Source organism: Mycoplasmopsis agalactiae 14628 (assembly GCF_000266865.1).
GTDB lineage: Bacteria > Bacillota_I > Bacilli_A > Mycoplasmatales > Metamycoplasmataceae > Mycoplasmopsis > Mycoplasmopsis agalactiae_A.
This window is the reverse complement of sequence record NZ_AJPR01000003.1, coordinates 1-57,671: the sequence shown is the minus strand read 5'-3', so window position 1 is coordinate 57,671 and position 57,671 is coordinate 1. Positions and strand designations below refer to the sequence as shown.

Genomic DNA, 57,671 nt, shown 5'->3' with positions numbered 1-57,671 from the left:
TAATGGCGGCACATACGCTATGCCGCATACAATAGTAAATTCTGAAGAAGAAGCAAGAAAAAAACAAGAAGAAGAGGCTGCTAAAGCAAAAGAAGAAGCAGAAAGAAAAAAACAAGAAGAAAAAAGACAGCAAGAAGAAGCTGCTAGAAAACAAAAAGAAGCACAAGAAGCAAAAGACAAAAAAGATGTTGAAACTGTTAGGAACATTGTTAAAGAACATCAAGATGCCTTTGGTTCATTTCACACTCAGGGTGAATTTCTTGAACAAATAAATGTATTTGCAAGAGAAAAGAAAATAGATGGATTAACTCTTCAAGACTCATCAGATAGTACTAAAACACTAGATGTTGATACTAAAGGTGGAAAGAACAATATTAAATTAAGATTAAGATCGCAAAATTTTGAAGTTAGATTAGGCAAAGTGTTAGAAGATGGTGTTCTTACTAAATATTACTATGAAGGAGATTCCACAAAGATATTTGAAAATTTAAAATCTGATAATGTGGATCGTGACTGAAGTTCTGTTAATAGACAAGGAAAAAACATTGTCATAACTCAATTAGGCTATTATAAAGATGACAAAAATAATATAAAGGCAACAGGATTACCACATCGCACAACAAAAGTTCCTGAACACTTGCCATTAAAAATTACTTCACTATACTTAACATTCCATAATCTTAAATCAGAAAAAATTGATAATCTCGAAAAATGAAACATCAAGAATCTAAAAACAACAAGTGAAGCATTCTATGATGTTGAAAAATTTAATCAAGATTTAAGTAGTTGAACAGTTACTAATCCAAATATTGTTAAAAGCATTTTTAAAAAAGCGAAAATTTCAAGAGAATTTATAAAAAACCTTGCAAAGTCTTGAAAAACAACTGAAGATCATCTATCAAAATAATCCCTTATTATTTTTCATATAAATAATTAAAAATGCAGCCATTGTGCTGCATTTTTTTACTTTCTTTTTAAAATTTAACTATTTAACTTAACGGTTTGCACTTATCTTTAACTAATTTTTTGGTATTTCATAAATGACATTTTTATTTTATTTTACCCTTCTCAATCATGAACCAAACTTTCAAAAAAGCATTTTGTTTGCCTATTCATACACAATAACTTCACCAGCTTCCTCAATTACTTTTCATATTCTGAATAAATATTCATTTATGGCAAGACGCCATAGTATTAATTTATTAAATTAATACTAAAAGTTAAAAAAACTATATACTTGTCCATTATGAAAAAGATTAATAAATTTTTAACAATTTTTGGAGCAATAGCACCTATTAGTGCTTTACCTTTTATTGCTGCAAAATGTGATACTTCAGATTCATCATCAACTATTAATAAAGAAGATGACAAAAACAACAAAAATGACAATAAAAATAATCCAGAAGTAAATATTAGTACTAATACAGACACTGGTAATAAAGATGGCGGACAAGGCAACAATTCAACCCCATCAGAAAATAGTCAAGCAACTCCAGGAAGCAGTGAAGAATCAAACAACAATGAAACTGCTCCAAATAGTGAAAATGGAAACTCTAATGAAAGCGGGGGGGGCAATAGTCCTATAGAAGAAATGGCTCTAATGACTGATGAAACTGCCCCTTCTGGAATGCCAACAGAACATGAGACACCTAATGCTCCTGAAACAAGCGAGAGTTCTAGAACACATGAAAGCAATCAACCATCAGGCCATGAAGGCAATAGCACTCCAGGAAGCGGAACAGAAGGAACTACACCCGGAAACGGGGAGGGTGCTAATAGAGACGATCAACCTATGTCAGATGATCCAAGTTCTTCTAGTAGCTCTAATAGTGATGCAACCACTGTAAAATCTAAGGCAGAAAAAGAGCTAGAACTCCTATACCAATTTTTTGAAGGATATGGGCAAATAGATGAGTATTTAAAAGACAAAAGTAAGTTAGAAAAATTGAAGAGTGAATTTGATTCTAAATCCAATGAAACTATTGATAAATTTGATCATGATACTGAGGAATTTTTAAAGAAATTTGGTTTTCAAGAACAAGATATAACCGATCTTGCTGATATATTCGACCATGTTACAAGCTTAACTTTTTCTAATCCTGATGAAACAGCTAGCAAAAACTTCACCGACTTATTTAAAAAAGTAAAAGGTAAATTAACAGAAGCATATAACAAGTACACAAAAAAAGAAAAATAGTTTTATATTTTAATATATGTATTTCTTAGTTTTGATACTTTTAAGCTGAAATTAAATATATAGCGATAATTTGGATTTTATTATTTTTGCATCACTTTTTACAATATTGTCTAATTATATAGACAAAATAATTAGATATCTAAAAAAGTGAAAAAAATGATAAGTAAAATTAACCAAAAGCCCTGTTTTATAAGCAAATAAAAGCAGAAACCCACTATTCTGCTTTTATTTTTTATCTCTTCCCTTCTATATAAAAAAACAGGCTATTTTTTTCCACATTTTAAAGTTCAGCAATATAACTTAATATCATTTATTAATAATTAGTGATTATTAATAAAGGTTGTGTTAAAGATGAGCAAGATGAAAGCTTTTGTGGTTAAAGGTCCTAAAGAATATAGTGTTGAATTAATTGATATTCCAGAACCAGTTGATAATGAAGTTTTAGTTAAATTAGAAACTAGTGGTGTGTGTCATACTGATTTGCATATTGCAAATTTTGATTGACCTAGACAACCAAATTATCCAATGGTGCCAGGGCATGAAGGAATAGGAATTGTTACTAAAGTTGGCCCAAAATGCAGCAAAATAAAAGTTGGCGACAGAGTGGGTGTTGGTTATATGTTTAGTGCCTGTGGGCAATGTGAATATTGTATAAGTGGCAAAGAAATTTTATGTACTTCTAGAGTTGTAACTTCTTTAGTTAAACCAGGAACTTTTGCTGAATATACAATTGGACATGAAGATTATGTTTTGCCTATACCAAGTAATTTAGATATTGTTGCTGGAGCTCCTATATTATGTGGAGGAGTAACTAGTTATAAAGCACTTAAGCAAGCTGAGTTAAAAGTTGGTGATTATGTTGCTATTATTGGAATTGGCGGACTAGGTCATTTTGCAATAGCATATGCTAAAGCTATGGGTCTAAATATTATTGCTATAGATATTGACAATAAGAAATTAGAATCAGCTAAAAATGAAGGTGCACATTACATTTTTAATGCTAATGATTTATCATTAGTTCAAGAAATTAAAGAAATTACTAATGGTGGTGTGCATGCAGTAATAAATACTTCAGTTTCTGCTACTTCAGCAAGTTTAGCAATGTATATTTTGCGTAGAGCAGGCAAGCAAGTATTAGTTGGCGTTCCACCAAAAGATGAAAATGGCAAAATTGAGTTTCCTTTATCAATTTTAGCCACAATTTCAGGCGAAAATCATGTCCTTGGTTCAGTTGTTGGCACAAGACAAGACACTAAAGAAGCATTAATTTTAGGTACAAAGGGTATATTATCTAAAGTTGGACAAGTAATTAGTCTAGACGAAGTAAAAAATGTATTTGAAAAGCTATCTAAGGGCGAGTTAATCGGCAGAGCTGTAATAGACTTTAGAGAATAAATTAATTTTTTTAATCAAAAAACATCCTGATTAATTAAAAACCAGGATGTTTTTATATGTGCTTTTATTTTCCTTTAAGTCTTATAAAACAGAGTTTTTAGGCATCTGTTGCTTTTTGATTTTGCTTTTATTGGTGGGTTAATTTATGACAAGCTTAATTTTTATACAATATGTTAAATAATACTAATTCAGTAAGTATGGAAATAATTACATATTTTTCCGACTCTCTCTCTCTCTCTCTCTGGTTATTATTTCTTGCTTATATAATTCGTTTTCTATAACGAACATTAATCAAAGAAAGCATATTAATAATATTATGAAAAAATCAAAATTTTTAATTTTAGGCTCAGTAGCGTCACTTAGTGCAATTCCATTTGTAGCTGCTAAATGTGACACCACCGATTCATCGCCAACTATTAACAAAGAAGATGAGAAAAATAATAATGATGATACTAAAAATAATCCAGACATAAATATTAACACTAATATAGATTCTGGTAGCCTAGACAGTGGGCAAGGTGGCGGCTCAATCTCATCAGAAAATAGTCAAGCAACTCCAGGAAGCAGAGAGGAATCAAATCATGCTGAAACTACTCCAAATGATGCAAATACAGACTCTACCAATAGTGAAGAAATTATGAATGAAGAGGTAATGACTCCAATGAATGATGGGACTGAACCTTCTGAATCACCAGCGGAACCTGACACTCCTATTGCTCCTGAATCATTTGAAAGGACTGAAACAACTGAAAATAGCAATTCATCAAATCAAGGAGAAAATGCAACTTCAGGAAGCAGAACTGAGGAAACTATGTCCGAGAGTGGCAAAGGCACTGACAGAACTGAACAACCTATGGCAGATGCTCCAGATTCTTCAAACAATTCTAACGGCAGCACAGCAACAAGCCAGACAGAACCTGAAAAAAGACTTGAACTGTTATACAATTTTTTCAATAGTTTTGAAAAAATAGATGAAAAAATTAAAGATAAGCCTGCAATTACAGAATTAAATAACAAATTTCACTCAGTTTATACTGAAACAATAAAAAAGTTTGATAGCAAGGCTGATAAAGAATTGCTTAAAAAATTAGGCTATGATGATAATGATTTAAATAATTTATTTGATATTTTTGATGATATTTCTAATTTAACTTCTGCGCGTGAACTAGAAAAAGACAAGAAAAAATTCATTGAATTATTTGAAAAAGTTAAAACAAAATTAACTGGAGCTTATAAAAAATATAAACCAGCAAAATAACAATATTATTTTAGTGTTAAAACACTTTCTATATTTGAATTAAATAAATACCACTTTAATATATCAACAGGGATTTATATAGCTTGATTGAAAATTCAAGAGTTCTACAATTAATTTTATTTCAATTAGTGTTGCACTTTAACTTTAAATTAAGCAATTTAAAAAGAGCAAATTGTTGCTCTTTTTAATTTGTCTTTTTGATTATTTATATAAGCCTCTAAACATCATTTTTTCGAAATGAATTTCTTAAATTTATAAATTCTTTTCGCTTGTTGTTTAAAAAGTTAAATGGAATTTTAGTACACTTTTTAAATTCGTTATATTCATCTACTTTTAAAGTATTATCTAGCAAAACTAATACCCCATTTTGATCATATGTAAATCTGTTATCATCAAATCAATCATGTACTTGTTTTGGTAAATTTATTAGGTTGTTTTCATCATCAACTAAGCTGAGAACACTTTGACATTCATTAGAGTTAATTATTTGCTTTGCAGAAGTATTATGCTTTTGAAAGCTTTTAGAAATAAGCTCAGAAAGTCTATTTTTTATGGCTCTAACATCATAAATATGAGCATTTTCATAAGTATAGTAGTCTTCTTCAAAAACATTTATATTCATTCTTGAAGCACTAGCTCTCTTGCGAGCAATATCTTGATTAGCTAGCAACATTGCTCTACCTGTTGTAGATGTTTCTTTTATTAAATGATTTATAGATTTTTTTCATGCATTAAATTTTTCTTTTCTAATTGATACTTCTTTTTCTAAATTAGAAGTTAAATCTAAAAGTAATTCATAATGCCTATATTTTTCATTTGATTTAACTAAACTTATAAGAGCGTTAATATTGGCTGGTTCTTTGGATCATGCCAAGTCATAATATTCAATATTTGATTCATTTACATCAGTTATAAATGAATTTTTAAAATTGATATTATCTAAAAACATAATTAAGTTTTCCTTGTAAACTTCATTATCATTATTTAAGTTTGTGCAAACTATTTCAGCAGCTTTTGGATTAGCAAATGATCCACCAGCATTGTTTCCTTTAATAATAGAGATTATGTTCTTTAAAGTTGATTTATAGGCTTGTGAGTTAAATCATGAGTTAGCAATTTCTAACTCCTGGGGATCCAATTCATACAATAAGTTAGCACTTATACTAGGTCTAGGATGCTGGCTTATATTTAGTTCGTTAAATAAAGAGTTACGCGATTTAAAGTTACTATTTTTATCTTCAAATCATGATCTAGTTGTATACTGATCTATTACAAGATAATCAAAGTTTATTTTTCAGTAAGCTAAATACATTATTTCATCAAAAGTATCAATATATAAGTCTATATAGCCTCTTGCTTTAGCACTATTTGATTTTTTATTATTTAGTGATTTAGTGGCAAAATTTAGTCTGTATTTTCTTATACTTTTACTAAATTGCATTTTACAACCTGCCTAAAAATGCTTTCTAAAACTTCGACTGAAATTGAATTGCCACATAAAAAAATTAATTTTTGATCACTGATTAAATTTCCTTCTTTTGCCTTAAAATAGTCATTTTCAGTAAAGCCCATATATAAAAATGCTTGCTTAGAAGACATTAATTTAAGCTCATTAGTTTGCTTAAAGTAAAACTTTAGTCTAGCATTTGCACCTGAAGCAGTTAATGTTGGTCCTAGTTTAGTCGGCAAATAAACATATGCTTCAGAATTAAAGCTAGTGTAACCAAGTAGCTTAGTTTTGACAATCTGATTTTTTGTTTCACTAAAGTTATCATGAAAATATTGCAATAGTTCATTGCAATTTTTCATTTGTGAATTATCAAAAACAATATGTTCTAATTTTTTGGATGATTTTACTGCCTGCGGAAAATTAAAATCATTGTTTGCTAAATATGAAATGCAAAATACTCTTTCACGATTTTGCACAGAACCATAGTCAACTGAGTTAACTACTTTTCAGGCTGATTTATAGCCTAATTCGCTTAAAGAAGCTATTCAATCTTGAAACTGATTTATGAATTTTTTAGATGCTAAAGCTTTTACATTTTCTAAAAGCAATACTTTAGGGAGTCTATCTTTGTTGCTTTTTAAAATTCTTTCGACTTCATAAAGCAACCCTGATCTAGTTTGCTTTGTTATGCCTTTTTGATTGCCTTGCTGGGAAATATCTTGGCAAGGAAATGAATAAGTTAGAATATCAATGTCTTTGGGCAAAATCTGAATATCTTTGATATTAGTAAACGAGTGGAACTCGTGCCCCCCCCCTATTTTCTATTTTAGATTTATCTCATTTCTGGCTAAAATAGTCGTAATTTACAAAGCCGAAAAGATAAGGGAAAATTGAGCGCAATTTTAATTCATTCATTCTTGAAAAATAGGCTACTCCAACTTCTTTTTTTGAATCAGCTGAAAAAGTAAATTTATTCAATAAATTCACCATTTCATTTTTGCTTAGCTCGCTTTCATGTAAAACACTACCATAGTGTATTTTCATATAAGCAATAATTGCATCAATGTATCATTCACAAGCTCCTAAGCTTACAAAATTAACCTTAAGCTTACTTGCAATATTTTTGCAAGCCTTATATTGACTCCCAATACCAGCAAATAGTTCATAAATCTTAATATTTTTCATAGTTTAATTATTTTATCGCGCTTATGATTTTAAATAATTAACATAGCTTTGTATATGATGATTTATGACAATAAAAAAAGCTAAAAAATATATGGAAAATTGTTTCACATTTTGCTTAAATTACTTAAAAAAGTTGTTATTAAATTAGGGAGCACATTTATAATGTGAATAAATTATTTGCAAAAAGAAAATGTGATAGAAGCAGGTTAGTATGAAGAAAAATAAATTACTTAGTGTTTTGGCTTTAAGTTCAATTTTTGCAACTTCTGTAATTTCAGCTAGTTGTGAATTTGGTAACGGCAACGGAAATGGTAATGGCTTTTCAATAAACACAGTTAACTCACGCTATGAAGAAAAATTAGAAGAGCTTGAAAAAATCTTGCCTTTAGTTACTGAAAATCATAATTTTATTGAAAATGCTAGTGCTGCTATTTCAACAGTTGCTACTGAAAATGCTAAGTTGGATTTAGAAAATAAAGCAGATAATTCTGCATCAAGTGCAACAGCAAATAAAAATGAAGCTAAAAATGTCGCCAATTTACCTAAAGAGCCTGTGAAACAGCCAGAAACAGAAATTACTACACCTGCTGAAATTAGCAGCGAAGCCATAATTAATAGCGCTACAAATACGATCAATACATCTACAGCCGCCCCTACAAGTGCATCAACAATAATTGAAAATAATACAATCAGCACAAGTTCTATAAATTATTCAAGCAATGCAAGTGAATTGCCAACTGCATCTTCAGCTGTAACAGAATCTGTAATTAATTATCCTGTTCAATATGATGAACCTTTTCATGAAAGAACTCTTACAAAAGAACAGGTTCATAAAATGTTGCTAGATAAAAATGAAATGATAGCTTGAAATTATTATTCACATCCTAAGTATGCTCTTAATATGCAAAGTGTATCGGTTACTGGTGATGGAAGTGAGAAAAAACAGCTTTCATTAATTGATAATGAAACTAAGCAAGTAGTTTCAGGTGTTAAGTGATATCAAAAAACTTCTTATCCTAATGATTTAGTTTTTGATGCTAATCAAAATGACGATAGAACATACTTAGTGCTTGACGAAAATGGCTATATTTCAGGCAAAAAACACACAAGCAGTCAATGAAGTGCTGAAGTATGAGCTGAATATAAAGGTAATTTATATAGAGCGATTGTTACTGTCAATAATGAAGATCAAGACAGAAAAGAAAAAGAATTAAAGGAAGCTAAAGAAACAGCTAAACAAATAGTTGCAAATTGAAAAAATTTAACAACACTAGAGAAAATAATTAAAGCTCATGAGTGATTAACTAGCAATGTTCAATATACAGACACTGGCGATATTTGAAAAGATCAATCAGCTCACTCAGCATTAGTTTTAAAAAATGCTGTATGTACTGGTTATGCAAATGGCTTTAATATGCTAATGCAAGAATTGGGAATTCCAAGTATTATGATGACTGGAAATATAGCTAGCTGAAGATCTACAAAGCATGCTTGAAATTTAGTTGAAATTGATGGTAAATGATACCATGTTGACACAACTTCTGATAGGGTTGACTTAACTAAAGGAAAAGCAAGAGACAGAAGTGATGCAAGAAAAATCACTTACAACTACTTCTTAATGCATGATCAGGATTTTACCTATGCAAATGGTTTTTATAACTACTACAAAGACAGAATGGGAAATCGTTTTAGAAATTATAAGCGAACAAACTTTGTTTCAAATACTGAAGAAGCATTAGCGTTATTTGATCAAAAATTTGAAAAAGCTAGTGATTTTAGTGATACTAACTGATTAGAAATTCATGCACAGCCAAATAATATTGAAGACTTTGAGAAAAAATTAGCCGAGCGCAGTGTAAGAATTGATAAGCGTCATGAATCTAATGTTCCTTGAGTAAGCTACAAGAAGATTAGATATATACTTAAAGACTTTAGCAATAGTTTTCAACTAAAAGAAATTAATGCATCAGTAAGCACAAACACTAATTCAAATAAAACATTTGGTAAATATTCATTAAAAGTTTCTCTAAACCCTAATGAAGTAACTTTAGAAAAAGGTAACTTTGTAACAACAAATGCTAAAGTTAATAGCATCGAAAAAGTTAATGATGGCTACATCGTTTACCTTGATCATTTTGAAAAATATGAAAAAACTAAAGTCAAATTAGATATCAAAAAATATGGCTACAAATTTAACATAAGTGGCTCAAATGAATTTGAATTTGATGTTCAAAAACATCAATCTCCAGAAGCTAAAATAATTTCATTAAGCGATAATTCAATTAAGTTAACTAATGTTTCGTTAGGCATGGAATACCGTAATAATTTTGGCGAGTGAAAAGACATTACTGGCGATGACTTCGTAGTAAATAATGTTGTGCTTGGTTCAATCTCAGTTCGTCATAAACATAGCACTGATATGTATGAATCTGATATTCAAGTTATTCCACTTCTAAAAGGTAATGACAGCGATCTAAGAAACAAGGTTAGAGTTCATAACAAGGTAATTGTTGGTGTTGATAACACAATGGAATTTCGTTTAGAAAATCAAGGAAACTGAACAAAAATAACAACCAGGAAACTTTCTAATTTAGCTAGCGGAACTTACCAAATAAGAACAATTGCAAATGAAAACACATTAGCTTCTGAAGCAATTACAGTTACAATTAGCTAAATCAAAAAACAAAAAACTCCAACGACGGAGTTTTCTTTTTTGTCTGTTTTATAGAGCTGTACAACAAAACCACAATCAGCTATCTCATGTCAAAATTATTCTGCTTTTTTGCACATTCCACACTTACTTCCTTTTGCAGCACAAAAGTTGGGGCAATGTTCAAATTTACATTCATCCTTTTCTTTTTTGCAATTTAAACCAGAATTAGTGCAAAAGTTGTCGCAAGTGGTAACTTTCGAAACTTGCCAGTTCTTTATACTTTGAGAAAACTTTTTTGCATTGTAAAACATATAACGCATATCAGTTACATTTGAAGTTTCTCACTTTGATATGTTTTGATTAAATTTTTCGGCACCATAAAACATAAATCCCATGTCTGTAACTTTATCTGTTTTTCATGACGAAATATCTTGGTTAAATTCTTTAGCTCCATAAAACATTGCACGCATTGTTGTTACTTTGTCCGTTTTTCAGTTGTCCAATGAACTATTAAATTTTTCAGCATTATAAAATGCTGCTGACATATCTGTGACATTTGAAGTATTTCATTTTGATATGTCTTGATTAAATTTTTTTGCTCCATAAAATACATTTGTTAAATCTGTTATATTTGATGTATCTCAGCTTTCAATTCCAGAAACTTTTTCACTTTCCAATCCACTAAATGCAGAATCTAAACTTGTAATGATTGTCGGTAAGTTAGTGGGCACTTTTTTAACATTCTTAGGAAAAGCATTTATCTTTATTGTGCCCTTATGATCATGATATCCTATTTGTGTAATAATTTCTGCATTAATATTTCCTAGGTCAGGATTAGTACTGGAAACTTCAACACCATTCTTGTTAATATATTTTGTTGGGACAGTTCCTGATGTAATTTTTCCTAATTCTAATTTAATTTCCAGCTTATCAGCAACTTTAATTTTAAATTCTTTTTGTGATGTGGTTGTGATAGAGGTAGAGGATGAACCTGTTGTACCAGTTCTTGAACCACCATTATTTGTGCTGGCTCTAAATGGAGAATCGGGCATTATGCTCCTATCACTTTCTTCAATAGAAATTTTGCTATCCTGCCTATTAACCTTTTTTACTAAGCTGTCAAAAATTTCACCAAATGTCATAAGACTATGTATTTTGTTTTTGAATGACTTCTCCCATGTTGTTTTTACTAATTCAACTGTTTCATTGTGATATTTTTCTTGTTCACTGCTTGTTCTAGATCTGTATTCTAATTTTATTTCTCCAGAAAAATCATCTTTATTTTTTGAAGTAATAGTTGAGCCATCTTTTGAAATATTTTCAAAACTTAAGGACTGCAAGGCTTCATCACTTAAGCTAGGATTCTCTTTTTTAACTAAATCTAATAGTTCTTTTTCGGTAGGAAGATTATTTTGTGTAATTATTAAGCCTAAACTAGCTTTATTAATAAGAGAACTAAGATCTACTGGTTCAGATTTCATTGATGGTGGATGACTTCCGGTCATATCATCTATCATTAAATCATTCATATCTTTAGGATTCTTGATAGCATCAAAATTATTATTAATCATAAGTGGTTTTTTATTTTTTTGATGTAAAGAAACTGGAACTGCAATAGCAGTTATTAGCACAGCAGCACCAATCACTGATGAAAGGGCAATAGTAAGTTTTTTCTTCATTTTTACATGTCCTTTTAATTTATTAAAATATTCTTGCAGTATTATAAATAAGGAGTTTTAGTCAAAAAGCATAATGATAAAAATATCACAATAAAATTGTGGTATTTTTGCAATGTTTATATCCCAAAACTAAATTTTTATAGAAACTATTTCATATTTATTCCATATGGAATAGTAACATGGGATATAGTGTATCATTTTTAAAATAAATTGTTGCATTTTGCCCTAAAACAAGGGCAAATTTTTGCAAACTATGCTTAGTAGTGCTTTCAATAATACTAATTTTTAGAGGTAATATGAGTTCTGACAGCTTTATTTTATCATACAGTAATTTAACTTCTGAACAACAAAGAATGATTGACTTAGTCAAAGAAAATAAAAATGTTTTGGTAGATGCATGTATAGGTAGTGGTAAGACAACTGCAATACAAGTATTATGCAACGAGTTGCCAAGAACAAAGAAAATTTTGTATCTAACATACAATAAGTTGCTTAAGCTTGATGCTAGAAACAAAATCATGAATGAAAACGTAGAAAGAACAAATTATCATGGATTTGCATTTAAAATCCTTATGCAAAACAAGATAAACACATCAAGCAGCGAGGCTATTAAAAACTATCTAGAAACTGATATTGTACCTGGATTTTACGATGTTTTAGTTCTTGATGAATATCAAGACATTAACACTGAGATTAGCAATTTGTTGATAAGAATAAAGAATTATAATCCAAATATCCAAATCATAGCTGTTGGCGATATGGATCAAAAAATATATGATGCAACAACTTTAAAAGCAGATGAATTCATAAGTAGCTTCATGATTAATTATGAAAAAATTAGTTTCACTCAATCATTTAGAATGCCTAAAGAACATGGCAAAATGCTTGGCAGAGTTTGAAACAAAGACATTGTAGGCGTGAATGAAAATTGTGAGGTTGAATACAAAAATAAAGATGAAATCGTTCAATTTTTGTCAACTCAAAACCCTAAAGATATTTTGTGTTTAGGAAGCAGAGGAGGAATAATTACTGAAGTGCTTAACACATTAGAAAATGATTATCCAGAAAAATTCAATAAAAAAACTGTATATGCAAGCATACGAGATGAAGAAAGAATAGTAGAGCCCAAAAAAGATTCTGCAATTTTTACAACATTTGATAGTTCTAAAGGTTTAGAGAGGCCAATTTGTGTTATTTTTGACTGATCATATGAATACTATAAATGAAGGTTGGCTCAACATAATGTTAATTTTACAATTATTAAAAATATTTTTGCTGTTGCAGCAAGCCGCGGCAAAAGAAAAATTATTTTTTATAATGAATATGATGACTTGCTAGATGAGCAGATGCTTAAAAATGGTGCACTAATTGAGGAACGACCTGTATATTTTTATTCAGTTTCAGATATGTTTGATCATAAGTTTAGCGAGCATTTAGCTGATGCATATAACTGTTTAGATGTTGAATTAATTGATGTAAAAGATAATTCTATAATTAATATAAAGCCAAATGATCATTTGATAGATCTAAGTCCATGTATTGGTATTTATCAGGAAGCATCATACTTTAGTTCATATAATATAAAAGAAGAAATTGAATTTCTATTAAGACATAAAGACAAAAGGTGATATACAATCTATAAAGATTTTATTGAACGAAGAGACACAGTTAATGATTTGATTTTGTTATTAACTGCAATGGAAACAAATCAAAAGCGATACATAGAGCAAGCAACAGTTGATTTTGTTAATGAAAATGAAAAAGAACTTATTCATAATAGAATTAGCACATTGTTAAATAAAAATGAAAGAGTTCAGGTGGGATGCAATTTTTCGTTTACAAACGATCTAAATTATTATAGTATGAATATATATGGTATTGCAGATGTTGTAAAAGATCTCACTGTTTATGAACTAAAGTTTGTTAATGAATTATCACAAAATCATTTTTTGCAAACTGCAATGTATATGTTTGCACTTAATTTAGATAAAGGCATTCTCTGAAATGTTAAAAATAATAAGGTATATAACATAAAAATAAAAGACAAAAATGATTTTGCAAATAAAGTAGCAATAGCTATATCAAAAGGTAATTTTAAAATTGATAATAAATGCATAAACTATGATGCATCATGAGTTATAACAGAAGATGAAAAAGACGAATATTATGAAGTTATATCTGAAAGCAACAATATTGCAGTAATTGATGTTGAAACAAATTTTTCAAATGAAGTAGTGTCGATAGGTGTTGCTATAGCAGATAAAAACAGCTTCAGTTTAATTGACCAAAACTACTGATTAATAGGTGAACGTGAACAATATGAATCAATGTATAAACATGTTTACCATATTCCAGAATTAAAGAAATATGGAATAAAAGATTATGTGGTTAATACATATGATGAAGCAATTGAGAAACTTATTCAGTTTTTAAATTACTACAATATAGATGACTGATTTTCATATACAAAATTTGACTACAGTAAGTTGCCTGAATTACATGATTTATATAATTGATTTGACATTAGTATACCTGCTAAAAATATTAACACTAATGATTTTATACCTAAAGATTCCCCAACATTTAAAAACGGGGCATTAAGAGCAAATTGAGGTGTTGAGCCAATATATAGACTACTATCAGGAAATAGTAAATATAGTGAAATTCATAATGCATTGTTTGATGCAATAGACGAGCTTAAAATTATGCAAATGCTTGAATTAACATACGAAGGATTTGTAACTAATAACAGAATTAAAAGAGTAATTAAAAATGATGAATTAACAGCCAGAGAAACATATGTTGTTGCTGAATCTAATAATTATTCAATAACCATAAATACACCTAAAACAAATCGTCATTTAAATAATCATATTAATGAAAATTATACTGGCCACAGCTTACAAGAAATTGCTAAAAAACCTCGTGAGGTTAACACTAATTTATATACTAATAAAGATTTAAATAATAAAAACTTAATGATAGCCGATAATATAAACAGATCAAAAAACAAAAATAAACTCACTTTACAATCGCAATTAAATACCAAGAAAGTTATCAAAAAATCATTAAAAAAACAAAAGAAGAAAAAAATCAAAGCACAGTTAACAGGATATTTTGTCACTCTTGCAGTATGTCTTCTAATAGGCTTAATAATAACATTGATATATACATAAAACAATAAAAATAAAGTTTCTAAGCTATTTTTCAATAAGAACAATTATTTCAACTACATTAATTAAAATTAAAAAAATTAAGCAGAATTTTTACTTTTGCTTAATTTTTTTAGTTTTGCTTGTAATTCTTCAATTACTTTTTTATATGCAAAATATTCGTCATTTTCTTTAGTTAGTTTTTCGCCGGCATCTTTTCTTTTGTTTATATATTCTTCTAATTTTGAATCATTATTATCTTCTTTATTTTTCTCTAGGTCGCTAATTTCTTTATCGATTTTTTCTTTTGCAATTACTGCATCACGAAAACTACCAAAAAGTCTTTTTTCTAATTCTGCAAGCATTTTTTCTAAATCATCAACTGATTTTTCTTTTATTTTATTTTCTTCAGGAGATTTTTCATTAACAGAATGTATCTCTTTTTCTTTTTCTTCTATTATTTCTTTAATTTTTTCTATTTCTGCTTTTGTATCTGTTTGATAGGACTTAAGGTCAGAAGCAATAAAGTCAAAATCTAGATTTTCTCAAAACTTAGTGTTGTTGTATCATGCGTCATTTTTTGATTCTGCTTTCTTATCTAATTTTGATTTTTCTGCTTTCTTTTTGTCTTCATTCTGTTTGTTTTCTTCATCAAAACCAATGAAATCAAAGTTTAGATCTTCTCAAAATTTAGTGTTTAAAAATCAATCATTATTCTTATATGGCTGATTTATAGCATTATTGGTAGAAGTCCTATTTGAAGTGCTAATAGCATTATTTTTAATTAATTCATTAATGTCACTTTTATCTGACGATTCAGAATTAAGAATTTTTTCTACCTTTTCAGTATCAGTTTTTAGCTCAATATTTTTAGGCTCACCAAAAGGATTTATTGGATCATTAAGCTTCTCAAGTCTTGATTTATTAATTATTTGTGGGGATGCAAAAACAGCAGATGTTATTATAGCTGCAACTACCGACACAGCTGCAATAGGGGTTAAAATTTTAAATTTCTTATTCATGTTGTTGATATACCTCATAAGGTTCAACATATTAATATACATATTTTTTATAAAAATCCCAAAAAATAAACCTGAATTTCCTTATAAGTCTGAAAAATAGCTACATTTAGCAAAAATAGCTAGCTCAATGAAACAAAAATTCAGGCATAAACCTGAACTTCAAATCATAAAAGCATTATTACTTCTCAACATGCTTATAAATATCATTTAAAGCATTAAGAGCAACTTCAAACATTTGTGAAAACTCTAGCAGTCTTTCATCACTAGTCATTGATTTTCCAGTTACTATATTTTCTGAAACACTTAGTAATGCAGCGGCTTTTTTGTTGCATCTTTTAGCAGTTGTAAATAAACCAAAGCACTCATTATCAACTGTTTGGCATTTAGTTTTCTTGATTGTCTCTTCTAATGGTCTTAAGCTATAAAACACATCAGTAGTATGACAAGTAACATCAAGCACATTTATTTTCTTCTTTTTAGCTGACTTTTTTAATAACTTAACTATGTCTTTATCAGGATAAGCATTATGAGTTTTTTCACCTGTCATAAGTGAGACAAATCCTAAGCCATCAGCATATGCTCTTTTGACCAAAACTGGCTGTTTAATGTCTAAATAGTCAACATATGAGCCAGTTGAGCCTAGTCTTATAATAACATCTACATCATATTCAGTAAATAATTCATAGGCATAAATCCCCATACTAGCTACACCCATGCCGCTAGCGCCTATAGTAACTAGTTTTCCTTTATATTCGCCAGTGTAAAAATAAATATTTCTCACAGAAGAAACTAATTTAGGATTAGTTAAAAATTTTTTAGCCATATATTCAGCTCTTAATGGATCGCCTGGCATTAAAACTATTTTAGCAATCTCGCCTTTATTGCAACTTAAATGTGGTGTTGGCATAATAAACTCCTATGATTTTTTTAAAAAGCATTCATTTTTTATTATAGCATATGCATATTTTGCAAGCAATTTGCAAAAGTAAATACATTCTAGAGTAAAGGTAGTAAAAATATTTAAAAATGAGCTTGGAATTGGAGAATTAGAAGTTAAATAAATGGTAAAATTTAAAAATAATTATGTCTAATAAGAAAAAAGTAATTTTAGGAATGTCAGGCGGTGTTGATTCATCAGTTTGTGCATATTTGTTGCTTAAGCAAGGCTTTGAAGTAGAAGGCCTTTTTATGCGTAATTGAGACTCAATGCTTAATAATGATTTTTTAGGAAATGAAAACATTTCACAAGATATTTGTCCGCAAGAGCAAGATTATCAAGACGCTTTAAAAGTAGCTAATAAATTAGGAATCAAGCTGCATAGAGTTGACTTTGTAAATGAATACTGAAATGATGTTTTTAAAACTTTTATTTCTGAATATGAGCATGGCAGAACTCCGAATCCTGATATATTGTGCAATAAGTACATAAAATTTAAAGCCTTTAGCGACTATGCTTTTAATAATTTAGGTGCTGATTATATAGCTATGGGTCATTATGCCAAAGTTACTGATGGCAGGCTTTATCGGGCCAAAGATTTAAACAAAGATCAAACATACTTCTTAGCACAATTAAGTCATCAACAATTAGAAAAAGTGCTTATGCCTTTAGCTGATTTTACTTCTAAAGAAGAAGTTAGAAAAATAGCAGAAGAACAAGGCTTAATAACTGCTAGTAAAAAAGATTCAACTGGCATATGTTTTATAGGTGAGCGTAAATTTACAAAGTTTTTACAAAACTATATTCCAATGCAACCTGGAGATATTGTTGACATAAAAACTAATAAAAAAATAGGCAAACATGAAGGATGCTTTTATTACACAATTGGCCAACGTAAAGGCTTAAATTTAGGCGGACAAGCTGAGCCTTATTATGTTTGTGGGCATAATGTTAAAGAAAATATATTATATGTTTCACCAAGTAGCGACCTAAGTTATTTAACTTCTGATGCATTATTAGCAACTGGATTAACACTTAACCATGGTGATTTTGATTTAAGTAATTTAAGTGCTAAGTTTAGATATAGACAGCAAGATATACCTGTAACTATTGAATTATTGCCCAATAATACTATAAAAGTGTATTATCCGTCAGAAGCGCAAGCTGTAACCCCAGGACAACAAGTTGTGCTTTATGATGGCGATAAATGCCTTGGTGGGGCTGTTATTGAAAAAATTTATTACAAAAATATAGAAAAAACATACTTATAAGGTGGTGTATTTATGAAAAAATTAACTTCTACTGAGATAAGACAGAAATGATTAGATTTTTTTAAGTCAAAAGATCACTTAGTAATTGAAAGCAAGTCATTAATCCCCGTTAATGACCCATCATTATTGTGAATTAATTCAGGTGTTGCAACCTTAAAGAACTATTTTTCAGGCAAAAAAGTACCACCAGCATTTAGACTCACTAATAGCCAAAAAGCTATAAGAACTAATGACATTGAAAATGTTGGAGTAACAAGCAGACACCATACATTTTTTGAAATGCTTGGTAATTTTTCTATTGGTAATTATTTTAAAAAAGAAGCCATTGCTTTTGCTAAGGAATTTTTAGTAAATGTTTTAGAAATGGACTTAGAAAAATTATACTTTACATACTATGAAGAAGACTTGGAAGCTAAAAAATACTGACTTGAAAATGGTGTTGATGAATCACATTTAATTAGTGGCACAAAAGATACAAACTTCTGAGATCTAGGTTCTGGCCCATGTGGCCCATGTACAGAAATTTTTTATGACCGTGGTGAAAAATATGATTCTCGTGGGCTTGATTTATTAAAAAATGACATTGAAAACGACAGATATATTGAAATCTGAAACATCGTATTTTCTCAATTTAACAATGATGGCGAAGGAAACTACATTGAATTAAAGCAAAAAAATATCGATACTGGTGCTGGTTTAGAAAGACTTGCTAGCATAATGCAAGATGTTCCAACTAATTATGATTCAGATTTATTCATAAACATAATAAGAGAAATTGAAAAATATTCACCACATAAGTATGTAATCGAAAACTACTTTGTTAAAGATCAAAAACAAAATGAAATTAATACTAATTTTAAAATTATTGCTGATCATATCAGAACTGTAGTAAATGCTATTGCTGACGGCGCCAAAATTTCTAATGTTGGTCGTGGGTATATTATTAGAAGATTGCTAAGAAGATCATATTACAAAGGCATGCAATTAGGCATCAAGGACTTATTTTTACATAAATTAGTTCATGTTGTTAAAGCTTCATTACCTTATGAATATGATGAAAAAGATGTTATCGAGCAAATTAAAGAAGAAGAGTTATTGTTTAGTAAGACAATCGAAAAAGGCAAAATTTTACTTGAATCATATTTAGATAATGAAAGCAAGATTTTTGATGGCGCAGTTGCTTTTAATCTATTAGAAACATATGGTTTTCCTATTGAATTAACAGCTGAAATTTTGCATCAAAAGGGCATAAAGGTTGATATGGATGCTTTTGAATTAGCTAAAGAAAAGCATGCTTTAGCTTCTAAGGGCGGCAAGGCTAGTGGAATGGATAAAGTTATAAATTCATTAGCATTAATTGATAAAAAAATGGACAATTTTGTTGGCTATTCTGAATTAAATGCTACTTCAAAAATACTTAAACTTTTAGACGAAGAAAATGAAGTGGAAGCCTTTGAAACAGGCGGATATGTACTTTTAGAAACTACTCCATTTTACGCAACAAGTGGTGGCCAAAGACATGATAAAGGTTATATAGTCCAAGGCGAAAATAAGATAAAAATTCTTGATGTCTTTAAAGACAAATTCGGCAATCATATTCATTTTGTAGAAGGCAAAATGAATAATCATGAACCAGTTTCATGTTATGTAGATCCTACTATAAGAGTTGGCCTAGAAAGAAATCACTCTGGCACACACTTATTATTTTGTGCACTAAGAAATGTTTTAGGATCTCACATTGAACAATTAGGTTCAGATAACAACGAAGAAAGATTAACATTTGACTTTCCTGCTGATGAAAAACCTAGTGATGAACAAATTAAAGCAGTTGAAGACTTAGTAAGAAGCTATATTAGCAAATCTATTGATAGAGAGTACATTACAACTACAGTTGATAAAGCTAAAGAAATGGGTGCTATTATGACCTTAGAAGAGGGTGAGTATATGGATCCTAGGGCTATTAGAGTTGTGCGTTTTGGGGATATAACTAGTGACTTGTGTGGCGGTACTCACTTAAGTAATACTGCTAAATTAGAGAATTTCAAGATAACTAATGTGGAGAAAAAGCAAGCTGGAGTATTTAGAATTAGAGCTATAAGTTCAAGCAAATTAGTTAATGAATATTTAACTGAAGTTAATAAAAAACTTAATGATGAGCTAGCAGTAATTATTAAGAAAATTAAAGAGCTTAAGAATGATTACAGCGTTCCTGTAGTAAATGAAAATGAGCCTGATATAGAAACACTAAATGCTAAGATCACAAAAGCTATTGAAGAGTGCAGAGAAGGTTATAAACAGTTATTAAAAGAGCACTCAAATGTTGAATTTAACTATGAAACAGTCAAATTCGTCAAAATCAATGATTTTGATGTTTATATTAATTTAGATGCTGATGCTTCTGATGTCAAAGTCATAGCTGCTTCTGTAAGAGATAAGTTTCAAAGTGGCAAAACAATTGCAATAGTAGGCTCAAAAAATGAAAACGAATTATTATTAGCTATAGCAACAAGAGCAATTGATGCTAATAAAATGTTTAAAAATCTAGCTTCAGCACTTAATGGTCGTGGCGGCGGCGCTCCTATATTAGCTATGGGAAAAATGAATTATTCAGATAGTATAGAAAGTTTAATTAAGGACTATTTAATTAATGCGTAAACTGGCATTTGATTTAGGAACTAAAACATGCGGTTTTGCAATCAGCGATATTTTAGAAATAAGCGCAAATGCACTGGAAACTATATATTTTAGTGAAAATGATTTTAATGCTGTAATTAACAAAGTTAATGAATACATCAAACAGTATCAAAATTCTATTGATGCTTTTGTTTTAGGTTATCCTTTAAGAAGCAATGGCACTAAAAGCGAAAGAACACTAATGGTAGACGACTTCGCTAAGTTGTTAGCATCTAATTTTGCAAATATTGACATTTTTCTAGTTGATGAATATGGCTCAACTATAAAAGCGCAAAGAATATTAAAAGATGCTAAGCTTTCTAATAAAAAAACTAAAAGTAAAAAAGATACTGTGAGCGCTGTCATCATATTAAATGACTTTTTACAATATGGAGGGCAAAAGTATGAGCTTTAAGGAAAAATTAGTTCAAAATGGCTTGCCTACTCCATTAGGATGAGGTCTAATTGCTTCTGCCATAATAGCTTCAATAATTGGAATAATTACTTCAATTGTAGTTTTTGTAAAGGTATTTAAAATTAAAAAGCAATTTAACAAGGCACAAGAAGAAAGAGCCACAAAAGCTATAATGGACATAAAGGGCAGTGAATTAGGCACAAAGGATGAATTTATTAATAAAGCCTTTAGCACAAACATAGATGAATCGGATATGCTTCATATTGTTAAGTCTGTTTATTTAAACTATGCAAAAAATGTTTTATTGGATGGCTTAAATTTAGAAAATTTATATCTAACACTTAAAACAATGACCTTAGCAAATGTAGAAATTACCCACAGAGCAATTAATTCTCAAAATTGAAATGAGGCTGTGCTTAATTTCAGTGATAAAATAACCGAAAAGCCTTGTTTTGTAGCTTCAGAAGACAAACAATATAATTTAATTGTTAGTGCCAATGATAACACCAGCAATACTGAAATTTTTAAAAAGCTTTATCCAAAATTAACTTTTGGTGGGCTTTTAATGGTTATCCAAAACCCTATTATTAAAAGTGATTTAAAAGACTTAAAGAGAGACTTAAAAATTAGAAACATCCGTTTTGAAGCCTCTAAAAACAAAGCACTGTTTTTATATGTTGTTAAATCAGAAACAGAGGTATAGTAATTTATTAAAAAAATAGCATTCTTGACATGGGAAGCTATTTTTTATTTGCCTTTAAACAAGTTCTATTCAAAGTCATATTAATATTGTTTTTCACGGCTTTAAAAACATAATTTTTGTCCAATAGCGCTTAAAAACAGCTCTTTTGGCATTTTAAATATGAAAAAATATGACATAATTGTCTAATTTGTCCGAATTAATTAAATTTTGTCTAATATAATTATGAAAAGAGAATAACAATTTTATTGTTATGAAATAAATACAATACTTATGTTTCAAATGATAATTTTAGGGGTTCAATCATGAAAAAAACATTAGTAAGAACAAAGAATAAATTTAAATTATTGTTAGGCACAATTTCATCAACATTTTCACTAACTCTTGCTATATCTTGTACAATGGGATCAAAAAAGCAAGATGATAAAGCTATTATGAACAGAATAGATAGGTCAAAAATAATAGTAATGCCACCTGAAAATCCTAGCGTAATAAATCCTAAAAATATAGATGAAATAACTATTGAAAATAATTCAGAAAGTTTTATAAAACAGGCTGATAAGCATTTTTTGTCATTTGCTCAATTAAAAAATATGACACCTCGTGAAATTCATCAAAAAACTAAAACGTACAATGAAGCAAATAGTGCATTTTTAAAATACTTAAAAGTAAATGCAACAGATTATGTATATGAAAACCAATATGATTTTAGTGCTAGAGAAAACGATAGCAATTATTTTGAACATGTAAAACCATTAGGTGAATATGGTAATGTTGGAGTTTCTAAAGATGAAAGAACAAAGTTTTTTAACCCTAGAGTACCACTATGACACAATTTAAGTCAAAAATATTTAGAAAAATTTAATACTGAAGATGTAAAAGACTTGCATCCTCAATCAATCGATATTGATGATGTTATAAAAATTAATCCATTTGGATTTTTGCCATCAAATTTAAGCCAGATTTTTTACTATGCTAGCTTTGAATCATTAGAAAATTTATTCAATATTAAAAATATTAAAGATATTAAGGCAGTCTTTGATGATATTAATGGCTCATTTGATCTTTTAATCTTTACTGGAGATCATAAATATTATTTACGCATAAAAAATGATGGTAAAGCAAATAAATCATTAAAAAAGAATTCTGATTTTTTCCAATATATTAGTGATCGTAGCATTGAGTTAAATATTAACCAAAAAGTCTGAGTTGATGAATTTGTGGAAGGCACGCAAAGCTGAAACAAAAGGCTTAATTTTGCACGTCACTCAGGTACTGCTTGAGTTATTGATCGTATAAAAAATACTGATCCTGATTCATATGAATTTTTACTAGCAACAAATATTCATGTTTTTAGTTTACGTAAAACCTTTGACAAAAGTTTGCACACTGATGAGAAAAATAATAATTCATTCGAAAGCAAGTGAAATGAGTTTCCTCCCGGCTTTTATGATGGGGTTAATGCAACTGATACTAGTGATAATAGAAGCACTGAGCAATATTTTAAAACTAATAGAATAGTAGAAAATAAAATAGATGATACATTTGGTATTTTTGAATTAAGTAAGCATAAATATAAAAATGACAATAGCAAATATGTTAATGCGTTTGAGGCTTATTCACAGTACTTAAATGCTCCTTACTATGTGCCAAGATATGAAACAGAAACATATATTAAAGGAGAAAAAATCGACCTTAATACCGCTCCTGGAAATAATACAAAATTCACTATTAAAAACTCTGGTGCTGATTTTGTAACACTTAGATTCAAAATTAAAAAGGACAAGCTTAAAGATGCACTGCCTAAGCTTAGTGAAATAATTGATACTGAAGCTGAAAAAGACTGGTACATAAACTTTAAAAAAGATAAATTTAGTCCGCTATCAACACACTTTTATGCTGGTTATTCTAGATTCTGAGATCCATTTGTTTCTTCATCTCCTGCACAATTTAGGGGCATTAAGTCAACTGGTGGATTAATTTCTGCACAAAGAAGAATTATTGATGAACATGTCTTCAGAGATGTTTGACTAAAGTATGATTCTAAGTTAAATAAAGAATATAACTCGCTTAATGATCATTATAAAAAGTATGAAAAGCCATTTCTTAAAAATAATAATGAACACGGTATGCCATTAACCATAGCTGATCAGTTTTCAACTTTATATACTGATATTCCTTTTGGAGAACTTAATCTAGAAGAAGGAGCTTCAGGCTCTATGGTAATTGATTCATCATTTAATGTTATTGGTATTCTTAAGACATCAATTGAAGATATTCCAGGCAGCAAGACAACATATTTACCACTTTCAAATGGAATATATGAAAGAGTATTACGTAAAAGAACTAATGGTGTTGTGCTTTTCCAAAGTTTAAGTGATGATTATAATACTAAAGATAATAAGCCACCCCATATTTTTGATGGCTTAATTGATAAACTTAAAGCAGATAAATTAGAAACAGTTAAGTTTAATCCTAAAAGTGAATAGAAAATATGCATCATTACTGATGCATTTTTGTTATTTGTTGATTTCATAATTTGATTTATAAGGCTGTTTTACAGCATTTTTGGCACTTTGCAAGCATAAATGACCTGTAGCAAATTATTTGTAACTAAGTCATTTTTTAATAAAATAAAATTAACAAGCAAAATAAAATTATCAAGAGGCTATATGAAAAAACTTATTGTAATAACAGGCGCTAATTCAGGCATTGGACTAGCTACAGCGAAATTATTTGCTTCTAAAGGCTATTCGCTACTTTTAATTGACAAAAATACTAATGTGTTAGAAACACTTGAATTCAAAAACTGCTTAATTAAAAAGGTAGATGTAAGAGATTTTGAATCTTTAAGTAATGCTGTTAGAGAAGCCGAATCTAAATTTGACTTAGTTGACTTAATGCTTAATAATGCTGGAATTATGCCTTTAGATAAATATTATGAACAATCATTGCAAGATAAATATGATATTTTAGACACTAACATAAAAGGCGTAATTAATGGCATGGACGCTGTGTTGCCTTCAATGATTAAAGCTAACAGAGGCACAATAATTAATATTAGTAGTACAGCCGGAAGATTTACTTATGAAGACCACTCAGTTTATAATGGCTCAAAATTTGCAGTTAATGCTATAACTCAGCAGGCTAGAAGAGAATTAGCACACACTAATATTAGATTTTCATTGATTGAGCCTGCTATTGTTAACACAAATTTATTAAGCACTGTTACAAATAAAAAAATTAAAGACGAGTATTTAAAATTTCAGCAAAGCATTGATAATGGCTTAAAACCAGAATCAATAGCGCAAACTATTTTATATATTTATGAACTGCCACAAGATGTGACAATAAAAGAGATTCTAATCTCACACACTAATGAATCGGAAGTGTAGTAACTACACTTTTTATTTTTTTATGTAGACAAAAAATATATAAAGTTAGCTAATGTTTAAGATTTCTTCATATTTTTAACATTAGCTTAGAAACCTGTTTTATAGTATTATAAGGTAAATATGAAAGCATAGTTAATGTCTTATTAACTTAATATTATGCTCAGACACTTAACTAAATAACACTTATCATTAAACTTAAACTTAAACTAAGTTATTAAAAACCTTTGTTTTTAATATATAATTTAAAATTAATTTTATAGATAGTTATAAGGCGGAATAATTAATGGCATTACTTGGAAATGAAAAGATTTATTTATCTGAAGAAACATATAACAAATATAAAAATGAATATACTGAATTAGTAACTGTTGAACGTCCAGCAGTGCAAGCATCATTAAAAGAAGCTAGAGCTCAAGGTGACTTGTCTGAAAACGCTGAATACGATGCAGCTCGTGATCGTCAAAGCGAAGTTGAAAGAAGAATTCTTGAATTAGAACGTATCTTAGAAAACGCTGAAATAATTGATACAAAAAGTGCTGTTCAAAATAAAGCTGGAATTGGTGCAACTGTTAGATATTTAAATATGAAAACAAATAAGGAATTAGTTGTCACAATAATGGGGCCTCATGATAGCAACCCTATTGAAAATAAAATTAGTAACGAATCACCTGTTGCACAAGCAATTATGGAAGCTAATGGAATTGGTGATGTTGTTGAAGTTGAAGTTCCTCAAAAATACAACATTAAAGTTCTAGATATTAGCTATGCAAAATAATATTGACAAAAGAGTTCTTAAAGTTATTTATTCTAAAGAGGAATTAGAAAAAAGAATATCAGAATTAGCATTATGAGTTAATGAAACTTATGCAAATACTGAAGGATTAATAATAGTTGGCTTGCTAAAAGGCTGTGTTCCTTTTTTGGCGCAATTAATTAAGGATGTAACTGTTGATCATAAACTAGATTTTATGATAGCTTCTAGCTATGCTGGTGGTTCTAAGTCGCTAGGAAGCGTTAAGATAATCATGGACATGGCCGAAGAAATTTCTGGCAAAGATGTTTTAATTGTTGAAGATGTTATTGATTCAGGCATAACTTTAAATAAAGTTAAAGAAATTTTAGAAACAAGAAATCCTAAATCAATAAGAATTTTGACTTTATTAGATAAGCCATATCGCAGGAAAGTTGCACTAAATGCTGATAAATTTGGCTTCCATGCTCCTGATGAATTTTTGGTAGGATTTGGCTTAGACTATCAAGAAGAAATGAGAAACCTGCCTTATATTGGAATTTTTAACAAAGAGTATTTATAATAATAAATTAAAAAAACAGCAGAATTTTTAACTGCTGTTTTTTGCTTTTTAGCCTGTTTTATAGGCTTATAAAGTACTTAAATTTTTAAAGAAAAATGCCAAAAAGGCATTTTAACTAATTCTTACTTCGCTATCAGCTTGATTATCTATGTTCATATTAGCTTTATGTTTAGAAAATTTATTCAATTCAACTAAGAACATAATTATGCCAACAAGTCCTACTATACTAATTACAGTACCAACAATAAATAAAACTAGGTATTTTTGGTTTGGAGCAATTATTGCGGCTAAAATTATAAGAACTATCATTGCAATATTAATTGGAACTACAAGTAGATAAATAAGTAAGTATGCAAAGAATGCAGAGAAGCAGTATCCGATGTTGATTTATTTAAAAAATCATTAAGATTTAAATTTTTTGGATCAATTGTAGTAGTTGAAGTTGTAACTGAATTTTTAATACTATATTGTCATACCATTAACAAAATAAATGCTAAAAGGAAAACAACTACGTTAGCGCCTCACAAAGATAAGTAAGACACTGACAGCTTCTTGAGTTTAGTTAAATCTTTTTTGTTTTCAAAATTCATCATAGCAAAATTATATATATATTTTTTATTCCAGCCAAAGATATGAAAATTAATTGCGAATGTCAAAAAAATATAATAAAAAAGCCTGTTTTACAGGCCTATTGGTATTAATAATATATGGCGGGAGTTAAAGGAATCGAACCCTTGCAAGCAGTTTTGGAGACTGCAGTACTACCATTATACTAAACTCCCATAAGTAAGATTTTACTTACCAAATTTAAAGTGGCAAACATCTCCATCTTGCATAACGTAGTTTTTGCCTTCGCTTCTAACTTTGCCGGCATTACGGGCACCTTGTTCACCATTGTATTGTATATAATTTTCATAACTTATAATGTCTGCTTTAATGAATTTTTTCTCAAAATCACTATGAATAAGCCCTGCACATTGTGGTGCCATCATGCCATCTTTAAATGTTCAGGCCTTAACTTCCATTGGTCCTGCTGTAAAATAAGTCTTTAATTTTAATAAGTCAAAAGATTCTTTAGTTAAAATATCTAACCCACTTAGGCTAATGTTGTATGAGCTTAGTCACTCATTTGCTTCAGCTTCATCAACTTGTGCAAGTTCTGATTCTAATTGCACAGATATAGGAATAATTTTTTCATCTTTTGCTAATGAGTTTTTTAGCTCATTAAATAATTTATCATTAGCATAATTACTTATTTGTTCAGTTGATAAATTTGCTACATAAATAACTGGTTTAGCAGTTAATAAATGGTAAGTTTTAATAAGTTTAGCTTCTTCATCAGAAAGAGATTGTAGCAACGATCTTACAGGCATTTCTTTTTCTAATGTTTGCTTAATTTTTTGTGCCAAATTGTATTCTAAAAGTGCAGATTTATCACCAGCTTTTGCTTTCTTACTAATTCTGTTGATTACATTGCTAACAGTTTCAATATCAGCTAGCATAAGTTCATAATTTATAACATTTTTGTCATTTACTGGATTAATTTCATTAGCTACATGCATAATGTCTTTGTTTTCAAAACATCTAACCACATGAATAATTGCATCTACTTCTCTTATGTTAGAAAGAAACTTGTTGCCTAACCCTTCGCCTTTAGAAGCACCCTTAACTAGTCCAGCAATGTCAACAAAGTCAAAAGTTGCAGGGACTATTTTTGCAGGATTAACAATTTTAGCTAGCTCAATTAATCTTTGATCTTTAAGCGCAACACTACTTATATTTGGATCAATAGTTGTAAAAGCATAATTCGAAGCCTCTACTTGATGTTTTGTAAGAGCACTAAATAGTGTACTTTTTCCAACATTTGGAAGACCAACAATTCCTGCTTTTAATCCCATGATTATAACTCTCCATTTTAATATATAGCTGTTTTATAGTATTATTAGTAATCAACTATCTGCACCATAATTTTATTTATTTCTTTATTTCTTAATTTAAAATCATACATTATAAGTGAGCCAGTTTCATAAAATTTGTCACTATGATTAGGATGAAACTCATGTATTAATTCATGCAAAACAACAGCTTCAATTAATCTAATTGGCATTGCTATCATTTTAACATCATATGTTATTTTACTCAATCTTTTGCCTTTTTTTATATTTGTTCCCCAAGCACCTTTTTTTAAATTGATTTTAAATGCAGGATTTACTAATGGCAATCCCGCTTTGGTTATTTTTTCTACTAATTCTGTTTGTTTCTTAGTAACAAGATTTTCTAAAATTCTAGACAATATGTAAATGAATATTTTTCTTCGTTTTTCAGCTTCAGTTTTAACTATTTCATTGCAATAAATTTGCAATTTTGATTGCTCAATGTCGAAATTATAGGTATAACTAGAACGATTATGATATTTTCACTCTAAGTCAACTAATTTATCAAACAGTGTAATTTTATGATTATCTGCACTATAGCTTAAATAAATTTGCTTATATTTTGTATTGTCACTTATTTTCTCTTTTTTACTTTTATGCCTGTTTAATAGCTTAAAAAGTAAATTATCTAATTGGAAATTGTGCCAGTTTTCCATCGTGAAATCTTCAAATGGTGCACTCAAAACTACTTTATTTTCACTAGCATAAAGCGTGAGTTTGAGATGTTTTGATTTAGCACTATGTTTATAAAAAACTGTAAATGTTTTTGAATTAAATAAAACAGTTTTAAGCTCTGTCAAAGTATTGGTTTTCATTATTTTGTGCAATTATTTGGTTAAATTTAAAATTATCATTTTCAGATTGAGCTCTATTTTTGGCAGTTGCTTCTATTACAGCATTTACCTTAACAGGCTCTAAATCAGGATCATTAGTCATATACATCTCAACTTCTTCTAAAAGTAAATCAACATTACTCATAGAAGCTATTATTGTTGATGGTTCCTGTTTATCAATATCCACAGTGGCTGAATCAGGAAAAATAATTAATGAAAAAATTGGAACATTTGTTTTACACATATTAATAAAATGTCTTATGTGTCTATAGTTTTGATTAAAAGGATTTTTAACTTTTATTTCCTTCCTATCATCTCTTAAGAGTAAATAATCATCAAAAAATCCACCATGTAAGTAGCCAATATAACGTTTTGCTTCGATTATATAAACTGCTTTAGAAGTTATTAAAATCCCATCTAGTTCAAAATAGTTGTTTTCAGCATACTTAAAAAGGCCACCATCTAAAAATTTGTATTTTTTTTGCTCGGCAATTAAAGACAATTTTTCTTTAATTGTGTCTTCAAAAATCTTACCTTTAGTCTTAGTTTGAGTTGTTTTTTTGCTAGTTCTAACTATAAAGAATGTGCCGAGTAAAATGGCAATGGTAACTAGAACTATTGCTAATATAATTCCAATCATATTTTCCTTTTATTCCTATAAATTAAGGATTTTCTTCAAATATTGGCCTGTGTAGCTCTTTTCAATTTTAGCAACTTGTTCAGGGGTTCCAGTAGCTATGACCATGCCACCATTTTTTCCACCATCTGGCCCAAGATCAATAATATGATCACAGTTTTTAATAACATCAAGATTGTGCTCAATTACCACAACAGTATCGCCGTTGTCGACAATTTTATTAAGCACACTAAGCAAGTTAGCGACGTCATATGAGTGCAGTCCTGTTGTAGGTTCGTCTAAAACATAAATAGTTTTGCCAGTAGGAGGTTTTTGTAAATATGTAGCAAGTTTAACTCTCTGCGCTTCGCCACCACTTAGTGTTGTTGATGGCTGACCTAGTTTTATGTAATTTAGTCCAACATCGCTTAAAGTTTGCAATTTATTTTTGATATTAGCACGCGCTTCAAAAAATTCTAAAGCATCTTCAACTGTCATATCTAAAACATCAGCTATATTTTTGCCTCTGTATTTTATTTCTAGCGTCTCTCTGTTATATCTTTTGCCTTCACACTCATCACAAGGCACATAAACATCAGGCAAAAAGTGCATTTCTATTCTTAAATATCCATCACCCGAGCACTTTTCACACCTTCCGCCAGGGACATTAAAGCTAAATCTTCCTTTAGCATAGCCTCTTGCTTTTGATTCTTCAACTGAAGCAAATATATCTCTAATATCATCAAAAACTGAAGTATAAGTAGCAGGATTACTTCTAGGAGTTCTGCCAATAGGGCTTTGATTAACTGCAACAACTTTATCAATGTTAAATGAGCCACTAAATGAAGTGAACTTCCCCACTTTTTCAGTTTGCGTTTTTGATAAATACTTAGTTAGTCCTTTGACCAAAATTTCATTAACTAAGCTACTTTTGCCGCTTCCTGAAACACCTGTTACGCCAATAAACTTGCCAAGCGGAAACTTAACATTAATATTTTTTAAATTATTTTCGCTAGCACCATTAATTACTAAAACTTTACCATTTCCACTTCTTCTAAAAGCAGGGATATTTATTTTTCTTTTTCCACTTAAATAATTACCAGTTAATGACTCTTCGCAATTTTTTATATCATCAAGAGAGCCTTGCACAACTACCTTACCGCCATGCACACCTGCATATGGTCCAATGTCAACTATATAATCAGCGCTTTTGATAGTGTCTTCATCATGTTCAACAACAATCAAAGTGTTGCCTAAATTAACCATATTTTTTAGCGTCTGAATAAGTTTTTCATTATCTTTTTGGTGAAGTCCAATTGATGGCTCATCTAAAACATATAAAACTCCAGTTAAATTTGAACCAATTTGTGTAGCTAGCTTTATTCTTTGGCTTTCACCGCCACTTAATGTTTCAGCGTTACGATTAAGAGTTAGGTAGCCTAAACCAACATTTTTTAAAAAATGTAAACGGTTATATAGCTCATTTAAAATAAGTTGTGAAATATATGTTTCTTCGCTATTAAGTTTTAGATTTTCTAACGCTTCTAGAACATCCTCAACACTCATTCTTGTAAAATCATCAATGTTGTAATCATTTACCTTTATGCTAAGTGCATATTTATTTAATCTTGAGCCTTTACATTTTTCACATGTAAACGACCCCATATATTTTTTAAGTCAGTCTCTAATTCTTTCACTGGAAGTATTAAAGTAATCATTTTCAATTTTTTCTAAAATTCCAGGAATATGTCTGTTTCTTCTAGTTTTATTACCACTTGAAGAAACCAAAACATATTCAATGTCTTCTTTTGAGCCATATTTTATGATATCAATTTCTTCTTTAGAAAGCTGATCAATTGGTGTGTTTTTGTCTATTTCATAGGTGTTTAGGAGAATATCAAATTCTTGTCATTCTAAATTTTGACTATTAACTATGTTGGCAAAAATCTTAATAGCACCATCATTAATAGTTCTTCATTTTTCAGGCACCAAGGCATCAAAATCAGCTCTTAAATTAACTCCTAATCCTTTGCACAGCTCGCATGAACCAAAAGGAGCGTTGAATGAAAAGAGTTTAGTATCAATTTTAGGCATATCAAAATCTTTGTAAATACATGAGTGTAATTTAGAAAATTTTTTAACTTCACCTTCAGTTGTTTCGACTTTTAATAAACCTTTTGAATAGTCTAAAGCGACACTAATTGCTTCAGAAATTCTATTTTGATTTTCTTCATTAAGCACAACTCTATCAACAACAATATCAATGTAATGTTTTATGTTTTTTTCTAATTTAATTTCATCATCTAACGAATAAATTTGGCCATCAACTTGCACACGCAAAAAGCCTTCTTTTTTCAGTTTTTCAAAAAGGTTTGCATGTGTGCCTTTTTCGCCATCTACAATTGGCGAAAGTATGTATAAACGAGTTTGATCAGGAAATTCATAAATACTTTTTAAAATATCATTATTGGTTTGCGTAGTGATAGGAATTTTGTGATTAGGACAATAAGGCTTACCAATACGAGCAAATAGGAGTCTAAAATAATCATAAATTTCAGTTACAGTGCCAACAGTTGATCTAGGGTTATTGTGGGTTGTTTTTTGTTCAATCGAAATAGAAGGACTAAGTCCTTCAATTGAATCAACATTAGGCTTGTTAGTTCCGCCTAAAAACAAACGTGCATAATTGCTTAAACTATCAACATATCTACGACGGCCTTCTTCATAAATTGTGTTAAAGGCCAAACTACTTTTACCACTGCCTGATAGGCCTGTAAAGACAATTAATTTATTTTTAGGTATTGTCAAATCAATGTTTTTTAAATTATTTTCTTTAGCACCATGAATAATAATTTGATCTCTTGCACTCATTTTAGCCCTCCTTATTTGAACTGCTATTGCCTTCGCGCAATTCAATAATGATATCCCTTATTTCCATTGCTCTTTCGTAATCTAATTCTTTTGCCGCTTGTTCCATTTGCTTTCTTAATTTCTCAATCAATTCATCTTTAGATAGCTTACCATCTTGGTTTTTAGAGCTAGAGTTTTTGAAATAAAATGAAATAGCATCAGCCATTTTTTCATTATGAATTGGTTCTGGTATTGGTTTAATAATTGTTTTAGGAACAATGTTATGCTTTCTGTTATATTCTTCCTGGATTTGACGAATCTCGCTGTTTTGTAGTATTGTTTCTTGCATACTCTTTGAAACTGAATCGGCATAAAATATGACTCTACCATTACTGTTTCTAGCAGCTCTACCTGTTATCTGAATTAAACTTCTAGTTGAACGGAAGAAGCTTTCATTATCAGCATCAAGCACCATAATTAAGCTCACTTCTGGTAAATCAATCCCTTCACGAAGCAAGTTAATTCCAACAACACAGTCATAAATGCCTTTTCTAAGTTTTCTTAAGATTTCATTTCTTTCAAAAGTTTTATGCTCACTATGAATATAAGCAATTTTTTCATTTTTTTCCATGAAATATCTAGTTAATTCTTCAGCTAATGACTTCGTTGTCGTTAGGATTAATGTTCTTTCGCCTTTTTCTTTTTGCTTTTGCAATTCATCATAAATATTTTCAATTTGACCCTTAGCAGGCCTTATTTCAATAGATGGATTTAATAATCCAGTTGGCCGCACAAATAATGTAGTAACTACGCCATGAGTTTTATCTAATTCATATTCATCAGGAGTAGCTGAAATATATATTTTTTGAAAATCAAAACTGTTTTCAAACTCTTCAAATGTTAATGGCCTATTATCCAAAGCACTTGGCAGTCTAAAACCATAGTCAACTAAAGTTTGTTTACGTGATCTATCACCTTTAAACATAGCTCTTAATTGTGGCATCATCATATGTGATTCATCGATAAAAACAATAGGATTTTTGTCATGAAAGTAGTCTAATAAAGTATAAGGCCTTTGACCAAAAGTCCTGTTATCAAGGTACATAGAGTAATTTTCAATTCCTGGACATGTTCCAAATTCAGCTAGCGAATCAAGGTCTCTTTCGACTCTTTCTTTTATTCTTTGCGCTTCTAGTAGTCTATTGTTTTTTTCAAAATAAGCAATTCTTTCTTCTAATTCAATTTTAGCTAACTCAACAGTTTGCTTAAGTATGTCATTATTAACTGTATAAGCATCACCAGGGAAAAGCAAAAACTCGTCATAGCTAGCAAAAACTTCTTTAGTTATAGGATGCATTGTCTTAATTGATTCAATTTCGTCACCAAAAAAGTCAACTCTGATCATGAATGAATTATCATAAACAGGCTGAATCAAAACTAAATCACCTTTAACTGCAAACGAACCTAGCTCAGAGTTAACATCATTACGAAAGTAATTTCTTTTTATAAGAGAACGAATAAAATCATTACGTGAAATTTTTTGACCTTTATGAATTGTCATGAAGTTATTTTCATATTCATAAGGATTTAAAGCACCATAAATAGCTGAAACAGAAGCTACAACAATAGTATCATTACGACTTAAAATAGAGTTAACTGCACTCATACGCATAGAATCTATTTCAGCATTGCGCTTGCTAGTTTTGTCGATGTATGAATCACTAGATGGAATATATGCTTCAGGACGGTAATAGTCAAAATATGAAACAAAGTACTCAACTTTGTTTTCAGGGAAAAAACCTTTTAATTCAGTATAAAGTTGACTTGCTAGTGTTTTATTGTGCGATAAAACTAAAACAGGACGGTTAAATTGATTAATGACATTTGCAATTGTAAATGTCTTTCCACTTCCTGTTACACCTTGTAATACTTGTTCTTTGACATTATTTTTAATGCCTTCTACTAATTCATTAATCGCTTTAGGTTGATCGCCTGCTGGAGAATAAGATGAGTGCAATTTGAAACTGTACATATTAATTAATTATAATGTTTTAAAATTTTTATTATGATCAATAATTCTTTATTTTTAATAAAGAATCTCACTAAATTAAAAAAGCTTTGCAAAATTTGCAAAGTTTATTATTTTATTTGCTTCTTAAACTCACATTGTCATCCTGATTAAATAACCAAGTAACCAACTTTTGTTTTTCATCTTTTGTAAATCAATTTTGTTTTTTATTGATTAGATTATAGGCATAAAAGGCAAAAAATGCTTGGAAATTAAGTAATCATAAATATGGCTTTTTACTTCTTCAAGGATTTGGATCATCTTCTAGTGCTCTAAAAGCCACAAATGATAAACTAAGCAGTTGCAAAATAGGCCCAAGCAGCACAATTCAAACAAAAGCTATCACTGAAAGAGAAATAATTAAGCCAAGTGTAACATTAGTTCATTTGCGATAAACTAAAAGCGTAATAATAACTGCTACAGTATACAAAAAAACTAATAAGCCTATAAAATAGGCAGAATAGAGAAATTTTTTGTTTCTAGAATATGCAGCAAATCTATTTAATTTGTCAATATTTATGCCATCCATAAAACTCTCCTTTAACCAATTGTAACTGATTCAGAAATGTAATTGTATTTATAAGCATAATTTTTCTTGCTAGTTCATATTAAAACACTACTGCTTACTCCAAATTGACCAATGAACATTAAAATGCTTAATACAATTTTTGAACCAACGTTTAATGAGCTGGTAATTCCAGTTGTTAAGCCAGAAGTTCCAAAAGCTGAAAATACTTCAAAAAATACATGAGTAGCACTATATTTTGCTCTTGGAATTAAGCCACTGAAGTTATCAAAGCTTGACATTACAACCAGTGAAACAAAACCAACTAAAACAACACTTATAGTAGAAACTATTGTACTCATTTTAACAGTATCGCTATCAACTTGGCGTTTGAATGCTCTAACATTTGGCCTTCCAAAAACCTTACTTATAACTAATAAAAATAAAATTGCAAATGTAGTAGTTCTAATACCGCCACCAGTAGAAGCTGGAGCAGCTCCGATGAACATTAATGTGCCTAAAACTCATAATGTTGGCTCAGATAATAAATGTAAATTTAGAGTTGAAAATCCAGCACTACGAGTTGATATAACCATAAATAATAGTGATCAAGTTTTGTAGGCATTATTCCCATAGTACTGTAAATTAGACTTAAAAATTGAATCATTAGATGATAATTCAAATGATATAGCAAAAATAAAACCAAATAAAGTGACTATTAAATAGGTAACAACTGAGATCTTAGTAAATAAGCTTCAATTGTAATATGCATTTTTATTAATACTTTTAATTCTTATGTAATTAAGCACATCGTGAATAACTGGATAGCCTATACCACCAATTAAAAACAGCGTCATAATAATAACTTGCAAGCCAATATTTTTATAATATGGCATTAGTGAGTTGTCACCAATTATGTCAAAGCCAGCGTTATTAATAGCACTTATTGCATGAAAAATGCCAAATCTAAAACTATGACTTCAGTTATGATATGGATTATCAAAGTTGGCACTATTATTGCCTACTACTTCTCTTAAGTGCGCTAATTCAGTTTTTGGACTTACATAGTAAAAATAAAATGATAAGCCGATGCTAGCTAGAAGCAAAGTAACCATCAAAAAGATCATTGAATCAATAATCATTCTTTTGTTTTTGAAAAAGTCAGAATGCCCTCTTTCATATGAAACTAATTCAACATCACTTAGGCTTACATGACCTTTCATAAAAATAACATTAATTAAAAATATTTTCAGCGCAAAAAGCCCAAAACCGCCTAAAAGAGCAGCAATAGCAATTAAACTCTGGCCAAACATATTTCAGGCCTTATATGTAGGATGGCTAACTAATCCAGTGTTACTAAAAGCACTGCAAGTTGTAAAAAAGGCATCCCAAAAAGTTATTTTGTTTTCTGCAACATAATCAAGATTATGAGTTATTTTGCTATGTAAAAAAAGAGTGATTATTAGAACTACTAAGGCATACATTAATAAAATAAATTTAACTTTTGTACCATTCTTAGTTCATAATCTAATCTTTTTAAAAAAGCTTCTAATTTTGCTATTCCTTCACCGGTAGGCAAATTTCTTTGATCTCATCTTATTTAACCGCCAAATAGTATGCAAGCATAATAATATTAAATTATACATTTTAATTATATGTATTAATTAATCATTTTATGCAGCAATTTTAACTAAGTAATTATCAAGTTTAATATATTTATGAAAAGGTATAATATTATTATTATATTTATTTATTTTAGGCGGTAATTTATGGCTAGAAAAAGAAACCAAGACATTTGCATTATAGGTACTGGGCGTTTCGGTAGCGCTGTTATTGGGCAACTAGCAAAAATGAATTGTTCACTTTTGCTAGTTGATAGCGATGAACAAGTTTTAAATGAATATAAGGATGTAGCGCAAAAAATAGTTGTAGCTGATGCTACAAATATCAAAGCCTTAAAAGCCTTGAATATAACTGAAATGGACACAGTGGTAGTTGCTGTTTCGGATAACATTGAAATAGTAGCTGCATTATTAGAGCTTGATGTTAAAAACTTAATTGTTAGAGCTAAATCTAAAACTCATGCCAGAGTTTTAAAACAAATTGGTGCAAATGTAATTATTCAGCCTGAATATGAAGCGGGAGTAAGAACTGCTTTAATAGCTGCTAACCCTAATTTTATGCGTTTTAGTCAAAACTTGCAAGAAATAGGTGACAACTTTGTTATGGGAACAACATCCTTAAATTCTCAGTTTTATGAAGGCAAGCCAATTAAAGAAATTAAGTTCAGAGACCTTGGTGTAAGTGTTGTTTTAATAAAAAGGGGAGCAAGAAGCATTTTGCCAAGCGGTCTTACAACATTAGAAAGAGGTGATTTACTAACTTTAATTGGTAAAGTAGAAGATGTTACCGTCATGCTTGCTGAGCTAAATAAATAATTTATAAGCCTGTTTTATAGGCTAATTAGTATTTTTCATAACTTCATAAGCAAACAAGACAGATTGAAAAACAGCCAATCTGTTTTGTTTTTTTGTACTGTTGTAGGATTTTTTTAAAAAATCACAAAAACTGCATTAGTTATTTTTATTATTTTAATAAAAACGCAAAAGTGTATAATAGTGGTGGATAGTGGAGGAATGTGGAATATGTTTGGTGAATTTACGCGGACTATTGATGATAAAAATAGAATTGCAATTCCATCTAAATTAAGAGATAGTTTAGGGAGCAAGTTCTATATCACAATTGGCCTGGACGATGTTATTGAACTAAGAAGCGAAGAAACTTTTATGGCTTTTAGCAATAAATTAATTGCTCAAAGCCAGTTTAGTTCAGAAGCACGTTTAATAAGAAGAGCATGACTTGGAAAAAGTCAAGAAATTGAACTTGATTCACAAGGACGCTTTACAATCCCAAAACAATTTTTAGTCCATGCAGCTATCCAAAAAGAAGTTCTACTTATCGGCGTTGGTGATTTAGTTGAATTATGAAGTGTAGAACAGTATGCAAAGTATGAAAATGAATTAGATAAAGACTCAGTTGCTAATGCAGCAGCTAAGTTAGCAGAAAAAAACTAAGATGGAAAATAAGCATATACCGATTTTATTAAAAGAAGCAATTGAATCTTTAAATATCAAAAGTGATGGAATTTATTTAGACCTTACTGTTGGTATGGGTGGTCATTCTTCGGAGATACTAAAAAAACTAAAAAATGGTTTACTAGTTGGTTTTGACAAAGATCTTTTTGCGATAGAAGAGAGTCGAAAAAGATTAAGCAAAATTGGCTCTAATTTTCAATTAATTCATTCTGATTTTAACAATGTAGCAGATGAATTAGCAAAGTTGAATATTAATGCTGTTGATGGTATATTAGTAGATTTAGGAATTTCTAGCCCACAGGTTGATAATGCTGAAAGAGGCTTTAGTTATAGTAAGGATGCTAGATTAGATATGAGAATGAATACTAATCAAGCTCTTGATGCTCATTTTGTAGTCAATAATTATAGTGAAGATGAGTTAGTTACTATCTTTTATAACTACGCAGAGGTAAAGCTTGCAAAGCAAGTTGCGAATGCCATTATAAAAAATAGGCCAATTAATACAACACTAGAATTAGCCGAAGTAATAAAATCAGCATATCCTGCTAAATTACTAAGTCTAAAAAATCCGTGCAAGGCTGTTTTTCAGGCTATTAGGATTGAAGTAAACAATGAGTTTAGTTCAATTAATTCTATGCTTGTGCAGACGCTAAATTTGTTAAAAAAAGACTCAAGTTTAGCAATCATTACATTTCATTCATTAGAAGACTCTATCATTAAGAAATTTTTTGGGAACTTAATTAAAAGTAAGCATCCTTCAAAAATGCCTATTAAGGAAGAAAAAAATTACATTGTTAAGGTTTATAGTCCTTCAAAATCAGAAATTAGCGAAAATAACAGATCAAGGAGCGCAAAGTTAAGAGTATTAACTAAATTAATTTAGGATTTTATTTAACAAATTAAAAAGGAGAGTAGCATGAAAGTTTCTAAAAAACACAACTATTTTGGTGCATTTTATCTTAGTGAAAAAGAAATTGAATTAGTTGTGCTTTCATTTCTTGGAACTCGCTACATTCCAGTATATCAAAAGTCATATAGCTATGACTTTAATGATATTAGTAAATTAAAGTCAAAAATTAATGAAATCAAATCTGATTTAAACTCTAAGCTATCAACTTTAAGCAAAAAAAGTAAATATTCAATTGAATATTCATTAATTCTAGCTGATAAATATGTAGGTTATAAAGAAAAAAGCTTACAGATTAAAAATGATTATATTACTATTGATCTTGCTGAAGGCAAAGTGACAGATAGTACTATAAATCAGTATCATGAGGAAATTAATAAAAAGAATTTAGTCTCTGATGATTTTATTATAAGCAACAAAACATTCTTATATACAGTTTATTCAGAGAATAATTATTCAAAAGAATATGTTCAAATGCCATATGAAAAAGAAGGCAAGAAGTTAGTAACTAATCAATTATTAATTACTCTTAGTCCTGATTCATTTGCAGTTAATTTGCTTAAAAGCTTAAAAAATGCCAGTTTTGATATTAAAAAAGTATTTCTAGAATCAGAATGCTTAAATATTGGCAAACTGGACAACAAATTCAAATTTATAGTTAACTTTTCTTGAAATTTTGTAAGTTTTCTTGGTGTTGTTAATAATAGTCCATTTTTTTACAAAAAATATGTTTTAGACATCAAAAGAATGAATGACATATTTTCAAAACAAGCCAATGTTAGTTTACATAATTTTGATTTGTTAATTAACTCCGTAGTTAAAAATTACGATTTGTACACTTCCTTAAATGAAAATAATCTAGAAGAAAGAATTTTAGTTGTATTAAAAAACATTGTTACTGAAGTATCAAAGGAAATTAAAGCATTATTAGAAGATAATATTGCTTATCCTGATATAGAAATTCAAGTAAATGGTAAAAATGCAGACTTTGTGTCGCACATTTTGAAAAAGGAAATAAGCGGCTATTCAGTAATTAAAGCAGAAAATACTGACATGCTTATATTTGGAACTAAAAAATACTTTGTTGGCGCAGCTCACTTGGCTAGTGATAATTTACCAAAAATAAGTAGTACTTTAGAACTTTTAAATACTATTCCTTTATACAAAGCAAAGACACCTGGAATAAGCAAAATTTTAAAATCATTTCAAAAATCAGTTAATGCATAATTTTATAAATAACTCTATAAAAAAGGAGAATCGGTCATGAACGATTCAACAGTTTTTCCAAGTTTAAAGGTTAAAGTTTTTGGAATCGGCGGTGCTGGTAATAATGCAATTAACAACATTATTGCTGATGATGAATTTGATAGTTCAACAATCGAGTTTTGAGCAATTAATACTGATTCACAACACCTGCAAGATAACAGAAATAAATGTCAAAATAAATTGCTATTAGCTAATCCAATCTATAATGGATGCGGTGCTGGCGGAGACCCTAAGGTTGGTAAAGAGTGTGCCTTAAATTCTATTGATCAAATCAAAGAAATTTTAGCAGACACAAATGTCTTGATCCTAGCAGCAGGCCTTGGTGGTGGAACTGGTACAGGAGCAACACCAGTTATAGCGGATATAGCTAAGAAAATGGGTATTTTGACAATCGCAATTTTAACAACACCTTTTGACATGGAAGGGGAAATTAAAAAAAGTATTGCTTTATCTGGAATAAGTGAAATTAAAAATTATACTAATTCTTACTCTCTAGTATCAAATCAACAAATTTTGGAAACATACAAAGACTTTCCACTAAATATGGCTATGAGAATGGCTGATAAGAAGCTAAAAAATCTTATAAAAAATGTAATTGACATTCTTAATTTAAGCTGATTTATTAATGTTGACTTTCACGATTTAAAAAATGTTTTGGAAAATGGTCAAAATACTTTTATTGGCTATGCCAAAACCAGTGGAACTGACAAGGTTAAAAAAGCTGTTGAAGAAGTTATCAGTGACAATATAAGTGAAATAAAAAGCAATAATAGTTACAAAAACCTATTAGTGTCATTCCATATAGATTCAAAAGGTACATTAACAGAAATTAATGAAGCTATAGAACTATTAAAGGAACACTTTGGTTCTGATACTCACATTAAATTTGGCATTATAAATGATGATTGAACAGATGAAAGAGAAGATTTTTTCACAATTGGCATTATAGCTGGTCAAGGCGAAATGCACAGTAGCATAGAGTTTCATAATAAATTAAAGAGCAACAGACACAGTCCTTTAATGTATGAGCAATCTAATATCATCAATGTAGAAAACACTGATGAATATGATCAAGTTGTTACAAAAAATGAAAAAATCTTGGAACAAAATTCTGATTTAATTCCTGAATTTTTTAAGTAGAACAAGCAAGTAGAAAAATGCATCTTTAAGGCTATAAAACAGCCATAGATGCATTTTTTATTTCATTTATATTGTTTTAAAGTTTAAATTAAATTTTTATTTTATAGCCTCATATTCATAAGATTTGGCTATGCATTTAGCAAAAAGTATTTCTATCATTGATTTTGTCTGCTAAGTGTTTTCTTAATAAATCTTTAAGTTCAGATGTATTGATGCTTAATTGCTCTCTGTTTACCTGCAAATTCAAAAACATCTTGGAAAACATATTAATGAATTCGATATAAGCATTTAAATGTACCAATTTCAAAAGTATCCAGGATTCCCTTATCACACAATTTCATAAAGCATTTTTTACTTAATTCTATTTCGTGTTCCTATTCAATAAAATTTTCCTTTATTTTTTTAATTATCCTATTAATGATTGATATCTATCTCACATTGCAAACTCTTCTAGTTTGTCATACTCTTCCTTATTAATATCTTTTAAAAGCACAATTCAGTTTTCATCATCATATACTGATAAAACTAATGATGGATTTTGAATAGCTTTTTCATTTATTTTTGCAATAACTGCTTTGATTGGCATTTTAAATGATAGTTCATTTTTATTTGTTTTAAGCGCCATTAATAATTCATTTTGATCTAAGGTTGAGCCTTCTTTTACCATTATATTCAACTCACTAATTGAACTAATTTCATCTTGTGCATCAGGAGTTAGTCTTAAAAGATACTCATTTTTATCATTTAAATATTCAATCGTAAATTTATCAATTAATTTTTTCATTAGAATCTTCCTTTATAAGCATATTTATTATCCTATAAAACAGCATTAAGCAACAAATTTGTGGAAATAAACATACTAGTAGCATATGAATTAAAGCTTAATGCATAGTCAAAATTTAGTTTGCTTTATGCTAGTTGCGATTTACTACAAGAAACTATTAATATTCTAATAGCTTGACTTTCAGTCCTGTTTTATAGTATTTTTGGTAATTCTCATTATTTTTTAGTAGGCCACAATTATTCATAATAAGTTCATCAAACTATCATTTATATGTAAATAAAACAGCTAAAAAATATGAAACAAGTTAAATAAGAGCTGATTAAGTTTATAAAAAAACAATAACAAAATCACAAGGTAATAAAGCAAGATTAATATCAATTTAACAAGTTTGCTCTTATTTAACACAAGAGTTTTAATATATTGAAATATTTATATATATAATTGAATTAAGTATATAACTTAAGTTAATCTCAGAAAGGGAAAATGCATCGATTTTTTGTTAATACAAGGGAAAATGATTACTTCATTCTTGATGAAAAAATAATCAAACACATAAAAAGTGCACGACTAGCAAATGAACACTTTTTATGCAATTACTTAGGTAAGTTTTATGAATGCTCTTTAGAAAGCAATAAGGCAAAAATTATTCAAGAGATGAATATAAATCATGAATATTTAAATGAAGTCATTTTGGCAGCTCCTGTTATTAAAATCAAGCGCTTTGAATGATTAATTCAAAAAGCAACTGAGCTAGGAGTTTCTAAAATTATTCCAATGAATTCTAAGTTTGTTGATCAAACAATCATTAAATATGAGTTCAATAAAAAGATCGACCGTTTTAACGAAATAATTAAAAATGCTGCTGAGCAAAGCTTTAGAAACAATTTACCAAAACTAGAGAAAATAACAACTTTTGAAGAAATTATTTTGTCTAATCAAGACAAAAAAATTTATGTAGCTTATGAAAACAAAGATGTTGAATCTCAAGTTGATAAAATTGAAACTAATAGCGTTTTAATTATTGGCCCTGAAGGCGGATTATCAAAAGATGAAATAGATTTTGCACTCCAAAACAACTGTTTTATAGTATCTTTGGGTAAAACTATTTTAAGAGCAGAGACTGCATGTTTATATATGCTTTCAAATGTAAGAGAAAGTAATAAATAGGAGAATAATATGAATCAAAAAATAAGATTAGAAGACGATTTTTATGAGAGTATTAATGGTGAATGGTTAGCAAAAGCTGAAATACCAGCTGATAAGTCATCAATAAGTTCATTTTATGAAATTCACAATAAAAATGAAAAAGATTTAATGCAGGAAACACATAATTTAATAGCTGAAAAAAATATAAGCTGAAAAAGAATAAAAGATCCTGTAATTTTAAGCTATGCACTTTTAGCTGATATGGCTTTTGATTTTGAAACTAGAGAAAAACTTGGTGTTTCGCCGATTTTGCCTACTTTAAAGGCTATTTTGGCACTTAAAAATAAAGAGCAGTTAATTGAAAAATATAAATACTTCCGTTTTAGAGATATAGTTCTTCCTTTTGAATTTGGCATTATCCAAGATTTTAAAAATGTTGAATTACAACTATTATGCCTATCAGGCCCAGGATTAATTCTTCCTGAAAAATCATACTATGATGATAAGCATCCTGCTAAGCAACAATTAATTGCTAAATTTAAAGAAATGAGTTTAAAACTACTTAAGTTTTATTATTCAGATGAACAAAAGAATGAAAAAATTGTTGATCAAGCATTAGCATTTGACGCTTCATTAGTTGAGTTTTCTCCAAGTGCTGAAGAAAATGCTGACTATGTTAAACTGTATAATCCTTACAGTATTACTGATGCTGCAGCATTTTCGAAAAATGCTGATTTAAAGGCTATTGCGGAAAATTTAGTTAACAAAAATGCTAAAAAAATTACTAATGTTGTTGATAAAATAATTGTACTTTATCCTAAATTTTTAGAAAACATTGACAAAGTTTTTAATGATGAAAATTTCGAAAATCTTAAGTCTTGAATGTTCTTAAAAACTATTATTCAATTCTCAGGTCACTTAAATGATGAATCAAGAATTATTGCTGGCGAATACGATAGAGCACTAACAGGGCAAGATAGTCCAATGACTAAAGAAAAACATGCCTTCTATGTTGCTTATAACAAGTTCAAAATTCCATTTGGCACATATTTTGCCAAAAAAACATTTGGTGAAAAAGCTAAAGAAAATGTTGAACAAATGGTTGCTAAAATGATTGGTATTTATAGAGACCGTCTTTTGAAAAATGACTGACTAAGTAAAAGTACCAAAGAAAAGGCGATAGTTAAACTAGAAGCTTTAGGTGTTCATATAGGCTATCCTGAAGAAATTCAACCATTTTATGAACAAGTTAAAATAAGCAATAAATTCTTTAAAAGAGATAATTTATTAAAAAATGCACTTGATTATCTTGTTGTTAAAAACACATGAGAATTTAGTCAATATTTACAGCCAATTAATAGAAATTACTGAAGCATGTCTCCTGCTGAAGTAAATGCTTATTACAATCCTTTTATGAACCATATTGTTTTCCCTGCTGGAATATTAAATGAGCCGTTTTACTCTATAAAACAGTCAGAAGCGACAAATTATGGTGGTATAGGGGCTGTTATTGCTCATGAAATTAGTCACGCTTTTGATAACAATGGTGCTCAGTTTGATGAAAAAGGTAATCTAAACTTATGATGAAGTGAAAAAGACTATAAAGCATTCCAAAAGAAAGCTAAAGACATGATTGCCTTATTTGACAATAAAACAACTGAATATGGCAAATGCAATGGTACTTTAACTGTATCAGAAAATATAGCAGATGCTGGCGGATTTTCATGTGCTTTAGAAGCTGCAATGCTTAATAAGGAAAATGACATAAAAGACTTTTTTACAAGCTTTGCAGTAATATGAAAGAGCAAATATAAGCCTGAAAGTGCAAAATTATTACTTGCAACTGATGTACATGCTCCAGCAAAATTAAGAGCAAACATACAAATTCAAAATAGCGATGAATTTTACAAAGCATTTAATGTTAAATCTAGTGACAAAATGTGATTGCCTAAAAATAAACGTGTAAAAATTTGATAGGAGCAAGTGATGAATTTAAATAAAGTTATATTAATTGGTAGAGTTTCATCTGACATTAGATATAGCAAAACCAATAGCGGAGTTTCATTTGCTAGAACTAGAATTGCCATAAGCAGAAACTACTCAAGCGATAATGAAGTAACTGACTTTATTCCGGTAATTGCTTGAAGAAGCACAGCTGATTTTTTAAATGGTTATGCACCTAAGGGAACACTAGTTGCAATTGAAGGGGCATTAGTAACTTCAACATATGAATCAAATGGTCAAACTAATTATAGTATTGAAGTAAGAATTGATAACTTACACTTGTTAGAGTCTCGTTCTGTTAGAAACCAAAGACAAACAAATGAATTTTCAGTAGTACAACCTAACTTTAAGAAAAATGATTCAAGTATGGGCAATAATTTTGCTAAAAGCAACAAAACTTTTGAACAAAATTTCAATTTAGAAACTAGTGAAAAAATTCAAAATAATGCCTCTAATAAAAACGATGAAAAACAGACTGCAAAAGTCGAAGATCAGCCATTTAACAACATTAATTTCAATTTTGATGATGATTTTGAAGAATAAAGCTAGTGTTGCTTTGAATTTAATAAGAAAAAGAGTGCTTTTTTCCCAAAAAAGTGCTTTTTTATTATATTTATGTCATATTTTAAGATCATAAAATATAATATTAAATATTGGAGGTTGAAATGCTAAAAGTGCTTAATCATCCATTAATTAAGATTAAACTTACAAATATGAGAAATAGAGAATCTGGCCACTCAGTTTTCCGCCAGAATTTAAATGAAATTGGCTCTTTAATGGTTTATGAAATTTTAAGAGACTATCAAACTAAAAGAAAAGAAATAATTACTTCAATTAATAAAAAATATTTAGGCTATGAATTTGACAAAGATGTAGTTTTTGTGCCTATTTTAAGAGCAGGGCTTGGAATGATTGATGGCTTATTAAAATTAATTCCCGAAGCTAAAGTTGGCCATATTGGCATGAGTAGAGATGAAACCACTTTTAAGCCCACTGAATATTTTTATAAAATTCCCGAAGCCCCGAAGGATAGCTATATTTTTGTAGTAGATCCAATGTTAGCAACTGGAAATAGTGCAGTTGATGCTATTGCAAGACTTCGTAAAGATGGCTTTAATAATATCAGTTTAGTATGCTTAGTTGGTGTTAAAGAAGGTGTAGATAATGTTGAAAAACATTTTGGCCATGACATTAATATTTATTTAGCTGCACTTGATGAATGTCTTAATAAAGACAAATATATTGAACCGGGGTTAGGTGATGCAGGAGACAGAATTTTTGGTACAAAGTAATAATAAGGAAAACATTTATTACTTTAAAAACAGGAGCATAAGACTCTCATATACTGGTATGATGCTTGCTATTGCAATATTAGTTAATTTTGCAGGTAGTAAATTATTATCAGTGCCTTTTATATCATTTTTAAAATTTGATTTTGCTTTAGTTGTTATTACTGCTACGGCGCTATGAATAGGCTGAAAATATGCATTTTTGCTTATTCTTTTACTCTTTTTGCTTGGGCCAAGTTATGGCTCGCATGGATATAGCTTACCAAGCATTTTAGGGCATTTAATTTTATCAACAACGCAAACTATATACATGACCATTTTCTACTGGTCAATAAAACTTTTACAAAAAACAAAATTACGTAAAGCTGGCTTACTTATATTACCAGTAATTATTTCAATACTAGTAACAACAGGACTTTTAGTTATCTTAAATATCTATCTTTTTACTCCTTGATACTTTAAATTATTTGGCTTGCTTGGAGCTGCTCCAGCAACTCATACATCAATGATTGAACATTGAGGAAATATTAAAGGTTTATTCTTAAACATTTCAACATATTATAAAGGGGCTGGTTTAGTTTACCTTGTTTTCAATCTTGTAAATCTTACAATGAACTCAGTTTTCATCTTTATAATATTTAGCTTAAATAGCAAAAATAATTTTATTAACAAAAACATTTCATATTTATAAAAATTATTCTAAGAGGCTACTATGAAAAATTATGACCATTTATCAATTGAAAACAAATGACAAAATTATTGAGAAAATAGTCATTATTTTGAGCCTAAAAATGATCATAAGTTACCTAAAAAATATATTTTAAGCATGTTCCCTTATCCTTCAGGAAACATCCATATGGGGCATGTTAGAAACTATGCTATTGGTGACGCTTTAGCTCGTTTTTATAGAAGAAAAGGTTTTAATGTATTGCATCCTTTTGGCTGGGATGCTTTTGGTCTTCCCGCTGAAAATGCAGCGATAAAACATAACATTCATCCTAAGACTTGAACCTACCAAAACATTAGTTCAATGAATGAAAACATAAAAAAATTAGGCATTTCTTTCGCATGAAACTATGAATGCATCACTAGTGATGAAATTTATACTCGTTGAGAGCAAGAAATATTTATTAAAATGTGAAATAGTGGCTTAGTTTATAGAAAAAAGGCCTTATTAAACTGATGCAATAAGGATAAAACAGTTTTAGCTAATGAACAAGTAATTAATGGTTGCTGTTGAAGATGTGATGAGCCTATTGAACTAAAAGAAACTGAACAATATTATTTAAAAATTAGAGATTATGCTAAAGAGTTACAAGAGTCCTTAGAATCATTAAAAGGCAATTGGCCTGATAAAGTACTGTCAATGCAAAATAACTGAATCAACTATAAAACAGGCTTTTTAGCAACTTTTAGTGATTCATTAAATAAATTAAAAACAAATATTGAAATATTTGTAAATGATAAAAAAGATCTTGATGTAGTTGATTTTTTGTGCATAAGTGCAAATCACGATTTAGTGGATGAATTAATTAAAAATAGTTATTTTACTAACGAGCAAATTGAGCAAATTAACAAAATTAAAACCCTTGCACAAGCAAAAGATTTTTCACTAAAAGCTAGCCTAAAATTACCGTTTAAGGCTGTTTTAAAGGGCAATTTGGACAAGCCAATTGATGTATATATATCTGATTTTTCTTCACTAGGCACTAAAAATAATGCACTTATAATCAATACTAAAAAGCTAGCTAGCTATGAAAAATTTGCTTTAGCTAACAAAATTGATTTATCAGCTTCACAAAGTAATTTTGACTTATCCTCACTTTCTTCAAGTCAATCAATTAATATGCAAGACTGAGGAATTAGTCGTCAAAGATACTGAGGCGCACCTATTCCAATGATTCACTGTGCAAAATGTGGCATTGTTCCTGAAAAGCTTGAAAATCTTCCAGTGAAGCTGCCTGAAAATGTTGATTTTAGTAAAAGTGGAAACCCAATTAGCACTAATTTAGAATGAATGCAAACAAAGTGTCCAAAGTGTAACTCTGATGCACTTAGAGAAACTGACACATTTGATACATTCTTTGAATCAAGCTGATACTTTTTAAGATACACCTGTCCTCCTGAATTAAGAGAAAAGGTTGCTTTAGATAAAGATTCTGTTGAATACTGAAATTCTGTAGATACATATATTGGCGGAATTGAACATGCTATTTTACATTTACTTTATGCAAGATTTTTTACTAAAGTAATGTCTGACTTAGGCTATGTATCATTTAGAGAGCCATTTAAGAGTTTACTAACTCAAGGTATGGTACTTAAAGATGGCGCCAAAATGTCTAAAAGTAAGGGTAATACTGTTTCCCCTACTGATTTATTAGAAAAATATGGCGCTGATACTGTAAGATTATTCATTCTTTTTGCAGCACCACCTGCAAAAGAGTTAGAGTGATCTGATGATTCAGTTGAAGGATGCAATAGATTTATTAATAGGCTTTATAATTTATATTCTAAAGTAGAGCCTGTTAAAGACTTAAGCATCATAAAAAACATTGATCACAGCAGTTTGAATGAGTTTGAAAAAAGTGCAAGAATGAAGCTTTATCAATCGTTAAAAAAACAAGAATCAATTTATTTAGATAACCGCAATGAATTTGCATTCAACACATTAATTGCCTATATTATGGAAACTCTTAATTCATATGAAAAAATAGAAAACAATTCACTTTTACTAGAGTTTTTCTACATTTCACTTAATATTTTAGAGCCCTTTATACCTCACTTAGCTTGAGAGCTTAGTGAAAAGTTATTTAATTTAAATAATCTAACTGATTTTTATGTTGACACTAAAGCACTAGAAACTGACCAAATAACCTATGCTATAACGGTAAATGGCAAAGTTAGAGCACAAATTTCAGTCTTAAATGAAAGCAATAATAAAGATAATATCTTGACTCTTGCTAAAAATGAAGTGGCAAAATGAATAGAAGGCAAAACTATTATTAAGGAAATATTTATACCTAACAAAATAGTTAACTTCGTAATTAAATAATTTTTTTAGCACTCGCATTGTAGAGTGCTAAAATTGTATTATAATTGATATTGTATTAGTTCAAACAGGAGGCGCAATATGGGAAAACCTAAAGGAAGCAATAAAAGTAAAAAGAGTACTGCTGAAACTAATTTTGAAAATCTATTATATTTAAATGTATATAGAAGAAGAATATACACAAAGGCAAATGACCCTGTCAAAAATTGTTTTGTGTTATTTGATCGTGAAGTAGCTAAGTTAGAAATTACCGAGGAATTAATTACTCAAAGTAATTACTGAAAAAAAATAATTGATGAGTATACTAAAGACAATTCAAATGGTGCTGAAATAATTAATAAATCTAGAATTATGCTAGTTTATTACAGACCAGCAGAAGATAGCAGTGTTATTTTAGAATCTGAACTTCAATCTAAACCTAAAGCTACATATGCTGATGTGTTAGAAAACATTAATATTTCTAATTTAGATTCAAATATGACACTTTGTCAAGTTGAATCAGTTGAAAAAGTATATGATAATGATTCGCAAAAGTGACATTACATTGCAACACTTAAAGCTATCCATAAATATATATTGCAAGATATATATGGCGATGAAGAAATAATTTCTTCATCAAACATAGATATCGAAAAATTACCGCTTAGATATATAGAAGGAATGGTAGCTACAAGATTTGGTTCAGAAAACAATAGTGATGAAATGGCTTTAGCTGATCCATCGCTAGATTTTAATGGTTTCGAAGATGTAATTAACACTTTAATTTATGATAGAAACTGAAATGATGCTATGCTCCTTTACAGATATATTAGAGGATATTCAGCTGAAGAAATTAGAAACTGAACAAAAGGTGCCAGTGAAATGATGCCTGACTTCATTAATGATGATGAATCTAGACTAGAAGCATTAGTTAGAGCACTAACTGGATTTTTCCTACTACCTCCATATGAATTATTCACAATTTATTCAATGCCTTCTGCACTTCATCAGTTTGAAGCTCTTAAGAGTAATTTTGTACTAATGGCAAGATTGATCAAGAAATTTATTGATGAATTAACTCTTAGCAACAATAATAAATTGTTAAATATTTACAATGCACTTACTGACAATGAATTATTTAAAAACTCAATGGAGCAAATTAAAGAAAACTCTGAATTAGAAGTTCAATTTAATTATGAAGTTGAAAGAATCTACAAGTGACATAAAGAATACTTGCAATTAGGTTATATAACTGAAGATGACTTAAAATTAATTCTTAGCTTGGTTGAACAAAATCAAACTAGTTTAAGCAAAAGAACTACAAAAAAAGACACTTCAACAATGAAAGACCAAATTGACAAGGAATTAAATAAAAAAATTCAAAGCAATTTGGATAAACAACAAAAAGAGTTCTTGCTTCGTGAAAAAATGAAAGCTATTAAAGAACAGCTTAATGAAACTGATGATGAAGATGGCGATGATGAGTATTCAAAAATTGTCAACGACCCAGTGCTTAAGCAAATGTATCCTGAATGGATTATTAAATCAATTAAAACTGAGCGTGATAAATTAAAAAACATGATGTCTTCAAGCCCTGATGCTAATATTACCCAAACATACATTAGCAATCTAAAGAAATTACCTTGAAGAAAAGTAGAAGTAGAAAACTTAGATATAAATAGAGCTAGAGAAATTCTAGACAAAAATCACTATGGGCTTAAGGAAGTTAAAGAAAGAGTGATTGAATACTTGTCACTAATAATCAATCACAGAAACATAAACAAAGAATTAAGCGAAAAAGACTTAATAAAAATTGACGATCATAACCAAATTGACTTGCAGCTTTTTAAAGAAAATACAAAAAACAAAGCACAAAAGCAGTTTAATAATGTGCCAATTTTGACCTTAGTAGGCCCGCCAGGAACTGGTAAGACATCACTAGCTCGTTCTATTGCGGAAGCTTTAGACAAAAGTTATGTAAAACTTAGTCTTGGTGGCTTGCATGATGAATCTGAAATAAGAGGACATAGAAAAACTTATGTTGGCGCTATGCCAGGTAAAATAATTAAAGGTATTCAGTCAGCTGGTGTGTCGAATCCACTTATTTTACTGGATGAAATAGACAAAATGTCAAGCGACATAAAAGGTGATCCTACTTCTGCAATGCTTGAAGTTTTAGACCCTGAGCAAAACACTAAGTTTCAAGACAACTACATTGAACATGAATATGACTTATCTAAAGTACTATTCATAGCAACAGCAAACTATTATGAAAATATTCCTGCTCCATTACTGGATCGTGTTGAAATTATTGAATTAAATAGTTACACAATTAATGAAAAAATTAAGATTGCTAAAGAACATTTAGTTGAAGTTGTGCTAGCACAAGCTGGCTTAAAACCTGATCAATTTATTATTGATGATAAAGCACTAGAGTTTATAATCAAGCACTATACTGCTGAAGCCGGTGTTAGATCATTAAAAAGAAACTTAGACAAAATAGCCCGTAAAATAGTCACAAAAATCGTTTCAGGCGAAAAAATTGATAAGTTTGTTATAGACCAAAGTAACATTCCTGAATTGTTAGGTACACCAAAAATTAGCGAATCTGAAAAAGAAATGCAACCACAAATTGGTTCTGTTAATGGCTTAGCCTTTACATCAATTGGTGGTACAACACTGCAAATTGAAGTTTCATGATTTAAGTCAAAACAACCTGGCATTAGGCTAACTGGACAACTTAAAGAAGTAATGCAAGAATCAGCAAAAATAGCACTTTCATATGTAAGAGCTAATGCTGAAAAGTTTGGAATCAAAAACGTTGATTTTGATACAACTGAAATTCATGTCCATGTGCCTGAAGGAGCTGTTCCTAAAGATGGCCCTAGTGCTGGTGTAACCTTTACAACTGCCTTAATTTCTGCTCTAGCTAAAATTCCTGTATCGCAAGAAGTAGCTATGACTGGCGAAATTACACTAAGAGGTAAAGTCTTAGAAATAGGTGGGCTCAAAGAAAAGTCATTTGCTGCCTTTAAAAAAGGTATTAAAACTGTTTTTATTCCAAAGAATAATGAAAAGAATTTAAGTGACATTCCTGAAGAAGTTAAAGAAGCAATTAACTTTATTCCTGTTTCACACTATGAACAAATTTGAGAGCATCTGTTCAAAGGTAAAAAGTATGAAGAAAGCGATTCTGAAAGCAAAAAGAAAAAGCAATCTAAATAAAGAATTTATTACCTTTAATTCTGCAAAAAATGCACATTAATCGTGTGCATTTTTAACTTTCAAAATTTAATTGATTATTAAATGTGTAAAATATTACAGTATGAATATACTGTATAGCATTTTAATGAATTTAGCACTATTTTTAATTGGCTATCTACTTTTAGGTTCTTTCAATACATCAATTATTCTAAGTAGAAGAGTCAAAAATGATGATATTAGAGAGCATAATAGCAAAAATGCAGGGGCAACAAACAGTTTAAGAACTTATGGAGCCAAGTTTGCATTAATTGTTTTTGCTACCGACGTGCTTAAAACACTTATTCCTATATTAATAATTTCAGCTATAGTTAATCATGTACCTGCAGTAAAATCTTTTTCACAAGCTTCCTATATTAGCCCACAAGTACTTGGACTTGGAGTAGTGATTGGTCACATTTTTCCTGCTTATTACAAATTTAAGGGCGGCAAAGGAGCAGCCTGCACAGTTGGGTTAATAATATCTATTAACATTATTTTGTTTTTAATAGCATTCTTATTATTCTTACTAGTTGTCGGAATCAGTAAAATTGTTTCGCTAGGCTCAATTACTGTTGCATTTTCACTACTTTTATTTGTTTGAATGCCATGAATGATTCAAGGACCAACTGGATATTGAACTAATGCAGTTGAATATATTAATTCATTTACAATACTTGTAAATTACTGATATGTTAGTCCAATAATTTATACTTTATGTGCCTTACTAGTGCTTGTAAGTCACCGCGATAATTTCAAAAGATTGATTAACAAAAGCGAAAGAAAATTTGCAATCAAAAAAGCTGCTTAGTCTAAGATAGGCGGCTTTTTTGCTAGCATTTTTACATATCAACAAATTATTAACAGTGCAAAATTAGCAAAAGTTTTACTTTTGGCCAAAAAATTAGCTTAATTTTGCATTTTTGCTACTTATCTACAAAATGCGCTTGAGGGAAAAAGTTGTTAAAAATTAGCTATATGCATTTTTTAAAATAATATTATGCAAAATGAAAGTAAAAAAGTTGAAAGCAAAATAGAAGTATTACCAGTCTTAAAACCAATATCATTATTTCCTGAATTCATAGAAAAAATAAGCGGAGAAAACAAATTAAAATCTAATGTTATAACATTGATTGCAATAGATAATAATGATGTTTACTTTGTTAATGGACTATTAGAAGAAAATAATGATATTTCTAATGAAAATATAATTAATATTGATACAGAAGACGGAATACTTGATAATGGAAAAAGTGCTAAAGTTCTACTAGCAAAAGCAATTGATCTGTCAGTTATCTACAAAATGAATTATGATGAACTTGTACCTAAAATTCAAACTAGCTGAGAAGATATGGCTCGATTGCCTTATATCTCGCTTAAAGATCAATTGAAAATTGTTAACTGAGTCACAGCCAATATAGCAAATCAAGGAAGCGTTCCTAAACTGGTTGTTATAAGAAAGAAGCGTAGAGAAGAGGGCAGCAAAATAGATGGAGCAGTAGTTTAACTTTTGCAATTTTTCCAAATTTTGCATAGCTTGCTATATTAAATAGCAAGTTTTATTTTTCGAACTAGTTGTAAAAAAATAGGTGTGTTGAAATGCCTACATAATATAGGTAAGCTTTTTATGCAAAAAAGCTTTATAAAAAAAATTAGAGATAAATCAAATGATTAATATGCCGTAATTAATCTATGAACCATTGTGCAAATGAAAAGAGGATTTTCACATATTTTTTGTTTCTGCAGTGAATGTAAGAAAAAGGCTAGTTAAAAACATTTTTTAATCTTTATTACTTCAGGAATTTTAGAAGATGTAGTAATAGTTTTTTTATTGGCTTTATCTATGCAAGAAATGTAAAAAAGGAAACAAATATAGTCATTTGTACTTACATTTTTTTATTGTCTTTGTCTTATATTTAGAAATGTATATTATATAGAGATAAAACTTTTAAAAGCTCTTAATCTAAACAATTTATAAAATGGAACCGTAAAATTTAAGTGTGTTGAAAGCTTATACCAAGCTCATTCAATCAATAAAATTTTACATTATTTCAAAACGTCTTGAAATTTTTATTTTTTTATTTTTGTGCCATTTTGCCAATTTGCGGCATTAAAAAACTTTTTGCTTGTTTTTTTAATTAGCCTTTAAAAGGCAAGATAAGGAAGTGCGCCAAAGTTCTTACCGAACGCCACTTTTTTAAGCCCTTTATTTTTTTGAAGATAAAAAATAAAGAAAAATAGGTATTTTTTGTGACAAACAAGCAACATAAATAGAATTTAGGCACAAAAATTTAATATTTTGTAACACATATATTGTTATTAAAAATATAAAACTTATATTTTTAATAATTTTAGTAATCCATTTATACTTTTATATAATAAAAGTATACCATAAAATACATTATTATTTTTTATTATAAATACCTCTATTTATAATAAATGCTAAAAAACTATCTTTGCCCTTTGTTTGCACCATTTATTTAACGCTCAAACATCAAAAGTATTAAAAAAATTCATATTTTGCTAAAAAAATTAGGCTTTTTCATCTTCAAAAACAGTGAAAATGTTTATCTATATACTAGGTATATAGATAAAAAAATACTGAAAATATTACTTTGCTTTTCACAAAGTAAAAAGGAAAAAAGAACTAATTTCTTTGTATTTTATTTAGTCCACGTTATAATGAAAACTAGATGCTAAAACAATTAAAATTCTTTAAATTTCTTCTTATAATCTAGTAAAACAAAGTGGCCTGATTTTTTATAATATTTTTATAAATAACTTTCATTTTCATATGTTCAAAACAAAAAAGACTTTGATCTTTTTTAATATGTTTTTTGAACGAGTTATAAACAAAATGCTCAGTGTAAGACTTTAATTTTTCATTATTATCAAAAACTGCATTAGCATTATTTAAGATTAAATTACAGAAATTTCTTGCTCTTTCATATACGCCAATAGGCATCTTTAGAGCATTTGGGTCAGACCAAAATTCATATCAAAGCTGATGAAAAAGGTCTTTGTTTTTAGTAAAAATAGCTTCATCAAAAACATTTTTCCACGGTTTATTTAACGTCTTATTTATGTATGTTTTATAGTAAATTCTATTCTCTTTTGAAGCAAATTTACTTGTACCAAATGTGTCATTTAAGACCTTTTGAATGTGAAAACGATCTAGTGAATAAGTAGCATTTAGTTTGTTAGCAAGCTTCTTAATTCATCTAGCTCCATCTCCATTTACAATTAATTTTTGCTCATCATTATTTGTGATTAATTCTTTATTAATAGTATTTTTAATAAACTCTAGGTCATTATTTTTAGTTGTTGGATCATTTAAATTTTTAGTAAAAAACATATTTATTACATTACTTAATTTATTGTTTTTAAGAGTATGTGCTATCACTTCACGTACTCTCATTTTTTTAACTTTAGTTGACTTATGGAATATATAAAAATCATCCATTTCAAGATAAATTTTTTGATTATCATTCACTAAATTACTTTTTATTTTGGCCAAAATTTGTTCATTTTTATCTACTAATTTTTCTTTAATTTTTAGCTTGTCTAGATAATAATTTAATAGTTGTTTACTAGGTAATAATTGTTTTAAATTTGATGGAATTTTAGAATTCTCTAAGTAAAATTTCACAGCTAATTTAAGATTATCAGTATCATATTTACAATTGCAAATTTGCTTAAGTTTTTCATCATGATAATAAGTAAAACGCGTTATCCTACCTTCATCATCTTTTGTTTCGTACATTGTAATATTAAGTAAAAAAATACCGCCCAAAGTAATTCATTTTCTAGTTTCTCTTCTAAATATCTTCCAATTTGGATGAATCGTTTTTCTTAATGTATTCCTAAAATATTCTTCTATATCATTTAGCTCTTTTGCCTTATTAGCATATAGCTTATTAGTAGTGTCTAAGATATCGTTAAATATATCTACATCTAACTTTTCCATAGCATCTTAATTATATGAAACAATTAATTATTAAAAAAAGTTAGTATAAAAAACTCATAGGTTATAACCCTATGATAGTTGTTATGATGCTTAGAAAAATTATTACTTGTATATTCAGAAAAGGCTCTAGAAGGCTTTATTTGCGCTGATAAAACCGTCTTACTAGAGAATTAAACCTTCATCGTCTTCTAGAGTATTAGGTTCTTTTTCTTTAGTAAGATTAATATATTCATTTTCTACTAATGAGTAGAAATTGTTTTCATCTCTAGATATTAATTCTCTATATGGGGATTTTATTTTGCTG

44 protein-coding genes and 1 tRNA gene (1 of these 45 running past the window's edge) are annotated in these 57,671 nt (G+C 29.2%); 28 read left to right on the top strand and 17 right to left on the bottom strand.

The annotated features are described in order from the left end of the window. From MAGB_RS00310 to MAGB_RS00295, 4 genes are all read left to right on the top strand, one after another. Window positions 1-907 carry the 3' portion of a BspA family leucine-rich repeat surface protein gene (locus MAGB_RS00310; protein WP_004023837.1) on the top strand. Its footprint begins 74 nt before the window's first position, so only the last 907 of its 981 coding nucleotides appear in the window; its start codon lies beyond the left edge, outside the window; it ends in the stop codon at window positions 905-907. 339 nt (window positions 908-1,246) lie between these two features. Beyond that, entirely contained in the window at window positions 1,247-2,197 is a 951-nt protein-coding gene (locus MAGB_RS00305; RefSeq protein ID WP_004023836.1) for an Mbov_0729 family lipopotein, read from the top strand. Between the two features lie 360 nt (window positions 2,198-2,557). Then, window positions 2,558-3,592, top strand: a complete 1,035-nt coding sequence (locus MAGB_RS00300) for a zinc-dependent alcohol dehydrogenase (protein WP_004023835.1) — start codon at window positions 2,558-2,560, stop codon at window positions 3,590-3,592. Between the two features lie 316 nt (window positions 3,593-3,908). After that, entirely contained in the window at window positions 3,909-4,850 is a 942-nt protein-coding gene (locus tag MAGB_RS00295) for an Mbov_0729 family lipopotein (RefSeq protein ID WP_004023833.1), read from the top strand. Window positions 4,851-5,067: 217 nt separating this feature from the next. On the opposite strand, the gene MAGB_RS00290 is transcribed toward MAGB_RS00295, so the two are convergent. The 3 genes from MAGB_RS00290 to dcm_N are packed head-to-tail and all read right to left on the bottom strand — an operon-like array spanning window position 5,068 to window position 7,485. Next, window positions 5,068-6,291, bottom strand: a complete 1,224-nt coding sequence (locus MAGB_RS00290) for an MAG4270 family putative restriction endonuclease (protein WP_004023831.1) — start codon at window positions 6,289-6,291, stop codon at window positions 5,068-5,070. After that, on the bottom strand, window positions 6,270-7,064 hold the full coding sequence (gene dcm / locus MAGB_RS00285) for a DNA (cytosine-5-)-methyltransferase (protein ID WP_193364025.1): 795 nt from the start codon (window positions 7,062-7,064) through the stop codon (window positions 6,270-6,272). The genes MAGB_RS00290 and dcm overlap by 22 nt, the downstream gene beginning before the upstream one ends. Window positions 7,065-7,083: 19 nt before the next feature. Continuing rightward, the gene (gene dcm_N / locus MAGB_RS00280; RefSeq protein WP_036433087.1) at window positions 7,084-7,485 is read right to left on the bottom strand and encodes a DNA (cytosine-5-)-methyltransferase N-terminal subunit; all 402 of its coding nucleotides are present in this window, start codon (window positions 7,483-7,485) and stop codon (window positions 7,084-7,086) included. A 211-nt stretch (window positions 7,486-7,696) separates the two neighbouring features. Here dcm_N and MAGB_RS00275 point away from each other — a divergent pair, with 211 nt between their 5' ends. Next, entirely contained in the window at window positions 7,697-10,159 is a 2,463-nt protein-coding gene (locus MAGB_RS00275) for an MAG6410 family transglutaminase-related lipoprotein (protein ID WP_004023830.1), read from the top strand. Between the two features lie 95 nt (window positions 10,160-10,254). On the opposite strand, the gene MAGB_RS00270 is transcribed toward MAGB_RS00275, so the two are convergent. Then, complete coding sequence (locus MAGB_RS00270; protein WP_004023829.1) at window positions 10,255-11,817, bottom strand: BspA family leucine-rich repeat surface protein; 1,563 nt, start codon at window positions 11,815-11,817, stop codon at window positions 10,255-10,257. Window positions 11,818-12,113: 296 nt separating this feature from the next. Between MAGB_RS00270 and MAGB_RS00265 the strand changes: the two genes are divergently transcribed. Beyond that, window positions 12,114-14,993, top strand: coding sequence for an AAA family ATPase (locus MAGB_RS00265; protein ID WP_004023828.1), 2,880 nt, complete (start codon window positions 12,114-12,116; stop codon window positions 14,991-14,993). Between the two features lie 77 nt (window positions 14,994-15,070). Here MAGB_RS00265 and MAGB_RS00260 read toward each other — a convergent pair whose 3' ends face one another. Further along, entirely contained in the window at window positions 15,071-15,991 is a 921-nt protein-coding gene (locus tag MAGB_RS00260; RefSeq protein ID WP_004023827.1) for a hypothetical protein, read from the bottom strand. Window positions 15,992-16,169: 178 nt separating this feature from the next. Then, on the bottom strand, window positions 16,170-16,898 hold the full coding sequence (locus MAGB_RS00255) for a purine-nucleoside phosphorylase (RefSeq protein ID WP_004023826.1): 729 nt from the start codon (window positions 16,896-16,898) through the stop codon (window positions 16,170-16,172). A gap of 176 nt (window positions 16,899-17,074) precedes the next feature. Between MAGB_RS00255 and mnmA the strand changes: the two genes are divergently transcribed. From mnmA to hpt, 8 genes are all read left to right on the top strand, one after another. Further along, complete coding sequence (gene mnmA, locus MAGB_RS00250) at window positions 17,075-18,199, top strand: tRNA 2-thiouridine(34) synthase MnmA (RefSeq protein ID WP_004023825.1); 1,125 nt, start codon at window positions 17,075-17,077, stop codon at window positions 18,197-18,199. A gap of 12 nt (window positions 18,200-18,211) precedes the next feature. Then, on the top strand, window positions 18,212-20,854 hold the full coding sequence (gene alaS, locus MAGB_RS00245; RefSeq protein WP_004023824.1) for an alanine--tRNA ligase: 2,643 nt from the start codon (window positions 18,212-18,214) through the stop codon (window positions 20,852-20,854). Then, window positions 20,847-21,287: a Holliday junction resolvase RuvX gene (gene ruvX, locus MAGB_RS00240; protein ID WP_004023823.1), complete on the top strand. Its 441-nt coding sequence runs from the start codon at window positions 20,847-20,849 to the stop codon at window positions 21,285-21,287. Before alaS ends, ruvX begins: the two co-directional genes overlap by 8 nt. Further along, entirely contained in the window at window positions 21,277-21,990 is a 714-nt protein-coding gene (locus tag MAGB_RS00235) for a BC85_0335 family putative methyltransferase (RefSeq protein ID WP_004023822.1), read from the top strand. Before ruvX ends, MAGB_RS00235 begins: the two co-directional genes overlap by 11 nt. A gap of 302 nt (window positions 21,991-22,292) precedes the next feature. Next, entirely contained in the window at window positions 22,293-24,476 is a 2,184-nt protein-coding gene (locus tag MAGB_RS00230) for an MAG2960 family serine endopeptidase lipoprotein (RefSeq protein ID WP_004023821.1), read from the top strand. Window positions 24,477-24,659: 183 nt separating this feature from the next. After that, entirely contained in the window at window positions 24,660-25,382 is a 723-nt protein-coding gene (locus tag MAGB_RS00225; RefSeq protein WP_004023820.1) for an SDR family oxidoreductase, read from the top strand. 283 nt (window positions 25,383-25,665) lie between these two features. Then, window positions 25,666-26,157 (top strand): transcription elongation factor GreA, encoded by a 492-nt coding sequence (gene greA, locus MAGB_RS00220; protein ID WP_004023819.1) that lies wholly within the window; start codon window positions 25,666-25,668, stop codon window positions 26,155-26,157. Beyond that, on the top strand, window positions 26,147-26,695 hold the full coding sequence (gene hpt / locus MAGB_RS00215) for a hypoxanthine phosphoribosyltransferase (protein ID WP_004023818.1): 549 nt from the start codon (window positions 26,147-26,149) through the stop codon (window positions 26,693-26,695). Before greA ends, hpt begins: the two co-directional genes overlap by 11 nt. A 111-nt stretch (window positions 26,696-26,806) precedes the next feature. Here hpt and MAGB_RS04405 read toward each other — a convergent pair whose 3' ends face one another. From MAGB_RS04405 to MAGB_RS00170, 9 genes are all read right to left on the bottom strand, one after another. After that, window positions 26,807-27,004 carry a hypothetical protein gene (locus MAGB_RS04405; RefSeq protein WP_235750712.1) on the bottom strand — a complete coding sequence of 66 codons (198 nt, stop codon included), beginning with the start codon at window positions 27,002-27,004 and terminating at the stop codon, window positions 26,807-26,809. Window positions 27,005-27,403: 399 nt separating this feature from the next. Then, a tRNA-Trp gene (locus MAGB_RS00205) sits at window positions 27,404-27,477 on the bottom strand. Between the two features lie 12 nt (window positions 27,478-27,489). Continuing rightward, complete coding sequence (gene ychF / locus MAGB_RS00200; RefSeq protein ID WP_004023817.1) at window positions 27,490-28,593, bottom strand: redox-regulated ATPase YchF; 1,104 nt, start codon at window positions 28,591-28,593, stop codon at window positions 27,490-27,492. Between the two features lie 44 nt (window positions 28,594-28,637). Continuing rightward, window positions 28,638-29,444, bottom strand: a complete 807-nt coding sequence (locus MAGB_RS00195; RefSeq protein WP_004023816.1) for a YgjP-like metallopeptidase domain-containing protein — start codon at window positions 29,442-29,444, stop codon at window positions 28,638-28,640. Then, entirely contained in the window at window positions 29,416-30,102 is a 687-nt protein-coding gene (locus MAGB_RS00190) for a nuclease-related domain-containing protein (protein WP_004023815.1), read from the bottom strand. The genes MAGB_RS00195 and MAGB_RS00190 overlap by 29 nt, the downstream gene beginning before the upstream one ends. Before the next feature lie 15 nt (window positions 30,103-30,117). After that, window positions 30,118-32,949 (bottom strand): excinuclease ABC subunit UvrA, encoded by a 2,832-nt coding sequence (uvrA, locus tag MAGB_RS00185; RefSeq protein WP_004023814.1) that lies wholly within the window; start codon window positions 32,947-32,949, stop codon window positions 30,118-30,120. 1 nt (window position 32,950) lies between these two features. After that, window positions 32,951-34,960, bottom strand: a complete 2,010-nt coding sequence (gene uvrB / locus MAGB_RS00180) for an excinuclease ABC subunit UvrB (RefSeq protein ID WP_004023813.1) — start codon at window positions 34,958-34,960, stop codon at window positions 32,951-32,953. Window positions 34,961-35,072: 112 nt separating this feature from the next. Further along, window positions 35,073-35,525, bottom strand: a complete 453-nt coding sequence (locus MAGB_RS00175) for an MAG0130/MAG3770 family membrane protein (RefSeq protein WP_004023812.1) — start codon at window positions 35,523-35,525, stop codon at window positions 35,073-35,075. Between the two features lie 11 nt (window positions 35,526-35,536). Further along, the gene (locus MAGB_RS00170) at window positions 35,537-37,096 is read right to left on the bottom strand and encodes a TrkH family potassium uptake protein (RefSeq protein ID WP_036433079.1); all 1,560 of its coding nucleotides are present in this window, start codon (window positions 37,094-37,096) and stop codon (window positions 35,537-35,539) included. Window positions 37,097-37,270: 174 nt separating this feature from the next. Here MAGB_RS00170 and MAGB_RS00165 point away from each other — a divergent pair, with 174 nt between their 5' ends. From MAGB_RS00165 to MAGB_RS00145, 5 genes are all read left to right on the top strand, one after another. Further along, on the top strand, window positions 37,271-37,939 hold the full coding sequence (locus MAGB_RS00165) for a potassium channel family protein (RefSeq protein WP_004023810.1): 669 nt from the start codon (window positions 37,271-37,273) through the stop codon (window positions 37,937-37,939). A 207-nt stretch (window positions 37,940-38,146) separates the two neighbouring features. Continuing rightward, window positions 38,147-38,575 (top strand): division/cell wall cluster transcriptional repressor MraZ, encoded by a 429-nt coding sequence (gene mraZ / locus MAGB_RS00160; RefSeq protein WP_036433076.1) that lies wholly within the window; start codon window positions 38,147-38,149, stop codon window positions 38,573-38,575. 1 nt (window position 38,576) lies between these two features. Further along, window positions 38,577-39,479: a 16S rRNA (cytosine(1402)-N(4))-methyltransferase RsmH gene (rsmH, locus tag MAGB_RS00155; protein WP_004023808.1), complete on the top strand. Its 903-nt coding sequence runs from the start codon at window positions 38,577-38,579 to the stop codon at window positions 39,477-39,479. Between the two features lie 33 nt (window positions 39,480-39,512). Next, complete coding sequence (locus MAGB_RS00150) at window positions 39,513-40,730, top strand: MAG3720 family protein (protein ID WP_004023807.1); 1,218 nt, start codon at window positions 39,513-39,515, stop codon at window positions 40,728-40,730. A gap of 36 nt (window positions 40,731-40,766) precedes the next feature. Then, on the top strand, window positions 40,767-41,909 hold the full coding sequence (locus MAGB_RS00145) for a cell division protein FtsZ (protein WP_004023806.1): 1,143 nt from the start codon (window positions 40,767-40,769) through the stop codon (window positions 41,907-41,909). 406 nt (window positions 41,910-42,315) lie between these two features. On the opposite strand, the gene MAGB_RS00140 is transcribed toward MAGB_RS00145, so the two are convergent. Continuing rightward, a complete protein-coding gene (locus MAGB_RS00140) occupies window positions 42,316-42,693 on the bottom strand; it encodes a glycine cleavage system protein H (protein ID WP_004023805.1) in 378 nt (125 codons plus the stop codon). Window positions 42,694-43,176: 483 nt separating this feature from the next. Between MAGB_RS00140 and MAGB_RS00135 the strand changes: the two genes are divergently transcribed. The 9 genes from MAGB_RS00135 (at window position 43,177) to MAGB_RS00095 (ending at window position 54,907) form a co-directional block, all read left to right on the top strand. After that, on the top strand, window positions 43,177-43,860 hold the full coding sequence (locus MAGB_RS00135) for a 16S rRNA (uracil(1498)-N(3))-methyltransferase (RefSeq protein WP_004023804.1): 684 nt from the start codon (window positions 43,177-43,179) through the stop codon (window positions 43,858-43,860). Window positions 43,861-43,869: 9 nt separating this feature from the next. Then, window positions 43,870-45,816 carry a M13-type metalloendopeptidase gene (locus MAGB_RS00130; protein ID WP_004023803.1) on the top strand — a complete coding sequence of 649 codons (1,947 nt, stop codon included), beginning with the start codon at window positions 43,870-43,872 and terminating at the stop codon, window positions 45,814-45,816. A gap of 9 nt (window positions 45,817-45,825) precedes the next feature. After that, entirely contained in the window at window positions 45,826-46,386 is a 561-nt protein-coding gene (locus tag MAGB_RS00125) for a single-stranded DNA-binding protein (RefSeq protein WP_004023802.1), read from the top strand. Window positions 46,387-46,508: 122 nt separating this feature from the next. After that, window positions 46,509-47,135 (top strand): uracil phosphoribosyltransferase, encoded by a 627-nt coding sequence (gene upp, locus MAGB_RS00120; RefSeq protein ID WP_004023801.1) that lies wholly within the window; start codon window positions 46,509-46,511, stop codon window positions 47,133-47,135. Further along, window positions 47,122-47,823 carry an MPN527 family putative ECF transporter permease subunit gene (locus tag MAGB_RS00115; RefSeq protein ID WP_235750711.1) on the top strand — a complete coding sequence of 234 codons (702 nt, stop codon included), beginning with the start codon at window positions 47,122-47,124 and terminating at the stop codon, window positions 47,821-47,823. Before upp ends, MAGB_RS00115 begins: the two co-directional genes overlap by 14 nt. 21 nt (window positions 47,824-47,844) lie before the next feature. Next, window positions 47,845-50,184, top strand: coding sequence for a class I tRNA ligase family protein (locus MAGB_RS00110; RefSeq protein ID WP_004023799.1), 2,340 nt, complete (start codon window positions 47,845-47,847; stop codon window positions 50,182-50,184). Window positions 50,185-50,394: 210 nt separating this feature from the next. Next, window positions 50,395-53,385 (top strand): endopeptidase La, encoded by a 2,991-nt coding sequence (lon, locus tag MAGB_RS00105; RefSeq protein WP_004023798.1) that lies wholly within the window; start codon window positions 50,395-50,397, stop codon window positions 53,383-53,385. Window positions 53,386-53,485: 100 nt separating this feature from the next. Next, window positions 53,486-54,211 carry a glycerol-3-phosphate 1-O-acyltransferase PlsY gene (plsY, locus tag MAGB_RS00100; RefSeq protein ID WP_004023797.1) on the top strand — a complete coding sequence of 242 codons (726 nt, stop codon included), beginning with the start codon at window positions 53,486-53,488 and terminating at the stop codon, window positions 54,209-54,211. A 189-nt stretch (window positions 54,212-54,400) separates the two neighbouring features. Next, window positions 54,401-54,907: a hypothetical protein gene (locus tag MAGB_RS00095; RefSeq protein ID WP_004023796.1), complete on the top strand. Its 507-nt coding sequence runs from the start codon at window positions 54,401-54,403 to the stop codon at window positions 54,905-54,907. A 1,227-nt stretch (window positions 54,908-56,134) separates the two neighbouring features. Here MAGB_RS00095 and MAGB_RS00090 read toward each other — a convergent pair. Beyond that, window positions 56,135-57,367, bottom strand: coding sequence for an Mbov_0401 family ICE element transposase-like protein (locus MAGB_RS00090; RefSeq protein WP_004023794.1), 1,233 nt, complete (start codon window positions 57,365-57,367; stop codon window positions 56,135-56,137). Window positions 57,368-57,671: the final 304 nt, after the last annotated feature.